Source organism: Enterobacter sp. ENT02, from assembly GCF_019219165.1.
Taxonomy (GTDB): Bacteria; Pseudomonadota; Gammaproteobacteria; order Enterobacterales; family Enterobacteriaceae; genus Enterobacter; species Enterobacter mori.
This window is the reverse complement of the sequence record NZ_JAHUWD010000006.1, coordinates 1-57,671: the sequence shown is the minus strand read 5'-3', so window position 1 is coordinate 57,671 and position 57,671 is coordinate 1. Positions and strand designations below refer to the sequence as shown.

Genomic DNA, 57,671 nt, shown 5'->3' with positions numbered 1-57,671 from the left:
AAGGTACTGCGTTCGTGGCAGTGCAGCATGGCGTCGATGATGTGGCGGCGATAGGCGCGCAGCATGCAGCCGTAATCGCCCATCGCTTTGCCGGTGGTGCGCTGGATCAGCCGGTTAATGGTGCGTGACGCCAGCTTGCGGAACAGGCTGTCCTGACGGTTTTGCCGCACGGTGCCGACCACGTCGTAGCCCTCGTCGGCTTTGGCAACCAGGCGTGGGATCTCTTCCGGCGGGTTTTGCAGGTCAGCGTCCAGCGTTATCACCAGATCGCCCGTCACGTGGCTGAACCCGGCCATGATCGCCGAGTGCTGGCCATAGTTACGGTTAAGCAGCACGGCAACAATATGGCTGCCCTCCGCCTGCGCGGCGTCGGTCAGCATCATCGCGGAGTCATCGCTGCTGCCATCATCCACCAACAGAATTTCGTAAGCCTTGCCCAGAGTGTCGCAGGCAGCGGTTGTGCGGCGGATCAGTTCCGGCAGGCTCTCCTGCTCGTTGTAGACCGGGATCACCACGGAGACTTTTTGAACGGGCGGCGCGCTGAACATATCAATGTCCTGCAAGCTGATGGAGCGCGGTAATGACGCGGGTTGTGTCGTCATGGGTCATGTCCGGGAAAAGAGGGAGAGAACAAATACGCGCGCTGTTCCATTCGGTGTTCGGGAGTGAGACCTCCGGAAAACGCTCGCGGTAATATTTTTGCGTGTGGGCCGCGCGGAAGTGCAGGCCGGTACCGATGCCCTGCTCTTTCAGCGCGGCCATCAGGGCATCGCGCGAGATGCCGCACCGGGCTTCATCCACGCGAATAATAAACAGATGCCAGGCGTGCAGATGTGGCCAGGCCGGGGTGCGCAGCGGCTGGAAAGGGGTATCCGCGAGTTCAAGCCGGTAGCGGTCGGCAATGTCGCGACGGCGCTTATTGGCCTCGCCCAGCTTGCCCAGCTGGACCAGCGCCAGCGCGGCGTTGATATCCGCAAGGTTGTATTTGAAGCCGGGGGTGATGACCTCCGCCTGCGGCGCGCGGCCGTGGGTCTGGCGGTCATAGGCATCTACGCCCAGACCGTGGAACTTCAGGCTGCGGATTTTTTGCGCCAGCTGTGCGTCATCCGTCACCACCAGGCCACCTTCGGCGCAGGTCATGTTTTTGATGGCGTGAAACGAGAAGATGGCCGTGCCCTGCCAGCCCACGTGACGGTTTTTGTAGTAGGTTCCGGCGGCATGGGCGGCATCTTCAATGACGGGAATACCGTGGCGTTCACCGACGGCGCTAATGGCGTCGATATCGCACGGTGCGCCCGCATAATGCACCGGCACAATGGCTTTCGTGCGGGGCGTAATGGCGGCCTCGACCGCCTCAGGCGTCACCATCAGCGTCTCTTTGTCGACGTCGATCATCACCGGCGTGGCGCCCAGCAGCACGATTATATTCAGCGTCGACACCCAGGTCAGGGAGGGGGTAATCACCTCATCGCCGGGACCGATATCCATCGCCATCAGAGTGACATGCATCCCCGCCGTGGCGGAGGAGACGGCAATCGCATGACGGTTTCCGGTAAGCGTACAAAACGCGTCTTCCAGCGCCTGATTTTTCGGCCCGGTGGTGATCCAGCCGGAGGTTAATACCTCCTGCACTGCGGCGATTTCCTCAGCGCCCATTGAAGGACGAGAAAACGGCAAAAAATCACGCATTATTAATTTCCTTGAGATGTTTAAGGCAACTTTTTGATATTAACCAAATGCCGACGCGTTTATTTCAACGAACCATAAACTCATCTCAAGGTAACGTTCATTTCTTAGGGAAAAATTAAGATGGCGAAAAAGAGGAATAGCCAAACAACTAAAATCAATTAATAAACAAATAGTTATTAAATTATGAATTATTTATTTTGTGATTACGCTCACCGTTAACGCGCTTTTTATCTAAACCAAACATCAACAAACAAAAAATTCCCGACCATTTCGAATAAATATGAAATGAGCCGGGAACTTTTCTTTTTAGTTAATTGTCGTGCTTATTTTAAATTATCAGGAAAGTTTTTTGGAAGTTCACTGGCAGCGCACGCAATAACGCTTTCATCGTTAGCACCGCAGTCGCGAACAAAAGTAATAGTGGCAAATTCATCAATCACTTCGGTTGGATATGCCGGGCCCGCATCGCGATAGCTATTCATCAGCGGAATATGATCGTTCTGGAAGCAGACGGTTTTTTCCGGATTGTTCATTACCCAGCGCGGGAAGAAGATCGTGCCGTGGAACAGGCTGTCGCCCAGGTTCACAATCAGGCTCACGTCGGTGCCGGTGGGCTCGGTCCAGGAGATTTTATAGATGCTCTCCCCAACGCGGACGATGTACGCCTGCTGGTCTTTCACCCAGCGGTTACCGACCAGGCCGCTGTGAATACGGTAGTCGAGGGTGTTTTCGTTTTTGACGTAAATTTCATAGTTCCAGCCATTATCGTAGGTATAAACCAGATGTTTGCCGACGAAGCCGCTTAAATCATGTTTGTCGAAGGTGTTCATAAGATGTCTCCTTTGTTTTGATGAGACGATCTTATTCCTTCAAAAAACGAATGAATAACGCTATGTTTGAATCAAATTCATCCAAATTTTAGATTAATTATGCACAAGACGACGCTCGAACAATGGGCATTGCTGGAGAGAGTGGTGGAGGCTGGCAGCTTTGCTAAAGCAGCGGAAGAGACCCACCGCAGCCAGTCTTCGGTCAGCTATAACCTGTCGCTGCTGCAGGAGCGGCTGGGCGTGGCGCTGCTGATGGCGGAGGGAAGACGGGCCGTGCTCACTCCCGCAGGGGAATTATTACTGAGTCAGGTTAAACCGCTGCTGAAGGCGTTCTCTTACGTCGAGACGCGCGCCGCGACGCTGCAGAGCGGCATGCGGACCCGGCTCGACCTCATGGTTGACAGTATTTTCCCGCGTCGCCGCCTGTTCGCCATTTTGCGGCAGTTCCAGCAGCGCTATCCGCAAACGCAGGTGCGGCTTACCGAAGTGCTGGAAAACAGCCGCGACGATGCGCTGAATGATGAAGCCGACGTGATGATCCTCACCCGCCGCCAGGACATTACCGGACTGGGTGAATGGCTGATGAATATCGACTTTATTGCCGTTGCCCATCACGAGCACCCTCTGTTTGCACTTGATTCACCGCTGAACGATGAACTGCTGCGCCCGTGGCCGCTGATCCAAATTGCGGACAGCCAGCCTGCTGCCCGTCCTGCTGGCGGGTCCTGGACATTTTCCACCATTGATGCCGCCATCGAAGCGGTGATGAACCAGGTTGGATACGGCTGGCTGCCGGAAGAGCGTATTCAAACGCAGCTGGAACAAGGCGTTCTGAAAGCGCTGCCGCTCAGCCACGGCGTGCGCCGCGCGACGCCGCTGCACCTCATCGTTAAGCGCTCGCTCAATCCTCTGGACGAGCAGGTGGACACCCTGCTGCACCTTTTTAAACAGGAGCCGTCATCCTCACCTGCTACGCTTTAAGGTCTGAACGTTAAAACCACAAGGAGCGGAGCATGAAAATCGATTTTACGGGGAAAGTGGCGCTGGTGACCGCCTCAACCGGCGGGATTGGGTTCGCTATCGCCCGAGGGCTGGCTGAAAGTGGTGCGGAAGTGATTGTGAATGGCCGCAGCACGGACTCGGTGAACAAGGGTATTCAGCAACTCCAGCAGGTCGTGCCCGGCGTGCAGGTGCGGGCGGCCATTGCCGATCTCAGTACACCGGACGGGGTGGACGCGCTGCTGAACGTGGCAACGAACGTCGACATTCTGGTCAACAACGCGGGGATTTACGGCCCGCAGGATTTCTACTCCACCGACGATGACACCTGGGAGCGTTACTGGCAGACCAACGTAATGTCCGGCGTGCGCCTCTCCCGCGCCCTGCTGCCCGGCATGGTGCAGAAAGGCTGGGGGCGCGTGGTGTTTATTTCGTCCGAATCAGCCTGCAATATTCCGGCTGATATGATCCACTATGGCGTGACCAAAACGGCGCAGCTCTCGCTGGCGCGCGGGCTGGCGAAATTTGTAGCCGGAAGCGGCGTCACGGTTAACAGCGTCCTGCCAGGACCGACGATGTCCGACGGTTTTGCCGGGATGATGAAGGACGAGATCGAGAAAACCGGGAAATCGCTGGAGCAACTGGCGAAAGAGTTTGTGATGGCTAATCGCCCCAGCTCGGTGATTCAGCGCGCCGCGACGGTGGAAGAAGTGGCGAATATGGTGGTGTATGTCTGTTCGACGCAGGCCTCCGCCACCTCCGGTGCAGCACTGCGCGTCGATGGTGGCGTAGTGGATGACATCATCTGAGCCGTCAGGCTGCAGCGCCCGCCACCCGGCGGGCGGTGATGAAATGTTCCTGCCAGTAGTTGTCCGTCAGGGTTGAAACCGTTACGCCCTGGCTGCTCGAGGCGTGAATGAACTGGCTATCACCAATATAAACACCCACATGCTTTCGGTTCGGGCCCGTCTGGAAAAACACCAAATCTCCGGCCTTCAAACGGTATTGTGCCACCTGCACACCGCGATGGATCTGTTCGCTCGTGGTGCGCGGCAGCTCCAGATGGGCGGCATCACTGAAGAGATGCTGCATCAGCGCAGAGCAATCTACCCCGCGATGCGTGGTTCCTCCCCACTGGTAGTGGGTCCCTTTCCATTTCTGGTATTGATCGAGAATGCGGGAACGTAGCGGACCCGTTTGCTGATGCATCAGCCCGGACGTTGCCGGGGATGCCGACAGCTCGCTGTTCATTGACAACATGGAAGCAGGCAGTTGAAAACTAAATGCTGAAAACGAGGCAAAACTTAACGAGAGTATTGAAATAAGCGATCTAAGAGTCATATCAAAAAGAAGCAGTGAGTGAGTTTTTCCTTACGGGTGGGGCCAATATTTCCCCAAAAATCGTGCAATGTGGCGATAATATAGACTGTTCGTTTTTCATCCAATTGTTATCGGGTCTGATTTTGGACTCTTCGGCCCTGTCGCAAGAATGAGAAAAAAACGCGCGTGGTATAAGGACTGTGGCGTTAAAGCAGGTAAACTAATGAGCAGAATGTGTATTTCAGCTAAGACGTTTTTATGACCAATATGATTGCCGACGACGCCGTGGCCAAATCCCACGTGCTCTCTGTCTTTGACTTTGATGGAACATTGACGCATCACGACAGCTTTATCCCTTTCCTGCGCTTTGCCTTTGGCAAGCGTTACTTTGCGGGACGGCTGGTACGGATGGCGTTACCGACGCTCCACTGCGTGCGCCGCAAGCTAACGCGTGATGAGCTGAAAGAGGTGTTGATCAAAACGTTCCTGACAGGGGTGGACGAGCACTGGTTACGTCAGCAGGCGGAAGCCTTTTGTGAAAAATACTGGAACAAGCTGATGCGCCCTGAAGGGGTTTTAGCCGTGGCGGCTGAGGTCAATTCCGGTGCGGAAGTGACTATCTGCTCCGCCTCCCCGGCACTGGTGCTTCAGCCGTGGGCGGATAAGCTCGGCATTAAGCTGATTGGTACGCAGCTGGAAGTGAAAAACGGCAAGCTGACCGGGCGTATCACCGGCAATAACTGCCGCTGTGCACAGAAAGTCGCGAGGCTGGAAAAGGTCTACGGCGATCTTAACACCTACCACCTGCGCGCCTGGGGTGACACCCGTGGTGACCACGAACTGCTGGCGGCAGCGCAGGATCCACACTGGCGTCACTTCCATCATCCGCGCAAGCGTCGGAATTCACCGATTAAGGGGTAAGTGCGGTCTTTTGCCCTCACCCCGGCCCTCTCCCCGTGGGAGAGGGATCCCCAGTAATTTTTTAACCGGAAGCGATGAATGTTGTTTCAGGATAACCAATGACTCACAGCGACGCCCTGGTCCGGCTGTAAATCGCTGAGGCGTTTGCCTTCCGGCCGGGGCGAGGCGCAGGGATGCGCCGAGAGGGCGGGCTTTACAGGGATGTTACCTCCGCCCGTACCCGATAAGCCGGAAGGAATAAGCCGAGGGCACCGCGAAGCGGCGATTTACCGCCGGGAGCCGGGGTCGCCAGGGTGGTGGCGACTGAGCCACCCTGGCACGTTCACCGGTTATGTCCTTGCAGAGTAGCAAGGAACATAAAGTGAACGGAATAACCTCCACAGCCGTATGTTCCCCCTCACCCCAGCCCTCTCCCTCAAGGGAGAGGGAGTCGTCTTTGCCGGCATTATTTTGTGGGGATCCCTCAACCCACGGGGGGAGGGAGACAAACGATGCATCAGGCAGTGCGTTTCCCCGGGAACATCACGCTCGCAATAATCCCCAGCGCCAGCACGCCCAATACCACAAACAGACTGGCCGTCGCGCCAATGCTGTAACCGTGATGCCAGAAGTGATCGGTGGCATTCAGACCCAGCTTGAATGCCACAAAGAACAGCAGCAGCACTACGGCTTTCTCGAGGTGCACCAGGTACTGCTTCAGCGCTTCCAGCACGAAGTAAAGGGTACGCAGGCCGAGGATAGCGAACATCATGGCGCTGTAGATAATCAGCGGTTCGCGGCTCACCGCGATAATGGCCGGTACGGAGTCAAACGCGAACATTACGTCAGAGAGTTCCACCACCGCCACACAGAGCAGTAACGGCGTCGCGTAGCGCTTCGCTTTCTTCACGCGGCCAACCATGACGTCCTGGTTTTCTGGCTTCTCCAGCTCAGCATCCACCTCTTTTTGCGTCAGGATAAACGCGTGGCTGCTGATTTTCGGCCAGACCGGGTAAAAGCGTTTTACCAGACGATAAGCCAGATGACCGGAGTAATCTTCAACTTCATCGCTCTCTTCATTACGCTTGAGCATCATCACCGCCGTCCAGCCGACGACCAGCGCGAAAACCACCTCAACGTACGGTCCCAGACTTAACAGGCTGGTGCCGATAGCCACAAAGATACCGCGGAAAACAATCGCCCCCAGCACGCCCCAGTAGAGCACACGGTGACGGTATTTATCCGGCACACCAAACCAGGCGAAGATGGCCATCATCACGAACAGGTTATCGATGGAGAGAACTTCCTCAAGCGCGTAGCCGGTAAGGAACAGGCTCGCCATTTCGGCACCGTGGTGGATGTACAGGAACCCGGCAAACGCCATCGCCATCGAGAACCAGAAAACGGACCACATCGCCGCGCTTTTCAGCGAGACAGGTTTATCGTGACGGTGCATGAAGAGGTCAATAAACATCGCCCCAACGGCCATTACGACAAAGACAACAACGGTTTCCGTCGGGAAACCGAGATGAGCAGCAGACATACACAACCCTTTTATAGAGGCAAAACACAGCACCATGCAGACTGGCGTAAACCAGCCGAGAAAAAGGGTGGACTGTTGATCAACGTCTCCACCCTCAAAACCGCAGCTCTGTGACTGCGCAAGGTGTGTACTTTACCTCACAACGTAGGGTGGCGCATCTGCCGTTTAGACGCATTACGTTAAGAACTTTATATGTGAGTCACCTCTTATTTACATAATTTAAACCTTCCATTAACTGGATAAAAAGAACGCGCCGCCGCTATAGTGGTTTTGTTTAATAAAACCGAGTTGTACCTGATAAAACCAAGAATAAACCCTGCGAGGACACAATGACAGAACAAACACGTTATGGCGCAACCGCCACTGAGGAGATAGAAAAAGAGACGATGCGGAAAGTGATCTGGCGTATCCTGCCGTTCCTCATCGTCAGCTATCTGATCTCCATTATCGATCGCGGTAATATCGGCATGGCTTCGCTGCAGATGAATGAGGATCTTGGCCTCAGCAAAGCGGCATTTGGCTTCGCCAGCAGCCTTTACTTTGTGGCCTATTTTTTGTTTGAAGTGCCAAGCAACCTGGCGATGCAAAAAGTCGGCGCGCGGCTGTGGATCCCGCGCATCATGATTAGCTGGGGCATTGTCTCCATGTGTATGTCGCTGGTCCAGAACACCACGTCGCTCTATATCGTCCGTTTTCTTCTCGGCGCCGCAGAGGCGGGCTTCTTCCCTGGCGTCGTGCTTTATCTGACCTGGTGGATCCCTTCCCGTTACCGCGCACGCATTATTGCCTCCTTTATGGTCGCCATCCCACTCGCCAACTTCATCGGCTCCCCGCTTTCCGGGTTGATACTGTCCATGGACGGCTGGCTGGGTCTGCGTGGCTGGCATCTGCTGTTTATCATTGAAGGTTTGCCCGCCGTACTGCTCGGCATTGCCGCCTGGTTTATTCTCCGCGATCGCCCCCATCAGGCGAACTGGCTCAGCAGTGAGCAGAAGCAATGGCTGGAAACCACGCTGGAAAACGAGCGCAATCAGCAAAAGAATATTGGACATCAAACGACGTGGCAGCTGCTGAAGCACCGCCAAATCTGGCTGCTGGCGCTGATTTACGCTGGCGCATCGTCTGCCGGCACGACCATCAGCGTATGGTCTCCTCAACTGCTGAAATCCTTCCATCTCAATAATCTTGAGACAGGCCTGTTCAACGCCATCCCGTACGGTCTGGCATCCGTACTCATGATTGTATGGGGACGAAGTTCTGACCGAACCAACGAACGCCGCTGGCATACCGCGCTGACGCTTTTCATGATTGCCGCAGGCGTATTTGCCGCATTTGTCAGCGTCTCCCTTGCTGCCACCATTGTTATTCTCAGCATCATGCTCATCGGCGCTTATTCAATGAAAGGGCCTTTCTGGGCGCTGGCGTCCGGCTGGATGAGCAGTACCTCGGCAGCAGCAGGACTCGCCGCGATTGGCGCCATCGCGAACCTGATTGGCGGAGCAGTAATGGTAAATGCGTACGGTATTATCAATGAGCGGACGGGCAGTTATACGCTGGCTATGCTTCCGCTGGCCGCGCTGTGTGTGGCGGGGGGGATCGCGGTGCTGATGATGGGCCGACAGAGCCGCAACACTCAGCTACACGAGAAGCAGGTCACAAATTAACGATAACAAAAGCGGGACGCGTGTCCCGCTTTTCGTTAACGGTTTTCTTCTGCTGTATCGCTCGTTTCACCGTAAAACTGCTGGCAGAAGGGCTTACTCGCCCCCATTTTCTGTGACAGGCGGCTGGCAGTGTCATGCATCAACTGGCTGATACCTTGCTCCCTGCGGTCTTCTGTCAATCTTGATATGGGCCCGGTCAAAGCCAGCACCGCAATCAACTTGTCGTGAACACCGAAGACCGGCATTGCAAACGCAGCAGTATGGGGATCGCGGGCACCTGCGGTGTAGAGTGGAACAGCAGGCTCACCGTCCGGCAGGCGTTCATTAAGACCCCAATGGCGCAGAACCTGACTGATGGCAGAATCGTCCAGCGGGAACTGTGTGCCGGGAAGATTGCTGTGACGAAGCCCATGTGAGGCTTCAGCACGAAACAGGCACAGACGTTGCCCGCCCTCTAACACATACCAGCTGGCACTCTCCTGAGAAGCCAGGGATAAAGCCTGTAGCTCAGGCTGAACTACCCTGGAAAGATGGAAAGACTGTTCATACAGCTTACCGAGGTAAAGCAGACGAGGGCCAAGCGCATAATTGCCGTCATCATGCCTGACGACATAGTTCATCCGTTCAAGAGAATTCATCAAGCGGTAAACCGTGGTTTTATGATAACCCGATAGCTGAGCCAGCGCGGTCAGCGTCAGGCTTTCATCGCCAGGACGGAAGCAATCCAGTAAAGCCAGCGCTTTTTCAACCGCTACAACGCCTTCATTCCCCATCATTATCTCCTTTTCAGCCCGGCAGTGAGTGTACCTCAAATTTTGTGAGTCACTTCGTGTTTACATCACAAACCCCCTCTCGGGTCTGGCTAAAAGGAAAGCAACACCGCTATAGTTGTTTCGTATTGTACACCTACATTGTACACAGTAAAACAATATGGAGGCATTCATGTCCGTTTCTGAAAAACCAACGATCAATCGCCACTTCGAACGCGTTTCTGCTGAAGAGGTTCGCCAGGCCGCAGAGTATCAGGCAGCTATCCTCGCGGATGTTGCCGGACGCCGCGGCACGCTCCATGGCCGCATCAAGCCGCTGGCACCGCATATGGCCGTTGCGGGTCCGGCCGTCACCGTTGAGGTACGGCCAGGCGATAATCTGGCCATTCACGCCGCGATGGCGGTTGCCCAACCCGGGGATGTTCTGGTCGTCGATGGAAAAGGCGATCTGAGCTGTGCGCTACTGGGTGAAATTATGGCAACCCAGGCCCAGGCGAGCGGGATTGCCGGGATCATCATCGACGGAGCAGTGCGTGACGCTGACACGCTGAGCAAGGGTAACTATCCCGTTTTCTCTGCCGGTCTGAATCCCTGCGGCCCGACAAAGTCTATTCCTGGCCGGGTTAACCATCCGATTTCCGTTGCCGGCGCGACGGTACAGGCAGGAGATTTAGTGGTAGCCGATATCGACGGCGTGGTGGTGATCCCGCGCGATGAGGTTCAGCAGATTATCGCCCTGGCAAAAGGAAAGCTGGAGATGGAGACTAAACGTCTTGCCGCCATCCGCGAGGGAAATTTACGTCCACACTGGCTTAACGACGCGCTGCGCAAGGCGGGCATGCTGGCGGACGGGGAGACGCTGTAATGGAAAACAAAAAGGTAGTCATTGTTACCGGAAGCGACCTGGCGGAGCAGGCCATGGAAATGTTGCAGGGTTTTGAGGTGGTGTTTGCGGGTCGCCAGCCCACGGAGGATGGGCTTATTGCGCTGTGCGAGCAGCATAACCCGGTGGCAATACTGGTACGTTACGGCAAGATAACCGCGAAAATCATGGATGCTGCGCCTACCCTGAAGGTTATTTCCAAACACGGAAGCGGGATCGATGTGATAGACCTGGCGGCGGCGGCCGAGCGTAACATCGCCGTCCGATCCGCGCCGGGGGCAAACGCAGCGGCGGTGGCGGAACACACCTGGGCGTTGATTCTCGCCTGCGCCAAATCCGTGGTGTCCCTGGACACGCGACTGCGCGAAGGGCACTGGGACAAAGCCACGCATAAATCCATCGAACTGGAGGGGCAAACGCTGGGGCTGATCGGGCTGGGGGCGATTGGCTCGCGGGTGGCGAATATGGGTCACGCCTTTGGTATGCGGGTTCTGGCTTACGATCCCTACGCTAAATCAATGCCTTCCGTCTGCGAGCGCACTGATACCCTGACTGACCTTCTGTCCCGCTCCGATGTGATTTCTTTGCATTGTCCGCTCACCGACGAAAATCGGGGCATGATCAATACGGAGACGCTCGCGCACGTTAAACGAAACGCTATCCTGGTGAATACGGCACGCGGCGGCTTGATTCACGACAGGTCATTGTTCGCAGCGTTAAAGGATGGAACACTGCACAGCGCGGGGCTGGACAGCTTTACCAGCGAACCGCTGACCGCGCCGCACATCTGGCAGGGCATCGATAACATCATTATCTCCCCGCATATTGGCGGCGTCAGCGCAGCGTCATATATAAAAATGGGAACCGTGGCGGCCAGAAATATTGTAGACGTTTTGAGTGCGGCTGATGAAAGAATGCTTACCGTCAGCCGCTAGCTCGAAAATGGACGAACCGAAACGCCCTTCCGTCACGGTTTCTCTGCCAGCGCCTGCGCGCACGCCCAGGCGCTGGCCCACGCCCACTGGAAGTTATACCCGCCGAGCCAGCCGGTGACGTCCATCACTTCACCTATGAAGTAGAGCCCTGGAACATTGCGTGCTTCCATGGTGCGCGAAGAAAGCTCGTGCGTATCGACACCGCCCAGCGTCACTTCCGCCGTGCGGTAGCCCTCGGTGCCGTTTGGCTGAACGCGCCAGGCTGTCAGCGTCTCGACCAGCGCGTCCTGCTCGCGGCTGTTTAGCTGCTTAAGCGACACATCGGGGATCTGCCCCAGCACCTGCAGGCACTCCACCAGACGCTTCGGCAGCTGCATCGCCAGGGTATTTTTCAGGCTCTGATTCGGGTGCGCGGTACGCTGCTCGTTGAGGAACACGTCCAGATCGCAGTCCGGCACCAGGTTTACCGTCACAAATTCGCCCGGCTGCCAATAGCTGGAGATTTGCAGCACCGCCGGACCGGAGAGGCCGCGATGGGTAAAGAGCAGGTTTTCGCGGAACACCGTGCCGTCTTCGGCGGTAATGACCGAGGGAACGGACACGCCGGAAAGCGTCTGGAGCTGTTCCAGAAGCGGTTTATGCAGCGTGAACGGCACCAGACCGGCACGCGTAGGCAGCACCTTCAGGCCAAACTGTTCGGCAATTTTATAGCCGAACGGGGACGCGCCCAGCCCCGGCATCGACAGGCCGCCACTGGCGATCACCAGGCTGTCGGCGCTGACGGTTTCACCGTTCAGCTGTAGCCTGTAACCCTGCTCGTCGCGGGCGACCTCCAGCACGTCCGTACGCAGGCGCATCGTCACGCCACCCTTCTCGCACTCGGCCACCAGCATATCGACAATCTGCTGCGCGGAGTCGTCGCAGAACAGCTGGCCCAGCGTTTTCTCATGCCACGCGATGCCGTGCTTACCCACCAGATCGATAAAATCCCACTGGGTGTAACGCGCCAGCGCAGATTTGCAAAAATGACGGTTTTGGCTCAAATAGGCCGCGGGTTCAACATACAGATTAGTAAAGTTGCAGCGCCCGCCGCCGGACATCAGGATCTTCCGGCCTGGCTTTTTACCGTTATCCAGCAGCAGCACGCGACGACCCGCCTGTCCGGCCATTGCCGCACAAAACATACCCGCCGCACCGGCGCCAATTACCACGGCATCAAACCTTTCCACGTCAAAATCCTCTTCGTTAACTGCCGCGGATTGTAAAGTTTCCTCTGTGGTCACACCAGCGTAAAAAGATATTACAAAGCCATTTCATTGATATTTAAAGATTATCCTTTCAGGCACTTTTCCCAAATCAGGTGGTATGTCAAAAAAAGTCTATATTTCACTTTGCCCGCCGTGCATTTGTCCTGGATAATGCGCCGCGTTCATGTCCTCAAAATGGCGTAACGTCCTATGCTACATTTGTTTGCCGGCCTGGATTTACATACCGGGCTTTTATTATTGCTTGCTCTGGTTTTTGTACTGTTTTACGAAGCGATCAACGGCTTCCACGACACTGCAAACGCAGTAGCAACGGTTATCTACACTCGCGCAATGCGATCGCAGCTTGCGGTTGTTATGGCGGCGGTATTTAACTTTTTTGGTGTCCTCCTGGGCGGACTGAGCGTTGCGTATGCGATCGTGCATATGCTGCCAACGGATCTGCTTCTCAACGTTAGTTCTGGCCATGGCCTTGCTATGGTGTTCTCAATGCTGCTTGCTGCAATTATCTGGAACCTCGGTACCTGGTATTTCGGCCTGCCTGCATCCAGTTCTCACACACTCATCGGCGCGATTATCGGTATCGGGTTAACCAATGCCCTGATGACCGGGACGTCCGTTGTTGATGCGCTGAACATCCCGAAAGTGTTGGGGATTTTCGGCTCTTTGATCATCTCTCCTATCGTGGGTCTGGTGGTTGCGGGTGGATTAATTTTCATCCTGCGTCGCTACTGGAGCAACACGAAAAAACGTGCGCGTATCCACCTGACGCCAGCAGAGCGTGAGAAGAAAGACGGCAAGAAAAAGCCGCCATTCTGGACGCGTATTGCGCTGATCATTTCCGCTATTGGCGTGGCGTTCTCTCACGGCGCGAACGATGGTCAGAAAGGGATTGGTCTGGTGATGCTGGTACTGATTGGCGTCGCACCGGCTGGCTTCGTGGTCAACATGAACGCCTCCGGTTACGAAATCACCCGTACCCGTGATGCAATTAACAACGTCGAAGTGTACTTCCAGCAGCATCCTGCCCTGTTGAAGAAAGCGACCGGCGTTGACCAGTTGATTCCGTCTCCTGAAGCGGGTGCCACCACCGCGCCGGGCGAGTTCCACTGCCATCCGGCAAACGCGATTAACGCGCTGGAACGTGCCAAAGGCATGCTGGGCGACATCGAAAGCTACGACAAACTGGCTGTTGAACAGCGTGGTCAACTGCGTCGCATCATGCTCTGCATCTCTGACGTGACGGATAAAGTCGCGAAGCTGCCAGAAGTGAATGCTGACGACAAACGTCTGCTGAAGAAACTGAAAAGCGATATGCTCAACACCATTGAGTACGCGCCAATCTGGATCATCATGGCCGTCGCGCTGGCACTGGGTATCGGTACAATGATTGGCTGGCGTCGTGTGGCGACCACCATCGGCGAGAAGATCGGTAAGAAAGGCATGACCTATGCGCAGGGTATGTCTGCGCAGATGACGGCGGCGGTTTCTATCGGTCTGGCGAGCTACACCGGTATGCCAGTATCCACCACCCACGTACTCTCCTCGTCCGTGGCAGGTACCATGATTGTTGACGGCGGCGGTCTGCAGCGTAAAACCGTGACCAACATTCTGATGGCTTGGGTGTTTACACTCCCGGCATCCATCCTGCTGTCTGGCGGTTTGTACTGGATTTCGCTGAAGCTGATTTAATCGGTTGAAGGCGATAAAAAAGCGGGTCAGGAAACTGACCCGCTTTTTTTATGCTCAGTGCCAAATCATCAATGCAATCATACTGACCACGACCAGCCCGCACAGGGCACTGGTCAAAATGAACTGACGACGCAGACGCTCGCAACGACGGATAAACTCTTCATCGTGATGATCGCGGTAACGCTGGTAGTAGATGTATCCCACCAGACGCATCTGTTTGCTGGGCTGTCCATGCGAGGTGAAGAATCCTCCACCGTCCACATACTGATAAAGCAACGGATCGCAACCACGAAGTACTACTAACAGCGCACGTAACGATGAGAAGTAGCGCGCCATATTCACTATGCAAACTACGCATAACGCCCAAAACAATGCGACGGTGCTAATCATACATCCTCCCCGGCGTCCGCCCACGAAGCAAGGCTTCTGAGCTACCGCACTCCAATGCCCTGACAGACAGTTCAGTGAAAGAATGACCAAAAGTTGATCCGGTTCGCGTTTTAATATCCGAACGGTTCATTAAATAGTGTAGGAGATCCGTTAATTTTTTTGCCACAAGGTTAATCGTTATCAACACCAAAGCTTGAAAAATATGTTTAACTGGGCCGTAATGAATGTATCAGACGACGGCATTCTCATTTAGTCATCGATAACTTAAGGAAGGAGTAACACTATGGCTTACAAACACATTCTCATCGCGGTAGACCTCTCCCCGGAGAGCAAAGTGCTGGTTGATAAAGCGGTATCCATGGCACGTCCCTACAACGCGAAAGTTTCGCTGATTCACGTTGATGTGAACTACTCCGACCTTTATACCGGTCTGATCGACGTGAATCTTGGCGATATGCAGAAACGCATCTCCGAAGAGACTCACCATGCGCTGAGCGAACTGTCCACCAACGCGGGCTATCCAATCACCGAAACCCTGAGCGGTAGCGGCGACCTGGGCCAGGTGCTGGTTGATGCGATCAAGAAATACGACATGGACCTGGTGGTTTGCGGTCACCATCAGGACTTCTGGAGCAAGCTGATGTCTTCAGCGCGCCAGCTGATTAACACCGTTCATGTGGATATGCTGATTGTTCCGCTGCGTGACGAAGAAGACGAGTAAGTGCGTTAAATTCCCCTCACCCTAACCCTCTCCCACAGGGAGAGGGGATAGATCGAGAACGTAGGCCGGGTAAGGCGAAGCCACCACCCGGCTTTTTTATTCCGGCGTACCCGAATAAATATCAAACCGGTGCCCTTTGGTGGTCACCGCATTGGTCGTGGCGACATCCGCCAGCGGCGGCGCATAGTCCGGGCGCTTTACCACCACCCGCTTCGTCGCGAGCTGACGAGCCGGCTCCAGCAGGCCATCTGCATCTAAATCCGGCCCCACCAGCGACTGAAACACCCGCATCTCTTTCTTCACCAGCGCGCTTTTCTGCTTATGCGGGAACATCGGGTCGAGATAGACCACCTGCGGGCGAGGGGTGATATCGGTCAGCGCCGTCAGGCTGGAGGCGTGAATCAGCTGCAAACGCGCCTGCAGCCACGGGCCGATTTCCGGGTCCGCGTAGCCTCGCGCCAGCCCGTCGTCGAGCAGCGCAGCGACCACCGGATTACGCTCCAGCATCCGCACGTGACAGCCGACAGACGCCAGCACAAAGGCATCACGCCCCAGCCCCGCCGTGGCATCGACCACGTCCGGAAGATAGCTCCCTTTGATGCCGACCGCTTTAGCCACCGCCTCGCCGCGACCGCCGCCGAACTTGCGCCGGTGCGCCATCGCGCCGCCGACAAAGTCGACAAAAATCCCGCCGAGCTTCGGTTCATCGCGCTTGCGTAACTCCAGGTGTTCCGGCGTCATCACCAGCGCCATCAGGTTTTCTTCATCGTGCTCCAGCCCCCAGCGGGCCGCCAGAACAGATAAGGCGCCGTCTCCGGCGCCCGTTTCATCTACTAAGCAGATCTTCACGTAACAATCAGCCTTTGATTCCGTAATGCTCAAGCATCGCATCCAGCTGCGGCTCGCGTCCGCGGAAGCGTTTGAACAGCACCATTGGCTCTTCAGAACCGCCGCGGGTCAGGATGTTGTCGAGGAACGACTGGCCGGTTTCGCGGTTGAAGATCCCCTCCTCTTCGAAGCGAGAGAAGGCATCTGCCGCCAGCACGTCGGCCCACAGGTAGCTGTAGTAACCCGCCGCGTAACCGCCAGCAAAGATGTGGCTGAAGGCATGCGGGAAGCGGCCCCAGGTTGGCCCTGGAATAACGGCAACCTGCTTTTTGATTTCCGCCAGGGTGTCGAGGATTTTCGCCCCCTGCTCCGGGCTGAACTCGGCGTGCAGGCGGAAATCGAACAGGCCGAACTCCAGCTGACGCAGGATGAACATCGCCGCCTGATAGTTTTTCGCCGCCAGCATTTTATCCAGCAGCTCCTTCGGCAGCGGTTCGCCGGTCTCATAGTGGCCGGAGATAAACGCCAGCGCGTCCGGCTCCCAGCACCAGTTTTCCATAAACTGGCTTGGCAGCTCGACCGCATCCCAAGGCACGCCGCTGATACCGGCTACGCCTGCGGTTTCGATGCGGGTCAGCATGTGGTGCAGACCGTGACCGAACTCGTGGAACAGGGTAATCACTTCATCGTGGGTGAAGAGCGCAGGTTTGCCGCTCACCGGACGGTTGAAGTTACAGGTCAGGTAGGCGACCGGCTTCTGCAGGGAGCCGTCGGCTTTACGCATCTGGCCCACGCAGTCGTCCATCCACGCCCCGCCGCGCTTGTTCTCACGCGCGTACAGGTCAAGGTAGAAACTGCCGCGCAGCTCGTTTTTCTCGTCATACAGCTCGAAGAAGCGCACGTCCGGATGCCAGACGTCGATATCGGTACGCTCTTTCGCGGTGATGCCATAGATGCGTTTCACCACTTCGAACAGGCCGTTAACGGCTTTGTTTTCCGGGAAGTAAGGGCGCAGCTGCTCGTCGCTGATGCTGTAGAGGTGCTGCTTCTGTTTTTCGCTGTAGTAAGCGATGTCCCACGGCTGCAGCTCGTCCACGCCGAACTCCGCTTTCGCAAAGGCGCGCAGCTGGGCCAGCTCTTTCTCACCCTGAGGACGGGCGCGTTTCGCCAGATCGGTCAGGAAGTCGAGTACCTGCTGCGGGTTCTCGGCCATTTTAGTGGCGAGGGATTTATCGGCGTAGCTGTCGAAGCCCAGCAGCTGTGCCAGCTCGTGGCGCAACGCGAGGATTTCCGCCATCACCGGGCTGTTGTCCCATTTACCGGCATTCGGCCCCTGATCGGAGGCGCGGGTGCTGTAGGCGCGGTACATCTCTTCACGCAATGCCTGGTTGTCGCAGTAGGTCATCACCGGCAGATAGCTTGGGATATCCAGCGTTAACAGGAAACCGTCCTGCTCTTTCGCTTCGGCCTGGGCTTTTGCCGCCGCCAGCGCGCTTTCCGGCATACCCGCCAGCTCCGCTTCGTCGGTAATCAGCTTCGTCCAGCCCATGGTGGCATCGAGCACGTTGTTGCTGTACTGGTTGCCCAGCTCGGACAGACGCGCGGCGATTTCACCGTAGCGAACCTGCTTCTCTTTTGGCAGACCGATACCGGACAGCTCAAAGTCACGCAGGGCGTTATCGACCGATTTTTTCTGCGCCGTGTTCAGTTCGGCATAGTGGTCGCCGTCGCGCAGGTCGCGGTAGGCTTTGTAGAGTCCTTCGTGCTGGCCGACCCAGGTGCTGTACTCAGAGAGCAGCGGCAGGGTTTGTTCGTAGGCTTCGCGCAGTTCCGGGCTGTTTTTGACCGAGTTCAGGTGGCTCACCGGGGAGAAGATACGCCCCAGCACGTCGTCCACTTCGGAAAGCTTCTGACACAGATTTTCCCACGTGTACGGCGCGCCCTGCGCAACCACGTTTTCTACCGCCGCGCGGCAATTGTCCAGCGATTGCGTAACGGCTGGAACCACATGCTCAGGGAGGATTTTAGAAAACGGTGGCAACGAAAAAGGCGTCAGTAATGGATTGGTCATAAACGCTGTCCTGTTGAAATAGGTGAATGAAGCGCGCATCCGGCGCTGGGCATATTGTTTTCAGTAATGGGGTTAAGTGTAGAGGATTTCAATGCCGGACGTTGCGCTTTCGCGGCCGTGGAAACTTTTCTGTATACTGTGGCGATACGCTCTATTTTTGCCCGATGGCGCTACGCTTATCGGGCCTACGTTTACTACCTGGAACACATTCATCCATGCTCAGTTATCGCCACAGCTTCCACGCTGGCAACCACGCCGACGTCCTTAAACACACCGTTCAGAGCCTGATCATTGAAGCGCTCAAAGAGAAAGAGAAGCCGTTTCTCTATCTCGACACCCATGCGGGTGCGGGCCGTTATCAGCTGAGCGGCGAGCATGCCGAGCGTACCGGTGAATACCTTGAGGGCATCGCCCGTATCTGGCAGCAGGACGATCTGCCTGCCGAGCTGGAGCCGTACATTGGCGTGGTGAATCACTTCAACCGCAACGGCCAGCTGCGCTACTACCCTGGCTCCCCGCTGATTGCCCGCCAGCTGCTGCGCGAGCAGGACAGCATCCAGTTAACCGAGCTGCACCCGAGCGACTTCCCGCTGCTGCGTTCTGAATTCCAGAAAGATAATCGCGCCCGCGTGGAAAAAGCCGACGGCTACCAGCAGCTGAAAGCCAAGCTGCCGCCGGTCTCCCGTCGCGGCCTGGTGCTGATCGACCCGCCGTACGAAATCAAAACCGACTATCAGGCGGTGGTGACCGGCATCCACGAAGGCTACAAACGCTTCGCTACCGGCACCTATGCCCTGTGGTACCCGGTGGTGCTGCGCGCGCAAATCAAGCGCATGATCAAAGACCTGGAAGCGACCGGTATCCGCAAAATCCTGCAGATTGAGCTGGCGGTACGCCCGGACAGCGATCAGCGCGGCATGACCGCTTCTGGCATGATTGTGATCAACCCGCCGTGGAAGCTCGAAGCGCAGATGAACAACGTGCTGCCGTGGCTGCACAAAACGCTGGTGCCAGCGGGTACGGGCCACGCCACCGTCAGTTGGATCGTACCGGAGTAATCGCAGCCATCGGTGGAAACTATTGATTTCAGGTATACAATCGCGGCAAATCACGATTAAGGACAAAAGCTATGACTAAGCATTATGACTACATCGCAATCGGCGGCGGCAGCGGCGGCATCGCCTCGATCAACCGCGCGGCCATGTACGGCCAGAAGTGTGCGCTGATTGAAGCCAAAGCGCTGGGCGGTACCTGCGTGAACGTGGGTTGTGTACCGAAAAAAGTGATGTGGCATGCGGCGCAAATCCGTGAAGCTATCCATATGTACGGTCCGGATTATGGCTTTGACACTACCATCAATAACTTCGACTGGGACAAGCTGATCGCCAGCCGTACCGCCTACATCGACCGCATTCACACCTCGTACGACAACGTGCTGGGCAAAAATAACGTCGACGTGATCCGCGGTTTCGCCCGCTTTGTGGACGCGAAAACGATCGAAGTGAACGGTGAGACGATCACTGCCGATCACATCCTGATCGCCACCGGCGGCCGTCCGAGCCACCCGAATATTCCAGGTGCAGAATACGGTATCGACTCCGACGGTTTCTTCGAGCTGCCTGCTCTGCCTAAACGCGTTGCCATCGTGGGCGCGGGTTACATCGCGGTGGAACTGGCTGGGGTGATTAACGGCCTGGGCGCTGAGGCGCACCTGTTCGTGCGTAAACACGCGCCGCTGCGCAGCTTCGACCCGCTGATTGTCGATACCCTGGTCGAAGTGATGAACACCGAAGGCCCGACCCTGCACACCAACGCCGTACCAAAAGCGGTGGTGAAAAATGCGGACGGCAGCCTGACCCTGGCGCTGGAAGATGGCCGCAGCCAGACCGTCGACTGCCTGATCTGGGCGATCGGTCGTGAACCGGCGAACGATAACTTCAACCTGGCTGTAACGGGCGTGAAAACCAACGATAAAGGCTACATCGTCGTTGATAAGTTCCAGAACACCAGCGTGCCTGGCATTTACGCGGTCGGCGATAACACCGGTGCCGTTGAGCTTACCCCGGTTGCCGTTGCGGCGGGCCGTCGTCTCTCCGAGCGCCTGTTTAACAACAAGCCGGACGAGCATCTGGATTACAACCTTATCCCAACCGTGGTCTTCAGCCACCCGCCAATCGGCACCGTCGGCTTAACCGAGCCGCAGGCGCGCGAGCAGTATGGCGACGACCAGGTGAAAGTGTATAAATCGGCGTTTACGGCGATGTACACCGCCGTCACCTCTCACCGTCAGCCGTGCCGCATGAAGCTGGTGTGTGTAGGCCCGGAAGAGAAGATTGTCGGTATCCACGGCATCGGCTTCGGCATGGACGAGATCCTGCAGGGCTTTGCGGTGGCGCTGAAGATGGGCGCAACGAAGAAAGATTTCGATAACACCGTGGCGATCCACCCGACTGCGGCGGAAGAGTTTGTGACCATGCGTTAATCCTGATGCCCCTCTCCTGAGGGGCATTTTTTTAACATTCATAAATCGTTGCAAAACGAATGCTCCGAAAAGAGTGATCTACCGCACATATCCCTACCCTTCTACCGAAGCGAGTGTCTACGCTTATAGGACGCCCGGAAAAACCTGTCTTTAAGAACACACAACCGGAGGTCCTTATCACCATGTTCAACCAGAAGATACAGGCTACCGAGAACATCGAATTCGGGATCGAAGAAGAGCTGCGCTATGAGACCGATCCCTGCGAGTTGAAACTGGATGAGATGATTGAGGCGGAGCCGGAACCGGAAATGATCGAGGGGCTGCCGGCCTCCGACGCCCTGACGCCTGCCGACCGCTACCTTGAGCTGTTCGAACACGTGCAGTCATCAAGGCTGTTTGCCGACAGTAAAACCTTCCCCGACTGCGCCCCGAAGATGGATCCGCTCGATATCCTGATCCGCTACCGCAAAGTACGTCGCCATCGTGATTTTGACCTGGCACGCTTTGTGGAGAACCACTTCTGGATGCCGGAAACCTACGGGACGGAATACGTTTCCGACCCCGGTCTTTCCCTGAAAGAGCACATTGATAACCTGTGGCCCGTGCTGACGCGCGAACCGCAGGATCATATTCCCTGGTCGTCCCTGCTGGCGCTGCCGCAGGCGTATATCGTCCCCGGCGGACGATTCAGCGAGACGTACTACTGGGATTCGTACTTCTCCATGCTGGGGCTGGCGGAGAGTGGCCGTAACGATCTGCTGAAGTGTATGGCGGATAACTTTGCGTGGCTGATTGAACGCTACGGCCATATCCCGAACGGCAACCGTACCTACTATCTCAGCCGCTCCCAGCCGCCCGTATTTGCCCTGATGGTGGAGCTGTTCGAGGAGGACGGGGTGCGCGGCGCGAAGCGTTATCTTGAACACCTGAAGATGGAGCACGCCTTCTGGATGGACGGGGCCGAGTCGCTGCTGCTTAACCAGGCCTACCGCAGCGCGGTGCGTATGCCGGATGGCTCACTGCTTAACCGTTACTGGGATGACCGCGACACGCCGCGCGACGAATCGTGGATCGAGGACGTGGAGACGGCGCGCCACTCTGGCCGTCCGCCGAATGAGGTTTACCGCGATTTACGCGCCGGGGCGGCGTCTGGCTGGGATTACTCCTCCCGCTGGCTTCGTGAGCCGGGCAGGCTTGCCAGCATTCGCACCACCCAGTTTATCCCTATCGATTTGAACGCCTTCCTGTTCAAGCTGGAAAGCGCGATCGCCAATATCTCGGCGTCGAAAGGAGATAAAGAGACGGCCGACCTGTTCCGCCAGAAAGCCAGCGATCGCCGGGCCGCGGTGAACCGCTATCTATGGGATGAAGAGAATGGCTGCTATCGGGATTACGACTGGCGCCGCGAAGTCATGGCCCTCTTCTCCGCGGCGAGCATCGTGCCGCTGTATGTCGGGATGGCGACTCATGAGCAGGCTGAACGCGTGTCTGATGCGGTGAAAGCGCGGCTGCTGACGCCGGGCGGGATTCTGGCGACCGAGTACGAAACCGGCGAGCAGTGGGATAAACCCAACGGCTGGGCACCGCTGCAGTGGATGGCGATTCAGGGGTTCAAGCAGTATGGCAACGACTCGCTGGGCGACGAGATCGCCTGGAGCTGGCTGCACACGGTGAACCACTTCTACAAGACGCACCACAAGCTGATTGAGAAGTACCACATCGCCAGCAGCACGCCGCGTGAAGGTGGGGGTGGGGAGTACCCGCTTCAGGACGGCTTCGGCTGGACGAACGGCGTAGTGCGGCGGCTGATTGGGCTGTATGGGGAGCCTTGAGCGGGGTGCGGTCTGGTCCCCTCACCCCGGCCCTCTCCCACAGGGAGAGGGAGGATAGGTCAGCGAATCACCTCATAAATGGCGGTCTGAATAGACTGCCATTTTTTCGTTTCAGAGCCCGGCTGTGCCTGCGCGCGGCGCTTCGCCATATCCGCGTCGTGCTGCTGGCGCTTCACAACAGCGGGTACGGTGCAAAACGCTTTTAAATAGTCTTTACGCGTTGACGTCAGAGACTCACCGTTCGCCATCGCGTGGCTAAGCGTGTTGATAAAACGACGGCACGGCTTCTCTTCCACCATGTTTTGCCGATAGCGCAGCATCAGTTCAAGTACGTCGTCATGGTCTGACGACATCGCCTCTTCCGTCCAGGACAGCTTCCAGTCCATGCCACCCTGCAAGAAAAGCAGCGCCACGCGAGTGTCATTGCGGTTGATGGCTGAACGGAAATTATTCTCGTCCCAGGTAACGCCCATGCGCGTCAGCGTCTCACGCGAGGAAGGCGTTTCACGCATCTCCTCTACTGGAGGCGTGGCTGCGGCATTCGCCGCAACGTGCTGCGGTTTGCCGCTGGTCACAAGCCAGACGCCCCCGGCAATAATCACGATAACCATGACGCCAACCGCGCCCCACAGCACTCCGGAAATGAGCTGCTCGCGCTGTTCAGGCGTGCGCGGCGCACGCTGGGTAGGCTTTTCAATGCTGTCACGCACCTCGAACAGATCGCCACCCGTGACCCGGTCCATTTTCTGCGCCTTTTCCCAGAATGCATGCAGTTCGCTGGCATCCACGGCCAGTAATCCCGCCGGATTGACGCGCGTTCTTCCCTCTTCAAACGCGCGCTGAACGGGTCGGGTGACTTGCGTATAGTAGCGATCGAGCAGCAGGATTTGCGCGGAACTTAATGCCCGCTGCACGGTAATGCTGTTGCGGATTTGTCGGATGTCATCAAGGAAGGTTTGCAGGGTGATGCGCGGCTCCACCAGCAGCGTCAGCATGGCGGGATCGCTAAACAGTGACGCGTAGTAACGGCTAAATTCTTTTTTATCCACCAGCAGCTGCGCCAGCTCGCTGAACATCATGCCGCTCAACACATCGTTAATGTCGCCCAGCTTCAGCCAGCGACGAACGCGATCGGCATTAAACAGGGTCTTGAGATGGTTATTGAGCCGTACCTGATCGGGCCACGCCTGCTGGATCAGCCCCTTAATCATCAATTCGATAGCACGCACCTGCTTATGCGCCTGCTGCTGTTGGATTTCGCTACCGTGCGCCAGCTCAGTGTTGTAAGTCAGAAGAGGCTGCTGGAGACGAAGATGCTCCAGAGTCGTCACAAACCGCATCGCCGCAATCAGCTGATTTTCAGTGACATCCTGCCCGCTTTCATACTGAGGCACGCGCTGCTGCAGCAGGCGCAGCTGGAGCGTAAATGTCGACATTTCAGCGTCGTTCAGGTTGAGTTGCTTCGCAACAGCAGCCCATCCCCCGAGACCTAAGCGGGCACTGTCCAGCTGTTCCAGAAACCAGCGTGGATCTTTTCCTTCAGAAGCATGTACATTCAGCAGGAGCAGAATTTCGACTGACGCCTGACGAATAACCGCAAGACAGTGTTCAAACTGTTCGCGAATGGGGTGTGATGTGCTGAGAGTCATTGTATTCCTTCAGAGACAATGAAAACGCCTGGGCCAGGCATGAAACAGCTTTTTTTCTTTTATTTATACGACGTTAAACATACCTGACTTTCTGTTGAAATAAAGTGACAACCTTATAATCATTTAAAATGTTTCAGGAGAATCTGAATGCCCGTATTAACGACCGCGCGTCTCACCTGTTCACCGCTGCACGAGCAGGACTGGCCATTTTTTCTCGCGCTACAGCACGATCCCAACGTCATGCGCTTTGTGGCGGAAAACCGCCCTCTGGCAGAGATCCGCGCAGCGTTCGATTCTCGTCTCGTCCCATGGTCGCCGGGCAGCGCGCACTGGCTTTGCCTCACCGTGCGTGATACGGCCTCGCAGGCTCCGCTGGGCGTCACGGGTTACATTCATCGGGAAGAAGATTGTGCCGAAGTCGGATTCCTTTTCGCACCTGCGGCACACGGGAAAGGTTACGGCTTCGAATCGCTGCGGGCGCTTTGCGATTATGCCTTTCTTCAGGGCGGTATTCGTCGGCTTACCGCCACCGTCACGGCGGGAAATATTGCGTCAAAGCGTGTACTGGAAAAAACAGGTTTTCAACTGGAAGGCGAACTGCGCGAGAATTATTACCTTGGCGGTCAGTGGCAAAATGACTGGCTATTTGGCTTATTGAAGCATGAATACCTGAATAATAATCCCTGAGCAATAGCCATTTGGCGGATATTTCTCCCGCGTCGTTTCCTCTACAGTGTTGCCATTAAGAGGAAACGAATATGCCAGGTTCTACGCTAAAGATATCGTCTGCTGCGATTGCGTTAATTAAAAAAAATCAGGGGCTTTCCCTGGAGAAATATCGTGACATAAACGGAATATGGGTTATCGGATATGGTCACGTCATCCACCCGCGGGAAGATTTTCGCCGTCTTATCACCCCCATCGAGGCAGAATATTTGCTCCACGGCGATTTGCAATTATGCGAGGCGCTGCTGCGGGAAAATGTGACGTTCTCCTTAACCCAACAGCAGCATGACGCGCTGATATTAATGATATTCAGCTTCGGTGAAATACCGACGCGGGTAAAAGCATGGCTTCAGGCCGTTGAGCGGGTGTAGTACATGGCCGCCTGCGTTCTGTTTTTGACATCCAGCCGACGGAAAAGCGCTTCCAGATGGGCTTTTACCGTTGCCGCGCTGATATTCAGGCTGCGGCTAATTTCCTTATTTGACTCCCCGGCAGCCAGGCGTTTCAACACTTCACGCTGACGCTCGCTTAGCGTTAATAATGCCTCCTGCGAAGCCTGCTGCCTGAGCCACTCCCCGGGAAAACAGATCATCCCTCTGGACACGGAATCCAGCACGGCGGCGAATCGTTCCGGGTTCGCATTGCGGGGAATAATCGCCATCACGTTTCGCTGCATCATCTGCTCGCCCCATCTGGTCTCTTTTCTCGCCAGAACCATCACCACGCGGAGTGCCGGGAAGCGATGTATGATTTCCCCCAGGAAAGCGATGCCCTCTTTCTGAATTAAATCCCCGTCAATCATCACGATAGCGGCGGGTGACGCGGACAACTGCGCCCATAATTCATCAGCCTGACTGGTCCCCGTCATATCTATTTCCGGAATTAACTTTTGCAGACTGTGTATCGCTCCATGAATAAATATCGACTGCCTGTCAAACATGATTACTCGCATCGTTTTTCTCCCTCTGAGAATAGCGAGGGGGGATTCTACAGAGGCATTATTTGAGAAAAAACTCAATGAATGGAGAGGTTACAAATCCACCCGTTTTCTTTATATCTACCCGTATCTGGACACATTTGTCTTAAGGATTTCCTTAAGAGGTTCCCTCCCCTTAAGCGTGCGGCTTAGAGGAACATACCGCCTGACACTTCAATACGTTGCGCGTTCATCCAGCCCAGTTTGTCGCTAAGCAGGGCGGCAATGGCATTGCCAATGTCGTCCGGCAGGCCCACACGCCCCAGCGCCGTCTGCGACGCCAGCAGTTGATTAAGCTCGGCGTTGTCACGCACGCGTCCGCCGCCAAAGTCGGTTTCAATCGCGCCGGGGGCGATAATGTTGACGGCGATCCCGCGAGCGCCCAGCTCTTTCGCCTGATAGCGGGTCAGCACTTCCATCGCCCCTTTCATCGCCGCATAGGTACCCGAGCCCGGCTGGGTGAAACGGGCCAGACCACTGGAGACGTTCAGAATACGCCCACCGTCCTTTATCAGAGGCAGCAGGATCTGAGTCAGGAAGAACGGTCCTTTAAAGTGGATGTTCATGGCGTCATCAAACTGGGCTTCCGTCGTCTCGGTATAGGGTGCATATAAACCCGTGCCCGCGTTGTTTAATAAATAATCAAAGGTGTCACGTTGCCAGACCGTCTTCAGGCTTTCCTGCACTTTTTTAGCAAAGTCACCGAAAGTGGCGATTTCGCCGACGTTAAGCTGTAATGCCACCGCCTTAACCCCTTTTTGCTCAATTTCACGCACGACGTTCTGCGCTTCCCGCTCGCTGCTGTTATAAGTCAGGATGATCCCCGTCCCTTCTGCCGCCAGCTTCAAAACCGCGTTTTTACCCAGGCCACGGCTACCACCTGTCACTAATGCAATACGTTCACTCATGAGAAACCTCGTTTCGGCTGTTATGGAGATTGAGAAAGAGCTTATTAGGTGATAGAAAATCAATAAAGACAGTGGATAACGCTTCACTGTTTCATTAGTAACAACAATGAGCGCCGCCTATGGATAAAATTCACGCAATGCAATTGTTCATCCGTGTCGCAGAACTGGAGAGTTTTTCCCGTGCGGCGGAGACGCTGAGCCTGCCAAAGGGCAGCGTTTCGCGGCAAATCCAGGCGCTGGAAAACCAGCTGGGCACCCAGCTATTGCACCGTACCACCCGTCGCGTCAGCCTGACGCAGGATGGGATGGTCTATTACGAACGCACAAAAGATCTGCTGGCAAACCTCGACGAACTGGACAGCATGTTCCTTCACGACCCTTCCAGCATCAGCGGACGGTTGCGTGTCGATATGCCCGTTGGCGTTGCACGAAATTTAGTCATCCCCAAACTGCCCGCCTTTCTGCAACAGTATCCCGGCATCGAACTGGAACTCAGCAGCAGCGACCGTCTGGTGGACGTGATTCGCGAGGGGTTTGACTGCGTGGTGCGCGTGGGCACGCTGAAGGATTCAGGGCTGATAGCCCGACCGCTGGGCAAGCTGTCCGTCATCAACTGCGCCAGTCCGGCGTATCTGACGCGCTTCGGCTATCCTGAGACGCTGGAGGATCTGGCTTCACATGCGGTGATCCACTATGCCGCCACGCTGGGCACACGCCCGCAGGGCTTCGAGTTTTATAACGGCAGCACGACGCAGTGGGTCAAGACGGGCGGTGTATTAACGGTCAACAGCACGGAGACCTACCAGGCTGCCTGCCTTGCGGGGTTAGGCATTATTCAGGTTCCGCGGGTTGGAGTACGTGATTTACTGCGCACGAAGAAACTGGTTGAGATCCTCCCGCAATACCGGGCGGAACCGATGCCCGTTTCGCTGATTTATCCTCACCGCCGTAACCTCTCCCGCCGGGTACATCTGTTTATGGAGTGGCTAACTGAACTCACGAAAGCTTACGTGGACTAGTCGCAAGCTATAATTCAAAAACACATCCAGCTCAACGAAAAGGAAAATGCGCGTGACGCCGGAAAACAATCCGCAACGACCGACTCAACATTTAGAGTATGAACCCATCAAAAAGATGGAAACCGAGCCTGAAGCGCCCGCAACGCCTGGGACAGCCAGCAAAGCGCTGGGTACGGTTACCAGCATGGCAGAAAAGATCCAGCAGCTTCCCATGATTGCACACCTGATACGCGCCACGGAACGGTTTAACGACCGCATGGGGAATCAGTTTGGGGCGGCCATTACTTACTTTTCTTTCTTATCGATGATCCCGATCCTGATGGTGTCGTTTGCTGCCGCCGGTTTTGTGCTGGCGTCACACCCGACGCTGCTGCAGGACATTTTCAATAAGATTCTGATTAACGTCAGCGACCCAACGCTCGCCTCCACGCTGAAAAGCACCATCAATACCGCCGTACAGCAGCGTACTACCGTCGGTATCGTCGGTTTACTGATTGCCCTCTATTCCGGCATTAACTGGATGGGCAACCTGCGTGAAGCCATTCGCGCCCAGTCGCGCGACGTGTGGGAGCGCACGCCGCAGGAGCAGGAGAAGATTTGGGTTAAGTATTTTCGTGATTTTGTATCGCTGATTGGTCTGCTCGTGGCGCTGATCGTGACGCTTTCCATCACTTCCGTTGCAGGCTCGGCGCAGCAGATGATCATCTCCGCGCTCTATCTTGATTACATCGAATGGCTGAAGCCCGCATGGCGCGGGATTGGCCTGGCTATCTCCATCTTTGCCAACTACCTGCTGTTCTTCTGGATCTTCTGGCGCCTGCCGCGCCATCGTCCGCGTAAGAAAGCGCTCATTCGCGGGACGCTCATTGCGGCGATTGGCTTTGAGGTGATCAAAATCGTAATGACCTACACTCTGCCGTCGCTGGTGAAATCCCCGTCCGGCGCGGCGTTTGGCTCCGTACTGGGGCTGATGGCGTTCTTCTACTTCTTCGCTCGCCTGACGTTGTTCTGCGCGGCGTGGATCGCCACTGCCGAGTATAAAGATGACCCGCGTATGCCGGGAAAAACCCACCGCTAAGCCCCCTGTCGGGCTGATATTTCAGCCCGACCAGTCATTTCAGCATATAAATCCAGACCGTAACTTTTATTTAACCAAAAACCAGTTTTAATCACTAATATTTGAAAAGTGTGAAGCATTTCATGGAAGGTATTTCGCTGGTCTGAAAATTATCCGCTTTTTGTTGCTTTTATCACCGCCTCGCGACTTTGTAACAGATTGAAATGTCGCTTTTGCTATGCGTAATATGGCCTTTCGTTCGTCCAAAAATAAGAAAATATTATGCAAGCAACAGCCACAACACTTAACGAAGGGGCGGAAAACGTTCCGGTCAACTCGCGTAACAAAGTTGTCGTCGCATCGCTGATTGGCACCGCCATTGAGTTCTTCGACTTTTATATTTATGCCACCGCAGCGGTTATCGTCTTCCCGCATATTTTCTTCCCGCAGGGCGACCCGACGGCGGCAACGCTACAGTCTCTGGCAACCTTTGCTATCGCCTTCGTGGCGCGTCCAATTGGTTCAGCGGTCTTTGGTCACTTTGGCGATCGCGTTGGCCGCAAAGTGACGCTTGTGGCGTCGCTGCTGACGATGGGGATTTCGACCGTGGCCATCGGTCTGCTGCCCACTTACGAAACCATCGGCATTCTGGCGCCGGTTCTGCTGGCGCTGGCGCGTTTTGGTCAGGGTTTGGGCCTGGGTGGTGAATGGGGTGGCGCGGCGCTGCTGGCTACCGAGAACGCCCCGGCGCGCAAGCGTGCGCTGTATGGCTCATTTCCGCAACTGGGCGCACCGATTGGCTTCTTCTTCGCGAACGGCACCTTCCTGCTGCTCTCCTGGCTGCTGACGGATGAACAGTTCATGAGCTGGGGCTGGCGTATTCCGTTTGTCTTCTCTGCCGTACTGGTGCTGATTGGTCTGTATGTGCGCGTCTCTCTGCACGAAACGCCGGTCTTTGCCAAAGTCGCGGCCGCAAAAAAACAGGTAAAAGTACCGCTGGGAACGCTGCTGACCAAACACGTCCGCGTGACCGTGCTGGGCACCTTTATCATGCTGGCGACGTATACGCTGTTCTACATCATGACCGTCTACTCAATGACGTACAGCACCGCCGCCGCGCCGGTGGGTCTGGGTCTGCCGCGTAACGAAGTGCTGTGGATGCTGATGATGGCGGTGATTGGCTTTGGCGTGATGGTGCCGATTGCGGGCCTGCTGGCGGATAAGTTTGGTCGCCGCTCAAGCATGATTGTGATCACCACGCTGATTATTCTGTTCGCGCTGTTCGTCTTCCCGCCGCTGTTGGGTTCCGGTAGCCCTGCACTGGTGATGGCGTATCTGCTGATTGGCCTGAGCCTGATGGGCCTGACCTTCGGCCCGATGGGTGCGCTGCTGCCGGAGCTGTTCCCGACGGAAGTGCGTTACACGGGCGCGTCGTTCTCCTACAACGTTGCCTCTATTCTGGGCGCGTCCGTTGCGCCGTATATTGCTACCTGGCTGCAGGCGAACTATGGTCTGTTCTACGTGGGCGTCTATCTGGCGGCCATGGCAGCACTGACGCTGATTGCGCTGCTGCTGACGCACGAGACTAAGCATCAGGCTCTGTAATACACTGCGGCCTGATGCCCTCACCCCGGCCCTCTCCCACAGGGAGAGGGAGAAGGGAGCTACTTCTTCATCTGCGACAAAATGTTCCGACACTGATTGGCATCCCCTTCTGACGGCGAAATCAGCGCCAGCAGCGCCGCAGCGGGCGTCACCAGCGTGGCAAGCGCTGCCGCTACCGCACCGCGCGCAATCAGCGGCCCGGGCTTCACGCCCGCCTGCGGATTTTTGAAGGTGCCGCGCACGTAGAGCGGCGAGCGCAGGGTGATGATACGTATCCCCTTACTTTCCGGGTCGATGGTGAGATCAAGTTGCTCAGAGGCCATACTGGCCGTCCCGGTCACGTTGATCACCGCGTTCTCCGTATCGAAGGCGAAGATCTGCGGGCGCGCCACGCCGTTGACCAGATCCACGTTTGCCGCCGCGCAGTTCACGCGGACTTCATCGTCGCCGAAAATCTGGCCGATGATAAAGTTTCCGACGTTAAGCCCCAGAATTTCCATCAGGTTGCGGCTGATCAGCCCGTCGTTCATCAGCAGTTTCAGGTTACCATTACCGCTGCCCAGCAGTGCCGCCACGGAGTTGCCCACGCCGCGAATGTCGGCATCGCCGTTCATCTCACCGAGGGTTTTCTGCATCAGTTCGACGTCAGGCATCAGCTCTTTTAGCTTAAGCCTGCGCGCCTGAATCTCTGCCCGTCCCTGCATCGGCTTTTTGTCGCCTTCCAGATGAATGTTCGAGGAAATCGTCCCACCCGCCATGCCAAACTTGAGCGGCTGCAGGCGCAGATCGGCGTTTTTCAGGATGATATGCGTCGAGAGATCGCTCAACGGCAGCGTGCTGCCATGCTCAATTTTACGCCCTTTGAAGCGGACGTCCGCATCCATCACGTCCCACTTATCGGTCTCAAAGCGATCGTAAGGCAGCACTTTTCCCGCAGGCTGGATGTCCTTTTTCACCTCTTTTGATTTGGTGCCTTTGCCGGAATCCACACCAATCAGCGGGCCGAGATCGGCCAGGCGCAGCTGGCGGGATTCCACATCCCCTTCCAGTTTCGGACGCGGTTTGCCGGTGGTGTAGGTCAGCGAACCGTGAATATCGCTGTCGCCAATGCGGCCGTTGAAATCCCTGTAGTCAAAGACCGACGATTTCTCGGTGTCGATTTTTGCCACCAGATGCCCGTCCGTTTCAAACGGTGGGGTATCCGGCAGCAGCACGCCGGTCAGTTCATACAGCTCACCCAGCGAATCACCGGCAAACTTCAGCTGCAGGTCAACACCGCCCATGTTCATCGGGTCGTTAACCGTGCCCACGAACGCCACGCGGGTGTTGCCGGAACGGAAATCCGCCTGCACCGGGAACGGTGTGCCCTCGCTCCTGAGCGCCAGCATGCCGCCAATCTTCCCTTTCCCGGTCAGCGGCTGGTCGTTATAGCGCCCTTTTGCCGTCAGACCGAAAACGTAATCGCCAGCTTTTGCGCTGTCGCCTTTGGCCTTGCTGCCCGTGACTTCGCTAAACGGCAGTGGCTTGCCGAGCGGATCGACCAGGATCTCCACGTCTGCTTTGCTGACCTTATCGTCAATGGCGATCCGCCCGCGATCGAAAAGAATATTATCGAGGCGGAACGACCACGAAGAGGGCTGCGCATTGGGATCTTTCTCGCCGTCGCTGGCAAGGTTAAACGTCCAGTTGTTGTTCTTTTCAGAAAGGCGGATCAGGCGTGCGTCGGGCTGCTGGAGTTTGATCCACGGCAGGTAAACCGTTTTGGTCAGCAGCGCGAGCGGTGCCAGCGTGGCTTCAACGCGCGGCAGGTGAACCATTGTCACGTCAGGGATGTCCGGCGGGTTGCCAAGAATAATGTCATCGGCGTGAACGTGCGGCCAGGGCACCCAGCTTCGCCAGCCGGTCTCCTCTTTCTGCCGTTCCCATACCACACCCAGATCGCCGCGTATGGCAAAAGGTCGGTTCAGCTCAGTTGAGACTTTCTGGTTGATGGTCGGCTTAAGACGGTTCCAGTCGAATGTCGCAATAATGATGATGGCGACCACGATCAACAACAAGAAAATCCCTGAGATCCAGGCGATAACCCTGGTTGTCTTTGTCATTTTTGTCCCCTTTCCTGATGACCTGTCCTGTAAAACTATAGTCCAGACAAAGGGAAGCGGGCAGTTCAGAGCGTCGTTATCACCGTTTCGAGCGTATCCATCGGCACCGGGCGAGAGAGGAAGTAGCCCTGCGCAGCGGCGGCAGGAGAGTTTTGCACATCACGCCACTCTTCCAGCGTTTCAACGCCTTCAACAATCACGCCCTGGCAATAGCGATTCATCAGCTGCAGCAGCAGCGTGAACAGGTTTCGACCTTCCTGCGTCTGGCGCAGCATGATAAAGAGGTCGCGGGCCACTTTGATGTAGTCGTAACGAACTTCGCTAAGGGCCGAGAAGTTCGCCATGCCGGTGCCGAAGTCATCCAGCCACAGCGGGCCAAACTCGCACATGGAGGCAAATGAGGAGTCCTGCGGCAGGCGGACGTGCTCCACCAGTTCAAAACGCATCCAGGGCAGGGAGGCAATCAGCGCCTGCAATTTCTCGTTCTGGCGCAATGCCAGCAGAGTTGGGCCGTCTACATTGACCGACGCAAGGATATCGTGCCGGGCGAAAAATGCCTGCTTCGTTGCCAGCATCCGGAGTTGTTCTTCCAGCACATCCAGGCGCTGGCGAACCGCCACCTCCGCAAAATAGCGGTCAGGCGCAATGCGCTGTGAAGGATTCGATGGGTGTGTAACGACCGTTAAAATCTCAATCGCCATCAGCCGACCATCGGTGCGATAGATGGGCTGATAGGTGTACGCTCGATCACATTGCAGCCAGTAGCGATGCTCCTGCAAGTTCTCAATACTTGCCTCTGGCGTAGTGTTCAGCCGCTGGATAACCTGCTCTGACTTCATTTCAGATGTCCTGTTGTATGGGATGACCTTTTTGGACTCGTCACTGGGTTATCGGCGCGCTAATTGAGAACTTTATGTTCAATTAGCCGGGAAAATGAAATTAAGATGACAGAAATTTGCAGGAACACGCGCTGGCTCAAAAAAAATATTGGAACGTCGTTTTAATATGGTTGACCACAAAATCCACTCAACGCACACTACCGTAAATTACTCTGTTCAGGTTCACGACTATGTCCAAAAAAATTGCCGTGATTGGCGAATGCATGATTGAGCTGTCCCAAAAAGGCGAGGAAGTCAGCCGCGGTTTTGGTGGCGATACATTAAACACATCTGTTTATATTGCCCGTCAGGTTGCTCCTGACGCACTGAGCGTGAACTACGTTACTGCGCTTGGGACGGACAGCTTCAGCGAGCAGATGCTGGCGTCCTGGCAGAGCGAGAATGTTCACACCTCCCTTATCCAGCGTATGGAAAACCGCCTGCCGGGTCTGTACTACATCGAAACTGACAGCACCGGCGAGCGCACCTTCTACTACTGGCGTAACGAAGCCGCCGCCAAATTCTGGCTGGAAAGCGATGCCGCCGCCGCCATTTGCGAAGAGCTGGCTACCTTTGACTACCTCTATCTGAGCGGGATCAGCCTGGCGATCCTGAGCCCGGAAAGCCGGGAAAAGCTGCTGTCTCTGCTGCGCGAATGCCGCGCCAACGGCGGCAAGGTGATCTTCGATAATAACTATCGCCCTCGCCTGTGGGCCAGCCGCGAAGAGACGCAGCAGGTTTATCAGCAGATGCTGGAATGCACCGACATCGCATTTCTGACCCTGGATGATGAAGACGCCCTGTGGGGTGAGAAGCCAGTGGATGAGGTTATCTCACGCACTCAGGCTGCTGGCGTGAGCGAAGTGGTGATTAAACGCGGTGCGGATTCATGCCTGGTGGCCATCGCGGGCGAAGCGGTGGTTGAGGTACCTGCGGTGAAACTGGCGAAAGAGAAAGTGATTGATACGACGGCGGCGGGAGATTCTTTCAGCGCGGGGTATCTGGCGGTACGCCTGACGGGCGGGACACCTGAAGCGGCGGCACAGCGTGGTCACCTAACGGCGAGTACCGTGATTCAGTATCGCGGGGCGATTATTCCACGTGAGGCAATGCCTGTTTAAATAAGGTGCGGGCTGATGCCCTCACCCTAACCCTCTCCCACAGGGAGAGGGAACAAAGAACCAGGGTCTTACTGCCCCTGCGGAATATCGCTCGCATCCTGGTGCAAATCATCCGCCGATGCAGCCTGTGCAGGCTGCGCTTCAGGCGTCATGATCGCATCCCAGGTCGCTTTCAGTTCCTTCATGTTATATTCCGGCTCGCCTTGCGGCTGCAGCAGAATCAACGCCATATCCTGCGATAGCTGCTGACGTAAATCCTGATTTAACATTTCTACGGTCAGACCGCTGAGGAAATCCTGGCGTAGCTTTTGATACTGCTCCGGCGCGATATCGACCACCTGGTTTTGCAGGGAGCGAATACGCTGGCTAATCAGGATATCGGTATCGGCGCGAGCATAGGTGGCAAACAGTTTCTGCAGCTCAAGTGATTTCTGCGCGACCAGCGCGTTGAACTCCTCTTCAGAGAGCCCCTCTTTACGCACTTTTGCCAGCTCTTTCGCCACCACGCCCAGGTTCGTATTCAGCTTATCGCCCGGCGATTCAACGTTAATGGCGCACTGCGCACGCTGGAACAACACGCGGCAGTCAAAGCCCAGACCAATATTCTTCACGTTGTTTTTACTGAGCGTTTGCTGAACGTGCCAGAACAGCGCTTCACGCGCCAGGTCTGCACGCCAGTAGCGCAGCAGCGCGGCGGATTCGCGAATAGGCTGCCAGGCGGTGTCCCACATCATAGAGAGACGATCCTGACGTACGGTGTCCGTCATGATGCTGACAGACTCAGGACGCAGCGGCGAAAGGGTCGGTACGGGCGCAGGCGTCTCACGCTTGCCTTTAAGCTCACCAAATACCTTGTTGATTTGCTCGACGACCGCACGGCTATCCACATTGCCGACCACGATCAGGGTCATCGCATCCGGGGTGTACCATTTCTGGTAGAACGATTTGACCTGCTCGGCATCCACAGGCTGCTTCAGCGGCTCTGCCGGATCGTGACCGAGCAGCGTTGACCCTTTCAGGCGGTAGCGCCACCAGCCCTCTTTGGTATCGACAGGCCAGGTCGCCACCATGTCACTGTTACTCAGCGCATAGTTGACGGTTTCCGGCGTCACCGACAGGTTACCGGTGGCGTCGGAGAGATAGGTCAGCGCCTCTTTCAGCAGGTCGTTACGGTTATTTGGCAGACTCAGGTTGAACATGGTGTAGTCGTATGACACAACCGCAGGGGGCAGAGGACGTTTCGGGTCGATGGCCTGTTGCCAGAGCGAACGCACCTGTACCGCCTGCAAACTGCCGCTCTGGGTGAGCGCCAGTCGAGGAATAAAGTGGCTGAAGCCAGTCTGCTGGGTGCTTTCAGTGAGGGAACCGGTATTCACTGACAAACGAATTTCAATACGATCGCTGGGACGCTGCGGAGTCGCTAACAACTGCCACTGAAAACCATTCGCCAGGGTCCCTTGTTGCCAGGCCGGGTCTGGCTGGAGCGCATCTGCCTGCACATAACTGGCTGCTGCCATCATCAGCAAACCGCCGGTTAAGAGTCGAATTTTTGTGCCCTGCATGTGAACCCCTGATCAACATTCCTGGTTAAAAAGAGTGTCTCGTGACGTGAGCACTCTAAAGATGACGATGAAAACACTCCGATTAGACCGCGTGTTAAGCCAAACGTCACGGAGGGAAGTGAAATATACCCAAAAAAAATCTTGTCGAAGTATGACAGGTATGAAGCATTATTATGCGCAGGAGCCCGCATCCCGACAAGGGAATGCGGGCAATTATGACGTGATTAAGAGGATAAACCTGCTGATTTGCTGTCAGTTGGGCGATTATTTAACGTATCGGTGAGCTTTTTGTGATCCAGCTCTTTCACCCATTTCGCCACCACCACCGTAGCCACACCGTTACCCACCAGGTTGGTTAAGGCGCGCGCTTCAGACATAAAGCGGTCAATACCCAGGATCAGCGCCAGGCCAGCCACCGGCAGGTGTCCCACCGCTGAAATGGTCGCCGCCAGCACAATGAACCCACTTCCGGTAACACCCGCCGCCCCTTTCGAGGAGAGCAGGAGCACCACCAGCAGGGTGATTTGATGGAAGATATCCATATGGCTGTTGGTCGCCTGGGCGATAAACACCGCGGCCATCGTCAGGTATATCGAGGTGCCGTCCAGGTTAAAGGAATAGCCCGTAGGGATCACCAGCCCCACCACCGACTTCCGGCAGCCCAGTTTTTCCATCTTATCGAGCATACGCGGCAGCGCCGACTCAGAGGACGAGGTGCCCAGAACAATCAGTAACTCTTCACGGATGTAGCGGATGAACTTGAAGATGCTGAACCCCGCCGCACGGGCGATTGAGCCCAGCACCACCACCACAAACAGAATACAGGTGATGTAGAAGCAGATAATCAGCTGTCCCAGCTGTACCAGCGTGCCGACGCCGTATTTACCGATGGTAAACGCCATCGCGCCGAAGGCACCGATCGGGGCCAGACGCATGATCATGTTGATGATGCCGAAGATGACCTGCGAGAAGCTTTCAATGACGTTGAAGATGAGCTGGCCTTTGCTGCCCAGACGGTGCAGGGCAAAGCCAAACATCACGGCAAACAGCAGCACCTGCAGGATATTGCCACTGGCGAATGCGCCGATAACGCTGCTCGGAATCACGTCGAGCAGGAAGGCGACAACCCCCTGATCTTTCGCTTGCTCGGCGTAAACGGCTACCGCCTTCGCATCGAGCGTGGCCGGGTCAACGTTCATTCCCGCGCCAGGCTGAACGACGTTAACAATGATCAGGCCGATAATCAGGGCAAGCGTACTGACCACTTCGAAATAGAGAAGTGCCACTGCACCGGTACGTCCGACCGCCTTCATGCTTTCCATGCCAGCGATACCCGTCACCACCGTACAGAAGATGACCGGGGCAATGACCATTTTGATGAGCTTCACGAATGCGTCGCCAAGCGGCTTCATTTGTGCGCCCAGTTCAGGGTAGTAGTGGCCAAGCAGAATACCGACTGCGATGGCTGTCAGGACCTGAAAGTAAAGGCTTTTGAAGATTGAGGTTTTCATAGGGTGTCCTTGGGAAGAAAAACCACAGGCTTTTTAAGGTTATGGTTAACCTGCGGCTCTAAAATAACACCCGCATAACAGGACAGAAATAAACCAGGTTCAAATTTGAAACAGAAATGTTAAGAACTTTGAGCTGGCTCGCACAAGCCAGCAACAAAATTACACTTTTGCGTTATTGCCCACGTCGGCAAGGTAGCTTTTTTCGAAGATATCCGACGGCACGGCACGGCCAAATAAGAAGCCCTGACCGCCCTCCACACCCGCTTTAGCCAGCCAGTCTCGCTGGTCTTCATTTTCGATACCTTCAGCAATCACATGCAGGTTGAGACTGCGCGCCATCTGGATAATGGCCTCGACCATACTGCTGTCTTCCGGTAGCCCATCGACAAAGGTTTTGTCGATTTTCAGCACGTCGACCGGCAGCGTTTTCATATGCTGAAGCTGCCGCAGTCCGGCGTAGCCCATACCGAAATCGTCCAGCGCGATGCGAACACCCGCGTTACGCAGCGGTTTCAGGATCGCCACGGCTTCGTTCGGGTCGTCAATACGACGGCTCTCCGTCACTTCCAGAATCAGCGTGTCCGGCTGGATGCGATAGCGGTGGATCAGCTCCAGCAGCTCCGACACCATGGTCGGGTGCATCAGCTGTAAAGCGGAGAGGTTTACCGACAGCGGCAGGGTGATGCCCCGCTCCTGCCAGGCCGCAAGCTGGCGGCAGGACTCTTCCAGCACCCAGTACCCCACGCTGACCATCAGGCCACAGGATTCAATCCGGTCAATCAGCCCCTCAGGCAGCTCCCATGAGCCATCCGGCTGCTGCATACGCAGCAACGCTTCGGCACTGTTTACTTCACCGGTGAGCAAATTGACCTGCGGCTGCAGCCAGATGGCAAACTGGCGGTTGTCCATCGCGGTCAGTATGTCGCTCTCTTCGGTCAGACGCTGCTGCGCCTTTTCCATCTGCTCCGGGTCGAAGAACTGGATCTGATTCTTCCCTTTGCGTCGCGCGGTGAAGGCCGCCGAGAATGCGCGACGGTAAAGCTGCTCTGCCGTCAGGTCGCCGTAGAACATCGCAATCCCGATACTGGCGCTCGGACGAAGCTGGATCCCCTGAATCGGTAACCGCTCATTAATGACAGTGAGCACTTGCTGACCTAGCGTAATAGCGTGCCATGGCTCTTTCACCCCATGCGCGATGATCACCAGGTCATAGCCGCTAACCTGAGTCAGCACCATGCGCGGGGCAAGCACCGATTTCACCTTTTCCACCAGCGTCAGGAGCAGCATTTCACGCTGGCTCTCCTTGAGCACGCCCGCCGTATCCTGCAAGGTTTCGCAGGCGACCACCATCAGTGCGGTGGTCTGTTGGCGGGCAACCGTCTGCTCCAGCATCGCCATCAGGAAGGCTTTATTTGGCAAATCGGACACCGGGAAACGGGTGGCACTGATATTGAGTTCATCCTGCTGGCGCATAATGCGCTGTTGATTGATGTTGTAGCTGCGCACCAGCATGCCGATTTCATCGTCATGATGCAGACGCGGCAGCGCAATCTGGTGGCCTATCTGCTCCTGCGGCGGGAGATCGTTCAGCTCTCTGGCGATGCGGCGTAACGGATGCACGATCAAACGGTTAATACACCAGGTGAGCGCGACGCTCAAAATAAGCGTCAAAAGTAAGTAAGCAGTCACTAACGTCGCAACCCAACTCATGACAAACTTATACATGCGATAGGAGTCTGACTGAAGGACAAGGTAGGCTAACGGCTGAGGGTTGGCCGGACGTTCCAGTGAATAGATGGGCAGGGAAATTTGCACCGGTAGCTCAAACATGCGCATGACCATGACCGGGACGGGGCGTTCAGGAATGAAGCGCATCCGTAACGCCTGAAACTGATTAGGCAGAACGACATCCGCGCGGCTGACAATACCCGCAGGCTGGATGCGTTTTAAAATGGTTTCCGCGTCGGGAATGTCCCCTTTCAGGATCGCGGCCGACAGCGGCTCACGCACCTCACGGGCAATACTTTCGAGTTGCGAAGCCGTGTTGTAGCGATTCTGCTGTACGGCATGAAACAGCAAAATAACGCTGAAGAGAAAGACAAACAGCATTGTGACGGCTGAAACCATCGCCATCTGTTTGATCGTTAAAGAACGGCTAACACGCAAAATGACTCTCCACAGAACTCGAAGCGCAGGGCGCACCAGGGAGTGAACCTGGTGCGCCTGAGTATACCCGATTGCTGCACTTTTAAGAGAGACTTACAATTGGATTAAGTTAAATCCGATTACCAGTCGGCGTAAGGGACCAGCGGCTCTGGCGGCAGGTCCATATCGCCCTGCCAGCCTGCAGCAGAATAACGCACGTAGAGCAGCGCATGGCTCGGGGTATAGTCTTTTGCTTCCTGAATATCCACGCCCAGACCGACAAACCAGTTGGAGGTCACGCGGCGCTCGATAATCGCCCTCGCGGTATAACCTGTACCGGAGGAGCTGCTACCGGTTTCCATTTCGCCTCTGTCGGTATAGCGGCCAGGCTCATCGGTTGGGATCAGACCCTGTTTCGGATAACGCAACTCATCTTTCGTCTTCGAATGCGACCAGGAGACCGAACCGCCCAGCTCCCATGACCAGTTCTCAGTACGCTTGCGCCAGGTGACGGGCAACGCAAAGGAGACATACTCCTGCGGACTGTAGTAGCCACCTTGTCCCAGCGTGTAGCCACTGAGATCTTTGTCGTAATGCCAAAGCATGTTAGACACACCGACCGTCAGACGTTCGTTGTTCTCGTTGATCAGCTTGTAGTAATAGCCGGTCATCCAGCGGATGCGCCAGTTATCTTCCACATTTTTACCGGTCAGGCTGTCCATGTTCAGGCTTGACCAGACGCCGTTCGCCTCACCTTTGTCATAGCTTACGCTCACACCGCCGCCGGTCGAACGGACGCCGCCCCAGGTGGTGTTGGTATTGGTATCTTTTTGCCCGGCAAAGGCCAGAACAGAACTGGAGATAGGACGACGATGCGCGTTCAGGGTGTAGCCAATCGGCCCCAGGTCACTGCTGTAGCTCACGCCACCGACCACATCCACCACGTCGAAGCCCATTGGCGTCGTACCCAGATCCCACGCCCAGGTTTTATTCTGCCAGCCCACAGCCACGCTAGCACCGTTCGCTGACTGGTTCGTGTTGCCGCTACATGGCGTTTCGGCACAGGTACCCCATTTCGGATCGTAGGTGCCGTTATTGGTGGCAAACGAGCCAGCGTCCATATTGACCAGATCGCTTCGGAAGAACATGCGTCCATCCGACAATGGCGCGTCGACCTGCAGCATCGTGGTATGCGCTTTCAGGTCGGAATAGCCACCGGTGCCGCTGGAGCCCCAGTAGTCGTGTTGCAGCGTGACGTTCACATCCTGCTGGCGATACAAATCACCGGCATCGCTGCGCACGCCGCGCTTCAGCCAGTCGTCTTTTTCATCATTTCGCGTCAGGCGGGTGAAGCTGTCGTTATCCGCCGGGCGAGTTGACGTGATGCCGGACGACACCATCGCGTCTTTATAGGTTTCCAGCGCCTGCTGCGGCTGGCCGTTCTGGGCCTGGAATCGTGCCGCATCACGCAGCACCAGCGCATTGTCCATCGATGCGGGCTGCGATTTGGCTTGAGGGATAATCTTGCTAAAGGTTTGCTCTGCGGCGGCAGAATCGCCCAGGCCAGCCTGCGCCATGGCGATCCGACGTTGCATATTGAGCGACGGCGGTTGACCATTTTGCGCGGCAGGCAGTTTTGCCAGCTCGGCACGCGCCGCATCTTTATCACCTTGCGCGATATAAACTTCGGTCAGTCCGAGGAGCGCATCTTCGTTTTGCGGCTCACGCTGGAGCACGGTGCTGTAGGCCGCTTTCGCGGCGTTATGATCGCCACGCTGTTCTGCCCAGTCTGCCAGTGTTAAATCGATACGTGTGGATGCTGGCTGCTGACGAAGCAGGTCTTCAGCCTCCTGCGCTTTCCCGCTGTCACGCAGGCGGTTAGCGGTTTCCAGCACCTGATTGCTCTGCAGTCGGTCAGCCAGCTCCTGAATATTGCCGTTCCACTTGTCGCGCGGCAGGGTATCCAGATGCGCCAGCGCGGCGCGATCCTGATCGTTCCCCGAGAGATACAGCCCGTTGGCGTAGACCTGATCCGGATCGCCCGGCTTCTGGCTTGCCAGCTGGCGCATGAGAGTATCCGCCTGACTGCGCTGACCCGCGCTGTAGAGATCCCGCGACAGACGGTAGGTGATCCATACGTCTCCCGGCGAGAGCGCAAGGCGACGACGCTGAATTTCTGCGGCCTGGGCGTATTGTCCCTGGTTTTCCAGCTGCTCTGCCTGCGCGGAGAGCTGTTCGTTGGTCAGGCTACGTTCAATATCATCTATGCTGCGACGCTGGCTGGCCGAGAGTGACTGAATAAACTGTGTCGCCTTCTCCGGCGACTGCGCGCGATACACATTGGCGAGGCCGCGCACCGCATTACTGTTGCCGCTGTCCATGCGCAGCGCCTGACGGTAATACCGCTCGGCGGCGTCGTTATCTTTGCGCGCGGCGGCGGCATCGCCCAACCCCAACACCGCATAGCTGTCGGTATTATCGATATTGCGCGCCTGCTGGAAATAGCGCTCCGCCTGGGCAGTATTGTTAGCTTTCAGCGCAGCATCACCCTGCTGGATCAGCAGCCAGTAGCGGTTGACCTTCAGTAGGCTGTCCCACTTGCCCCGATTATCGCTCTGCGGATCGAGGGCGATTGCCTTTTCAAACTGCGCCACCGCGCGAGCACGGTCACCTTTTTGTGAATAGGCCTGGCCCAGCGCGCCCACGGCTTCGCTGTCGGTATGGTTGGCACTGACCGCTTTTTGCAGTTCTGCCACCGCTTTACCGCCCTGCCCGGCATCCACTGCGGCTAGCCCTTCGGCTTTGGCGCGGAACGTTGGGTCGGCAAGTTGTTTTTGCTGTGCGTCAAGCTGTGCCCGCGCCGCCGTCACGTTGTCGCCATCGCTAAACACCGTGAGGTATTTCTGCAGCGCGCTAACGCTGGCACTGCTGGCAGGCTGATCTTTAATTTGCTGATACCACATATCAGAAGCCTGATTGCGGCCATTGTTGGATTTCGCCATCGCCTGCAACACCGCAAAACCTTCATCGCGGCGTCCGCTCTGGAACAGGAGTTGCGCCAGCGCAGCCTGCTGCTGCGTATTGCCCGGATTACTGGCATTAATCTTCTTCAGCTGATTAATGGCGGCATTCCGTCTGGCGGGCTCTTTGGCTACAAGCGTCCAGTATTCTGCTGCCAGGTCCCCATCCGGCGGATCGCCAGCAAACAGTTTGTCATAGGCGGCAATGGCTTCCTGCGTATGACCTGTCGTCGCCAACAGGCGAGCCTGCTGCAAGGCCTGGCGGCCATCCGGCGTGGAGAGCAGCATCGTGTTGCGGGACGTTTTGTATGCGCTGGAGCTCGGCGCCATGCCTTTCAGGCGGTCCAGCTCTTTTTGCGCGCCCGCGTTATCTCCCTGACGTAAGAGATAACGGAAACGTGCGGCAATTACGTCCGGGTTATTCGGGTCGATCAGCTCCAGTCGGTAAAGCGACTGGCGAACCAAATCCTCACGCTGCGTCGATTCGCCCAGACGAACCTGCTCCAGCAACTGTTGCTGCTGGGGGGAATTGGCGGCCCCGGCCATTGGCATCAGTGCCAGGCCAAGCGATAAACTGAGTAGATTTATTGTGAACTTGCGCATTCCTGGCCCCAATCCGGTATTAATTCACCCTGTGTGGTGAAGCGAAAACGATGCTGATCCCACCCTTGCCCAAAGAGGGTCAGTACATAGCTGTAATAGGCATTATTATCAGGAAAACGATCGGCGACGCGCTGTCGTTGCACTGCCTGCGCGTCCCGATTCTGTAAAAAAGGTAGCAGAGAGGCAGAAAAACCGACCGGGCCTTTATCCGTCCGTTTTCCGGTTGCCACGTCTACTTTCTCCGGCGGTACACCCTGCTTTGCCGTCACCGTTGCCATTGGCTTAAAGCGTGCCAGCAGCCGAGCCTTCTGCGGGTCTTTATCATTCATCATGCCCACCCAGAGATAAACGCGGATGGCGTCGTAGCTGCCCACCAGCGATTTATCCTGACCGAGCTGCCAGCCTCTGTTTTTCTGGTACTGCACCCAGTTCGGGGAGAAGCCTTTCGGTGCCGTCTCCAGCAATAAACGCAGATTGGTTTCACGAAGCGTGGTCCACGGCGTACCAAATCGGGTGAAATAGTTCGCTAGCTGTGGCGGGAGGTAGCTGGGGTTAAAGCGCCAGGCGTTCTCTTCGGCAAATCCGGTTTTACCCGGCAGCAGCATGAAGCCCAGACCCGGCACTTTCACCACTTCCTCGCTGACGATGCGTTTTAGCAGCCCCTTGCCTGTGCGGGTGTAGTCCTGATTTTTCCACAGCCGCCCTGCTTCCAGCAGCGACCAGGCAATCCAGATATCGGCATCGGACGCGGAGTTTGGGTCGATAACCGCCCAGGTCTCTTTGTCCTTTTGCCCCCACAGCCAGGCAGGCAGGTTGGTCGCTAAATCGCCCCCGGCGAGATTATCGCGCGTCCACGCCAGCAGCAAATCGAACGCTTTACGATCGTTTGCTGCCAGGGCAAAGAACAGCGCGTAGCTTTGCCCTTCAGAGGTGGTAATTTTTCGCGCGTCACTGGGATCGATAACGCGCCCGCTTTCGCTGATGTAGTCCTGTTTAAACTGTTCCCAGGCAGGCCAGCTACAGGCGGCGCGTAGATTTGTCGCCGCCAGCATCAACACGGCGAATACACACCAGCGAAAGCCTTTCATCACAGCTTACTCATGATCCGGATTCAAACGACGACGGCTGATGATACGCAGCAGACGCCACAGCACCCATGCCAGCAATATCACACTCACTGCAGCCAGAATCGCCAGCAGGACCGGATGATTGGACAAGGCATACCACAGACGTTCGAACCACGGCAGATGACCGACATAATAGACATCGCCGACGCGCAGGCTATTGACGCCCGCCTCACGGATAACGGAGACAGAACCAAACATGGCGGCCCGTTTACCGCTGTCGTTCATGGCCGAATTTAACAGTTCATACCCGCGAGGGCTGTCTGCCAGCAGGGCGATCACGCTGCGCTGGTCGTTGTACGGTGACTGGAAGCCCACGATTGCCGCCATCGGGCCCGTTGAGCTTACGCTGGTTTTAACACTGGCCTGGCGGTCACCGCTGTCCGGCATAATGCTTGGGAACTCGGTCTGGCGCAGCGGCGTGTTAACCCACGACTGGGCAGCCTGCACCAGCAGATCGACGCGTTTATCATCCTTCAGCTTATCCGGAATGGTGCCAATGACCATGATATCGGCATCTTTGTTCTGGATTTGGCTACCATCGTCGGTGAGCGAGACGTTGACGGCCGGTAAACCGGTTTGCGACCCAACGGTCCCCATCGTATTCAGCAGCGTCGACACCTGACCCTCATTTGGCGCTTTCGGCATCACAATAATCGACTCAGACAAATCGGCCATGCGGCTGAACGGGAAGCTGGCGTTGGCAAACGCACGCAGATCCGGCATCGCGATAAAGTGATAATACTTCGAGAAGTCGATAGTGGACTCATCGCCAATCACAACATGGTTCTGTACCGGCTGGAAGGTGATGCAGTTATCGACCGAACCGCCAGGCATCGGGTTCATATACTGGAAGTCGAAACGCAGCTGGTTTATCGCGCCAAGCTTCAGCGCCGGGATGGATACATCGGTTTTACCGTCCAGCAGCCCCTGCAGCACAGGCAGGCGGAGCATCAGGCGGTTGGTTTCCTGGTTGCTCGTCAGGCTGAATGATTGCAGGAACTGGTTGTTCAGGCTGATATCCATCCGCGAGCTGTCTTTGGTCGACGGCGCGGTGTAACGGTAGTTCAGGTTGATATCAATACCGTTGGTGCGCAGCAGATACAGATCGGGCGGCAGATTCATCGACAAACTGACAGGAGAAGGCTCAAGGCCAGTCGACTGCAGTTGCTCTTCGTATGTTTTCAGCTCGCCGAAGCTAATAGGGCGATCGGTACGCACCCAGTGAGGGGCATCGTAAGGCTTACGCGGCAGCAGCGGTTTCACCTCGTCCACCACAACGCTGTTTCCCCGGAAGAGAACATTCCCCTGCGCAATGCCTTTTGCCGCCTGCACCAGATCTTTCTCATCACGCCCGAAGACGACCAGCAGCTTCACATACGGATTGTCCGGGTGGTTGATCATTTCAATCGTCGGCGCTTTCACGTCCGGGTGTTCGCGCAGGAACGCCGGGCGTTTGGCGTTAGTGGCAAACACAATGGCGTTTTTGTCCGGCATTTTGTCGTACATGACCGGGAAGCTCTGGCCGCGCCAGCCGGAGCGAGAGCCAAACCAGGAAGCCACGATGGTGGCGGCAAGCTGTTCCGTCACATCAGGCGCACCGGCAAAGACCATCGGCAGGTTTAACGGGCGATTGTCACGCGGGTCGAAGAACGGGACCGGGAAGGCCGAGAGATCGTTTTTCAACGCCAGCGGCTGATAGGTCAACTGCAGCGAGGAGTTACGACCAATATCCATCCATAGCGTGTTGCTGGCCGGGTTTTCACACACATCGCGATAGTGGCCGACGAATTCCAGACGGACCCGGTTGAAGTCGGTGATGAACAGCGGGTTGATCGGCACCTGAGCCAGGGTTTTCTTACCCAACTGCTCTTTGGTGACCGGCAAAACGTCCATCAGTTCATCGTTCAGATAGACCTTGAGCTGAGACTGAACGGGCAGCAGCGACGGTGACGGCGTGTATTCCAGATTCAGCACCGCATTCGATACCACTTCGTCGCTACGCATCCCAAACTCAACGCCGCCATTAGGATTGATGCCACGCAGCACCATGCTGCCCGGCGGCGGGGCGATCTGGGCGAACGACAGCTTCACATCGCGCGACGGCACATTTTCGGCGACGACAGGCGCACTGGCACCACGTACGCCTGGCATCACCTGCCCAACGACCTGGCTGTCGGCAGGTAAGGTATTTCCCGCCGTCGGCTTATTCGGGACCACGTTTTCCGTTTGCCCCGGTGCTGCCGTGACAACAGGATCGGTCGCTTGCGCGACCACCGGAACCGTAGGGGCAGGTGTGGCCGCTGCGTTATCAGGCGCTGCGTTAGCCATTGTTGTAGGGAGCGCACTCATCCCCATTGCCACTGCACATAACCAGGAAAGTTTTGTTTTCATCGCGTTATCATCATTGTTGAGCCATAACCGGGTCTGCCTGCTTCGCTTCATCTCGCTCAGGTCGACGCGGAATGAACGACACGACCCAGGAAACCAGTGAAGTAAGTGACCGGAAAATTAATTTCACCGACGACGGGGCAAATTCTGCAAGGTGACGATAGCCACGGAACCCCAGCTTCAGAATATCCAGCAGGCTTTCCAGAGGTTTATCTTCCGGGAAGCTGTCCTGCCAGAGAGCCCACGTATCCGCGCGGGCAAACGTACACTGCACAAAATCAATATGTTGCTTTTTGGTCAGCGGCATCAGCTTCAGACCCACTTCATCACCTGCCACACGCGCAACCTGCGTAGGGAAGACATACTCTTGCTGACCACGCTTGAGCAGCAGATTGACCTTTTGCCCTTCCAGCACTTTCGCCTGACCGTTGATTTTGATGCCCAAACCACCGTCAGAGAAGTCGTGCACGGTACAGGAGAAGAGGTGACCATCTTCGCGGGCTATTGCTGCCGGCATGCTGATCTCGACGCGGTGCGCACGACGTACCTGTTTGCTCTCGACCGATACGGCTACCGCACCACCGAGGATAATCAGGTTGTAGAACACCCACGCCATACTCACGAATACCGTCAGGACCTCGTTTTCCGGGCCGTAGAAGTAACGCCAGATGCCTACGATGACGCCGACGATGTTAAGCAGGACCAGGAAGATATACGGACGGGAGATCACCCAATCGACATACTCCTCTTCCACCAGCCCACCTTTCGCGGTGACGTTGAACTTGCCTTTGTGCGGGTTAATCAGCGCCACCATGGTTGGCGGGGCAATGTACCAGGCCAGCACGGTTTCGTAGATTTCACTCCAGAACGAATGGCGATATTTCCCCTGGATCTTCGAGTTCGTCAGGCTCGCGTGGATCATGTGCGGCAGAACAAACAGCGCGATCATCAGCGCCGGAGCGTAAATGATGTAGGCATGAAGAAGCAGGAATGCCAGCGGCGCGGTGAGGAAGATCAGCCGCGGGATACCGGATAAGAAGTGGAACATGGCGTTGACGTAGCACAGGCGCTGCGCCAGCTTCAGCCCTTTACCCATCAATGGGTTATCGAGGCGGAAAATTTGCACCATGCCACGCGCCCAGCGAATACGCTGGCCGATATGCGCCGACAGCGATTCTGTCGCCAACCCTGCCGCCTGTGGAATGCGCATGTACGCGGAAGTATAGCCAAGGCGGTGTAAACGCAGCGAGGTGTGGGCATCTTCCGTCACCGTCTCAACGGCAATACCACCAATCTCATCCAGCGGTTTGCGGCGGATAACGGCACAGGAGCCGCAGAAGAAGGTGGCGTCCCACATATCGTTTCCGTCCTGCACCAGGCCATAGAACAGCGTGCCTTCGTTCGGGGTTTTACGGAAACGACCGAGGTTGCGTTCAAACGGATCCGGTGAGAAGAAGTGGTGTGGCGTCTGCATCATCGCCAGCTCTTTCTCTTTCAGGAACCAGCCCATCGTCATCTGCAGGAACGAGCGCGTTGGCACGTGGTCGCAGTCAAAGATGGAGACGAACTCCCCGGTGGCATACTTCAGGGCATTGTTAATGTTACCGGCCTTCGCGTGTTCATGAGTGGTACGGGCGATGTACTCCACGCCGACCTCCTCTGCAAACTGGCGAAACTCGGCGCGGCCACCGTCATCCAGGATCCAGATTTTGAGCTTATCTTTCGGCCAGTCGATACCTAATGCGGCATAAATGGTGTTTTTCACCACCGTCAGGTCTTCGTTGTAAGTCGGTACAAAAAGATCGACCGACGGCCACTGAGTGGTGTCTTTTGGCAGCGGAACCGGCTGGCGGTTCAACGGCCAGATAACCTGGAAATAGCCCAGGACCAGCACAATCCACGCGTAAGTTTCAGCAAACAGCAGAACCAGACCGCACACCAGGCTGACCGGGTCATCCCAGTTCAGCGTTGATGTATAACGCCACCAGATATAGCGGCAGGAAACCGTCAGTGACAGCACGATCAGCATCAGGGCGGAGAAGCGTCCCGGAATGCGCCGCACCAGCAGCGCCACGCCCCAGAGCAGGATCAGGAAGGTGAACTGTGCCAGCGGGTTGAACGGCTGCGTAATACAGACCAGTGCCAGAATGAGCGAGAACACCACAATGACGCCGAGGATAAAACGCCTGAAGCCCGGGTGCAGGTGCCCGAGCTCTTTATGATTATCCAGATGACTGGTTTTGTCGCCGACGCGGTCGGGAAGCCTGTCCAGCCACTGGTGATAGCGTTCACGTAAGTTCTGCACGCGATCGAAGCTACGCCAGCGCGGCGTGGATTTTTCCACTCTGGCCGACGTCGCTGCCAGCCAGACGGCCTGAATCGCATAGCGTGCAGGATCGAGAGGCCTTGGACGGTCGGGGTTAATGTGCGGATAGAGTTCACTGTGACGCGCACGAATACCCTGCCAGCGGGGGTGTTCGAGTGGAATAAATATCCAGGCCAGGATTAACCAGAAGCAACCGAGCGTGGCACTCAGCGACGACGCGCCATGTCGACGGTAGTGCCGATAGCGCTCGCTTAAACGCGAACTGACCGGCGGGATAAGTAACCCGTTAGACAGGCGGCTCATACCGTACTCCCGGCTGATTCCGGTCTTTTCGCGAAGTGCAATAAGCACCAGTTCGCCAGCGTCAGGATCTCTTCGGCTGCCAGCGAATCGCCCCGATATTCACCGAGCGGCTGCTTGGAAGCGAGGCATTCCGCCATTCCCTCATCGCGGTGGATAACAATCGGCAGCAGGCGACGCTGGCTTTGCAGCCAAACCTGGTAGAGATCGTCCTGGATCTGGCTGTTGATGCGAAGATCGTTAATCAGCAGATGGGCATTCGTCGGCAGCGGCTGCTGGTGCAGACGAATATGGCAATTCGCATCCACATTCACGATAGAGAGAACATGGTCACATTGCGCAAGAAGCTGGCGAGTGAGCGTGGCGGCACCGTGCGGCAGATCCAGCAATATCCACTGATACTGCCCTTTTTCCTCCAGGCTCTTCAACGCGGTCGTAAATTGCGAAAGCAGACGCTGATACGCGGCTTCATTCTCACGCTCAGCTTCAGTCAATTGACCATAAGGAAGTAAATCAAGCTGGGAGGTATAGCGCATACCCGCGTCACGCCAGTCCTTATCGTCGAGCAGCGCGCGGGCCCAACCCTTTGTATGCGTAAAGTCGACGTTAAATGACATGCGCAGCAAATTGTCGGAGCAGGCATCAATAACCAGCACCGATTCGCCTAACAGCTGTAATGACCACGCCAGCGCCGCGGTAATGGATGTTGTACCTACACCACCACGGACGCCCTGTAATCCTAGTATGGCCATCAATGGCTCCCTTATTGTTGTTGGGCAAATTCAGCTAATAACGGCCAGCGTTTAATAGCCGCGGCCAACTGTTCCCGCTGGGAAATATCGGTGTAATCTATTTCGGGCAAAGAGAAAGCCTGCGTCAGCGCCAGAAAATCGTTTTGAAATGTGTAACCCAGGCTTGAGTCTACAGGCGTTCCGGATTCGTTATTATGCATGATTAATTCATCCCTTAGCGTAAAATCACACGATCAGATGTTGTCGGCATCCTGCCCACGAAATTTCATTTACATGCTAAATCTGATGCTCTTTAATTTCAATGTTAGGTTTATTTCTACGCTTTCGCTAGTAAACTGAGATACAGATAAATTCGACGAAAAGAGGGATACCGTGGACTCCATATTTTCTATTGGCATCCAGTCATTATGGGACGAATTGCGCCACATGCCAGTCGGAGGAGTCTGGTGGATTAATACGGATCGCAACGAAGATGCCATAAGTCTGGTAAACCAGACGATCGCCGCACAGGATAAGGATTCCCGCGTGGCTGTCATTACGATGGGCGAAGAACCTAAAAATATCATCAGGCTCGAAAACGACCGTGGGCCACAGACCGTACGATTATTTTCCATGTCTTCGGAGGTGGATAGTCTATACTTTTTGCCCCGCGATATTCAGTGCTCGATTGATCCGGATCACTATTTCCTGATTCTAAAATGTTCGAATAACGCGCTGCAAAATATCCCCTCAGAAAAACTGCTTCGCTGGCTGAACAGAATCAATAAGTGGGCAAAAAATCAAAACTGCACACTATTGGTTGTTAACCCCGGCAGTAATAACGATAAGCTTTTTTCACTGTTAATGGGCGAATATCGTTCTCTTTTCGGTCTGGCAAGTATCCATGACCAGACGGATAGCTATCTTTACGATATTGCGTTCTGGTGCAATGAAAAAGGGGTTAGCGCTCGTCAACAGCTCACCCTTAAACATATCGAGGGAGAGTGGCATCTCGCCCGACAAGAAGAAACCGTGGTTCAGCCACGCAGCGATGAAAAACGCATCCTGAGCCACATTGCGGTATTAGAAGGTGCGCCTGCGCTTTCTGAAAATTGGTCACTGTTTGAAACTAACGAAGCGTTATTTAATGAAGCCCGTACGACGCAGGCCGCTACGATCGTTTTTTCTCTCATGCAGAATAACCAAATCGAAACGCTGGCGAGACACATTCACACATTACGCCGTCAACGAGGCAGTGCGTTAAAAATCGTGGTGCGTGAAAATAATACCAGCCTGCGTGCCACTGACGAACGGCTGCTGCTGGGTTGCGGCGCAAATATGGTCATACCGTGGAATGCGCCGCTGTCGCGCTGCCTGACACTTATTGAGAGCATACAGGGGCAGCAGTTTAACCGCCATGTTCCGGAAGATATCGGCACCTTGCTCTCAATGACACAGCCGATGAAACTGCGCGGTTTTCAAAAGTGGGATACCTTCTGTGATGCCGTCGGCAACATGATGAGTAATACGCTGCTGCCAGCAGACGGAAAAGGGGTCATGGTTGCCCTGCGTCCGGTGCCGGGTATTCGTGTTGAGCAGGCGCTCACGCTATGTCGCCCTAACCGCGTCGGAGACATCATGACGATTGGCGATAACCGTCTGGTGCTGTTTTTATCCTTCTGCCGGGTAAACGATCTCGACACCGCACTCAACCATATCTTCCCTCTTCCGACTGGCGATATTTTCTCTAACCGCATGATTTGGTTCGAAGATAATTTGATTAGTGCTGAACTGGTGCAAATGCGCGCCCTGACGCCTGAACAATGGGCGAAACCTTTACCTATGGCAAACGACGTCAAACCGATCCTGAATGCGAAGCATGACGGGCATGTCTGGCGGCGGATACCCGAACCACGACGTTTATTACCTGAGGGCGAGGAGAGCGCATCATCATGAATCTCAGCGATATCATTCAACTGGTCGTACTGTGTGCGCTGATTTTTTTCCCGCTGGGCTACTATGCGCGCCATTCTCTGCGTCGTATTCGCGATACGGCCAGATTGATGTTTCTAAAACCCCGCTACCTTAAACCAGCCGGAACACTGACACGCGCTCCGAACGTCAAGGCAGACCGAAAACATGACTAATTCTACCTATACCACGTCGGCGCCCTCGCCGCTCTGGCAATACTGGCGCGGACTTTCCGGCTGGAATTTCTACTTTCTGGTGAAGTTTGGCCTGCTCTGGGCAGGCTATCTTAATTTCCACCCTCTGCTTAACCTGGTATTTATGGCATTCCTGCTGATGCCTATTCCCAATATCAGGCTGCATCGTTTGCGTCACTGGGTCGCTATCCCCATTGGGTTCGCGCTCTTCTGGCATGACACCTGGCTACCGGGTCCGGAAAGCATTATGAGCCAGGGCTCGCAGGTTGCGGGCTTCAGTACCGACTATATGCTTGATCTGGTTGAGCGCTTTATTAACTGGCAGATGATTGGCGCGGTGTTTGTGCTGCTGGTCGCCTGGCTGTTCCTGGCACAGTGGATCCGCGTGACGGTGTTTGTCGTCGCGATTATGGTCTGGTTAAACGTGCTGACGCTGGCAGGGCCGAGTTTCTCCCTGTGGCCAGCCGGTCAACCGACCACAACGGTCACCACCACCGGTGGCACGGCGGCAGCAACCGTCACGACGGCAGGCGATACGCCGGTGGTTGGCGATATTCCTGCACAAACCGCCCCACCCACCTCCACCAATCTGAACGCGTGGCTCTCCAGTTTCTATACCGCTGAAGATAAGCGTCAGACCAAATTCCCGGATGCGCTCCCTGCCGACGCCCAGCCATTTGAACTGCTGGTGATCAACATCTGTTCTCTCTCCTGGGCGGATGTGGATGCAGCCGGATTAATGTCGCATCCGCTGTGGGCGCATTTCGATATTCAGTTTAAAGATTTCAACTCTGCGACCTCTTACAGCGGCCCGGCAGCGATTCGCCTGTTACGTGCAAGCTGCGGTCAACCTTCGCATAAGAACCTCTATCAGCCAGCCGGTAACCAGTGTTACCTGTTTGATAACCTGTCCAAACTGGGCTTTACGCAGCACCTGATGCTGGGTCATAACGGTCAGTTTGGTAACTTCCTGAAAGAGGTGCGTGAAGAAGGGGGTATGCAGGCACCGCTGATGGACCAAACGGGTCTGCCGGTCACTCTGCTGGGCTTCGATGGTTCTCCGGTTTATGACGATACTGCTGTGCTACAGCGCTGGTTGCAGACCGTCAGCAAAGAAGAGGGTTCGCGTAGTGCAACATTCTTTAACACCCTGCCGCTTCACGATGGTAACCACTTCCCGGGCGTGAGCAAAACGGCGGATTACAAAGTTCGTGCGCAGAAGTTCTTTGATGAACTGGACGCATTCTTTACCGAGCTGGAAAAATCAGGCCGTAAAGTGATGGTCGTTGTGGTACCTGAACACGGCGGCGCGCTGAAAGGCGACAGGATGCAGGTATCCGGCCTGCGTGATATTCCAAGCCCGTCGATTACCAACGTCCCTGCCGGGATTAAATTCTTCGGGATGAAGGCCCCGCATCAGGGCGCGCCAATCGAAATCAATCAGCCAAGCAGTTATCTGGCGATTTCAGAACTCGTTGCCCGCGCGGTAGACGGTAAGCTGTTTGTTGAAGATAGCGTGAACTGGGATCAGCTCACCAGCGGTCTGCCACAAACGGCAGAGGTATCGGAGAACGCCAATGCGGTAGTGATCCAGTACCAGAACAAACCGTATGTTCGCCTGAACGGCGGCGACTGGGTACCGTATCCGCAGTAAAAGGCCTGGCCCTCTCCCCAGCGGGGAGCGGGCCTTATTGTTCTGAGATCCAGACCAGCATTTTCAGGCTTGCCGAATAGTAATCATCATTTGCAGTGATGTCGGGCTCGCCGACCGTCTGCCCCATCGTTAAATCACGCACTGCCAGCAGACCGCCTGCCATCATGTAGGGGGCGTATTCATTCGTCGTGACGTTAACCCACGCGGGTGTTTGTTCACGCGGAAACTGACCGAACCAGTCGCGCCACGGGGTGAGCAAGGGGCTTTTCGCGTTGGACCAGCTGATGTACAGCGGAATGCGGATGGCGTCATAACTCATGCGGGGCGGCCAGGCGTTTGCGGGGGCCAGCGTCCCTTTCGTGTCCAGAGAGACCCAGTCGGTTGGCAGATTGGCTTTACCCGACCCCATTTTCTTCAGCAGCCGCTGTCCGTCCTGCGCGAGCTGACGCCATATTTGCAAATGGCTGCGGTCAGCAAATGCCTGCCAGGCAGGAAACACGAAGTAGGAAGGATTAAGCACAACGTTATTGTCCAGCTTAAACCCTTGTGAGCCGGGCAACATCACGCGGTAACCCGCATAGCGGATAACGTTATGGACAAGCAGCGCTTTGGTAATGGCATCCGATGCCGTGCTGTAGCCTTTGTCATGCCAGCGCGCGTTCGCTTTTAACAGAGCCCAGGCAATGAGCACATCGCCATCGGAGGCATTGTTTTTGTCGGCAATCGGGTCTGCCTGAGCGGGGTTATAACGCCAGTAAAAAAGACCGTTCTCTTTATTCTTCAGCGTACTGTTGGTCCAGTGCCAGAGTTTATCAAAGGTCGCTTTATCATCGTTTGCCACCGCCATCAGCATGGCAAAACCCTGGCCTTCGGTATGGGAAACGTCACCGTTGCCGGTATCGACGATTCGCCCATCCGGCTTAAAGAAGCGCGCTTTGTAACTCTCCCAGGCCTGGCCTGCCTGGGAGAAAGGCGTGAACAGCAAACTCATCATGACAGCCAGCGTGGCGCATGCGGATTTTCGCATCATTCATACAATCCGGTTATTCAGCGCTGCGTAAGGAGATTTCCCCGCCCATCCAGGGTTTGATCGCGCCATCCTGTTCCAGGAGCAGCGCCCCCTGCGCATCAATTCCGCGAGAAATGCCGTAGATTTCGTTATCCCCAATCAGCAGTTTCACCGGGCGGTTGATAAAGTTATCCAGCTTTTCCCAGCGAGACAGGAACGATGCCAGCCCGTCTTGTTCAAAGAGCCTGAGTGAGCTTCGCAACTCTTTAATCATTCGCGCGGCCAGGATATTGCGGTCGATAGTGATACCCGCTTCCTGCAGGTTAGTCCAGGCCTGGTTCACCACATCGTTCTGTACATTACGCATCACCATGTTTAACCCGGCACCAATGACGATCTGCGCGGCATCGCCGGTCTTTCCCGTCAGCTCAACCAGAATACCCGCCAGTTTTCGATCGTTCAGATAGAGATCGTTAGGCCATTTTACCCGCACCTTATCCGCGCCCAGATCGTGCAGGACTTCCGCCATCACAATCCCGATGACCAGGCTTAGCCCAACCGCCGCAGCCGGGCCCTGATCGAGTCGCCAGTACATGGACAGGTAGAGATTCGCACCAAACGGCGAGAACCACTTGCGTCCACGACGGCCGCGACCGGCCTGTTGATATTCAGCAACGCAGGCATCGCCGGATTTCAGTTCAGGCAGGCGATCCAGCAGGTACTGGTTCGTCGAGTCAATCACGGGCAGCACCGCAACATTGCCGTGTCCAATCTGACTGCGGATCGCTTCTTCACTCAGCAATTGAATAGGCTCCGGCAGGCTGTAGCCTTTTCCGGGAACCGTGAACACATCAACGCCCCAGTCGCGGAGCGTCTGGATATGTTTATTAATGGCAGCACGGCTCATGCCCAACTGCTCACCTAGCTGCTCGCCAGAATGAAACTCACCGTCCGCAAGGATGCTAATCAGGGTTAAAGGGATCGTGTTGTCCTTCATGCGATAGTCTCCACGGCGTTGACTTCACCCGTACGGCCAATAAAGCGAACTTCAGGCTCCAGCCAGACGTTAAATTTATCACCCACACGCTGACGGACATGGTGCGCCAGCTTCACAACATCGTCGCTGGTCGCATTGTTTTGATTGATCAGCACCAGCGCCTGCTGCCGATGAACAGCAGCACCGCCCATCGTCGTGCCTTTTAATTCGCACTGGTCGATAAGCCAACCTGCAGCCAGCTTCACGCTACCATCCGTCTGAGGATAATGCGGGGCCGTTGGCCAGCCGGTGAGGAACGTTTTCGCGTTTTCGCTGCTGATGACCGGATTTTTGAAGAAACTGCCCGCATTTCCGTTCACTTTTGGATCCGGGAGTTTGGTCATTCGCATATGGCAAACTGATTCAAACACCTCGCGCGGGGTGACGGTGGCCGGATCGAGACGGGTGAGATCGCCGTAGGTAAGGACCGGGTTCCACTGCTTCGCCAGACGCAGACCAACGGCCACAATGACGAAACGATCCTTGTAGTCATGTTTGAAGATACTGTCACGATAGCCAAAGCGGCACTGTTCTGCGGTTAAACGTTGCGCATTTCCCGTTGCCAGTTCAATGCAGTCAACATATTCACAGACGTGTTTTAGTTCGATGCCGTAGGCACCGATATTTTGAATAGGTGACGATCCAGCGCAGCCTGGGATCAATGCAAGATTTTCCAGGCCGGGCATCCCTTTTTCGAGGGTAAATTGCACCAGATGGTGCCAGTTTTCTCCGGCCCCCACGTGCAGATGCCAACTCACTGCGCTCTCTTTAACGTCGATTCCCATGATGCGGTTGACGATCACGGTCCCCGCAAAATCATCGAGAAACAGGACATTACTTCCTTCGCCCAGAATCAGTACAGGTTCACCGTTTTCTGTCGCGTTTTGCCATGCATTCAGCAACTGCTGAGCATTATCGGCACGTACAATTTGTTTAGCATTACGTTGAATGCCAAAGGTATTCCAGGGCTTAAGGGAGTGGTTCATAGACGCTATCCTGATGCAAAAACGCGGATAGTTTACCGTATATACGGGGGGATAGGTGATTTGTTTATAGAAACGAGGGGTGTACAAAAACGCAAAAAGGCCATCCTTTCGGATGGCCTCTCTACTTAATTGATGCCTGGCAGTTCCCTACTCTCACATGGGGAGACCCCACACTACCATCGGCGCTACGGCGTTTCACTTCTGAGTTCGGCATGGGGTCAGGTGGGACCACCGCGCTAAAGCCGCCAGGCAA

At 55.8% G+C, this 57,671-nt stretch carries 47 protein-coding genes and 1 rRNA gene (1 of these 48 running past the window's edge); 20 read left to right on the top strand and 28 right to left on the bottom strand.

Going from position 1 to position 57,671, the window contains the following annotated elements; all coding sequences use genetic code 11:
* The 3 genes from arnC to KW829_RS17305 all read right to left on the bottom strand — a co-directional run.
* A protein-coding gene (gene arnC, locus KW829_RS17315; RefSeq protein ID WP_010436594.1) for an undecaprenyl-phosphate 4-deoxy-4-formamido-L-arabinose transferase crosses the window boundary here: on the bottom strand, positions 1-548 show its 5' portion. Its footprint begins 436 nt before the window's first position; the window shows 548 of its 984 coding nt (coding positions 1-548); its start codon is at positions 546-548; its stop codon lies beyond the left edge, outside the window.
* A gap of 1 nt (position 549) precedes the next feature.
* The gene (gene arnB, locus KW829_RS17310; RefSeq protein WP_218308710.1) at positions 550-1,689 is read right to left on the bottom strand and encodes a UDP-4-amino-4-deoxy-L-arabinose aminotransferase; all 1,140 of its coding nucleotides are present in this window, start codon (positions 1,687-1,689) and stop codon (positions 550-552) included.
* Positions 1,690-2,012: 323 nt separating this feature from the next.
* On the bottom strand, positions 2,013-2,519 hold the full coding sequence (locus KW829_RS17305) for a phenolic acid decarboxylase (protein ID WP_108417671.1): 507 nt from the start codon (positions 2,517-2,519) through the stop codon (positions 2,013-2,015).
* A gap of 99 nt (positions 2,520-2,618) precedes the next feature.
* Between KW829_RS17305 and KW829_RS17300 the strand changes: the two genes are divergently transcribed.
* Both KW829_RS17300 and KW829_RS17295 read left to right on the top strand, forming a co-directional pair.
* Positions 2,619-3,500, top strand: coding sequence for a LysR family transcriptional regulator (locus KW829_RS17300; RefSeq protein ID WP_218308709.1), 882 nt, complete (start codon positions 2,619-2,621; stop codon positions 3,498-3,500).
* 32 nt (positions 3,501-3,532) lie between these two features.
* Positions 3,533-4,327: an SDR family NAD(P)-dependent oxidoreductase gene (locus KW829_RS17295; RefSeq protein ID WP_100167316.1), complete on the top strand. Its 795-nt coding sequence runs from the start codon at positions 3,533-3,535 to the stop codon at positions 4,325-4,327.
* A gap of 4 nt (positions 4,328-4,331) precedes the next feature.
* Here KW829_RS17295 and KW829_RS17290 read toward each other — a convergent pair whose 3' ends face one another.
* Positions 4,332-4,859 (bottom strand): NlpC/P60 family protein, encoded by a 528-nt coding sequence (locus KW829_RS17290; RefSeq protein WP_172701559.1) that lies wholly within the window; start codon positions 4,857-4,859, stop codon positions 4,332-4,334.
* A gap of 237 nt (positions 4,860-5,096) precedes the next feature.
* On the opposite strand from KW829_RS17290, the gene KW829_RS17285 reads away from it, so the two are divergent.
* On the top strand, positions 5,097-5,759 hold the full coding sequence (locus KW829_RS17285) for an HAD family hydrolase (protein ID WP_089598690.1): 663 nt from the start codon (positions 5,097-5,099) through the stop codon (positions 5,757-5,759).
* A 496-nt stretch (positions 5,760-6,255) separates the two neighbouring features.
* Here KW829_RS17285 and KW829_RS17280 read toward each other — a convergent pair whose 3' ends face one another.
* Positions 6,256-7,281 (bottom strand): TerC/Alx family metal homeostasis membrane protein, encoded by a 1,026-nt coding sequence (locus KW829_RS17280; protein WP_042717234.1) that lies wholly within the window; start codon positions 7,279-7,281, stop codon positions 6,256-6,258.
* Positions 7,282-7,610: 329 nt separating this feature from the next.
* Between KW829_RS17280 and KW829_RS17275 the strand changes: the two genes are divergently transcribed.
* On the top strand, positions 7,611-8,945 hold the full coding sequence (locus KW829_RS17275; protein ID WP_218308708.1) for an MFS transporter: 1,335 nt from the start codon (positions 7,611-7,613) through the stop codon (positions 8,943-8,945).
* 35 nt (positions 8,946-8,980) lie between these two features.
* Here the strand turns inward: KW829_RS17275 and KW829_RS17270 are convergent, their stop codons facing one another.
* Complete coding sequence (locus tag KW829_RS17270; RefSeq protein WP_010436618.1) at positions 8,981-9,718, bottom strand: IclR family transcriptional regulator; 738 nt, start codon at positions 9,716-9,718, stop codon at positions 8,981-8,983.
* A gap of 169 nt (positions 9,719-9,887) precedes the next feature.
* On the opposite strand from KW829_RS17270, the gene KW829_RS17265 reads away from it, so the two are divergent.
* Together KW829_RS17265 and KW829_RS17260 are read left to right on the top strand one after the other, a co-directional pair.
* The gene (locus tag KW829_RS17265; RefSeq protein ID WP_218308707.1) at positions 9,888-10,580 is read left to right on the top strand and encodes an RraA family protein; all 693 of its coding nucleotides are present in this window, start codon (positions 9,888-9,890) and stop codon (positions 10,578-10,580) included.
* Entirely contained in the window at positions 10,580-11,533 is a 954-nt protein-coding gene (locus tag KW829_RS17260) for a hydroxyacid dehydrogenase (protein WP_218308706.1), read from the top strand. Before KW829_RS17265 ends, KW829_RS17260 begins: the two co-directional genes overlap by 1 nt.
* A 32-nt stretch (positions 11,534-11,565) precedes the next feature.
* Here KW829_RS17260 and KW829_RS17255 read toward each other — a convergent pair whose 3' ends face one another.
* The gene (locus KW829_RS17255; protein ID WP_218308705.1) at positions 11,566-12,762 is read right to left on the bottom strand and encodes an NAD(P)/FAD-dependent oxidoreductase; all 1,197 of its coding nucleotides are present in this window, start codon (positions 12,760-12,762) and stop codon (positions 11,566-11,568) included.
* Positions 12,763-12,990: 228 nt separating this feature from the next.
* On the opposite strand from KW829_RS17255, the gene pitA reads away from it, so the two are divergent.
* A complete protein-coding gene (gene pitA / locus KW829_RS17250; RefSeq protein WP_042717227.1) occupies positions 12,991-14,490 on the top strand; it encodes an inorganic phosphate transporter PitA in 1,500 nt (499 codons plus the stop codon).
* Between the two features lie 54 nt (positions 14,491-14,544).
* On the opposite strand, the gene uspB is transcribed toward pitA, so the two are convergent.
* Positions 14,545-14,880 carry a universal stress protein UspB gene (gene uspB / locus KW829_RS17245; protein ID WP_003861224.1) on the bottom strand — a complete coding sequence of 112 codons (336 nt, stop codon included), beginning with the start codon at positions 14,878-14,880 and terminating at the stop codon, positions 14,545-14,547.
* A gap of 283 nt (positions 14,881-15,163) precedes the next feature.
* On the opposite strand from uspB, the gene uspA reads away from it, so the two are divergent.
* Complete coding sequence (gene uspA, locus KW829_RS17240; RefSeq protein WP_003861223.1) at positions 15,164-15,601, top strand: universal stress protein UspA; 438 nt, start codon at positions 15,164-15,166, stop codon at positions 15,599-15,601.
* Positions 15,602-15,697: 96 nt separating this feature from the next.
* On the opposite strand, the gene rsmJ is transcribed toward uspA, so the two are convergent.
* Together rsmJ and prlC are read right to left on the bottom strand one after the other, a co-directional pair.
* Entirely contained in the window at positions 15,698-16,450 is a 753-nt protein-coding gene (rsmJ, locus tag KW829_RS17235; RefSeq protein WP_218308704.1) for a 16S rRNA (guanine(1516)-N(2))-methyltransferase RsmJ, read from the bottom strand.
* Positions 16,451-16,457: 7 nt separating this feature from the next.
* Positions 16,458-18,500 (bottom strand): oligopeptidase A, encoded by a 2,043-nt coding sequence (gene prlC / locus KW829_RS17230; RefSeq protein WP_089598693.1) that lies wholly within the window; start codon positions 18,498-18,500, stop codon positions 16,458-16,460.
* A 215-nt stretch (positions 18,501-18,715) separates the two neighbouring features.
* Between prlC and KW829_RS17225 the strand changes: the two genes are divergently transcribed.
* From KW829_RS17225 to KW829_RS17215, 3 genes are all read left to right on the top strand, one after another.
* On the top strand, positions 18,716-19,558 hold the full coding sequence (locus tag KW829_RS17225; protein ID WP_108417662.1) for a 23S rRNA (adenine(2030)-N(6))-methyltransferase RlmJ: 843 nt from the start codon (positions 18,716-18,718) through the stop codon (positions 19,556-19,558).
* A 71-nt stretch (positions 19,559-19,629) separates the two neighbouring features.
* Positions 19,630-20,982, top strand: coding sequence for a glutathione-disulfide reductase (gene gorA, locus KW829_RS17220; RefSeq protein ID WP_218308703.1), 1,353 nt, complete (start codon positions 19,630-19,632; stop codon positions 20,980-20,982).
* A gap of 182 nt (positions 20,983-21,164) precedes the next feature.
* A complete protein-coding gene (locus tag KW829_RS17215; RefSeq protein WP_089598696.1) occupies positions 21,165-22,814 on the top strand; it encodes an alpha,alpha-trehalase in 1,650 nt (549 codons plus the stop codon).
* A 59-nt stretch (positions 22,815-22,873) separates the two neighbouring features.
* Here the strand turns inward: KW829_RS17215 and KW829_RS17210 are convergent, their stop codons facing one another.
* Complete coding sequence (locus tag KW829_RS17210; protein WP_218308702.1) at positions 22,874-24,463, bottom strand: STY4199 family HEPN domain-containing protein; 1,590 nt, start codon at positions 24,461-24,463, stop codon at positions 22,874-22,876.
* Between the two features lie 147 nt (positions 24,464-24,610).
* On the opposite strand from KW829_RS17210, the gene KW829_RS17205 reads away from it, so the two are divergent.
* Positions 24,611-25,150, top strand: coding sequence for a GNAT family N-acetyltransferase (locus KW829_RS17205; RefSeq protein WP_089598698.1), 540 nt, complete (start codon positions 24,611-24,613; stop codon positions 25,148-25,150).
* A 71-nt stretch (positions 25,151-25,221) separates the two neighbouring features.
* Positions 25,222-25,560 (top strand): lysozyme, encoded by a 339-nt coding sequence (locus KW829_RS17200; RefSeq protein ID WP_010426015.1) that lies wholly within the window; start codon positions 25,222-25,224, stop codon positions 25,558-25,560.
* Here the strand turns inward: KW829_RS17200 and KW829_RS17195 are convergent.
* Entirely contained in the window at positions 25,539-26,141 is a 603-nt protein-coding gene (locus tag KW829_RS17195; RefSeq protein WP_218308701.1) for a helix-turn-helix transcriptional regulator, read from the bottom strand. The genes KW829_RS17200 and KW829_RS17195 overlap by 22 nt on opposite strands.
* 173 nt (positions 26,142-26,314) lie before the next feature.
* Positions 26,315-27,073, bottom strand: coding sequence for an SDR family NAD(P)-dependent oxidoreductase (locus KW829_RS17190; RefSeq protein ID WP_218308700.1), 759 nt, complete (start codon positions 27,071-27,073; stop codon positions 26,315-26,317).
* Between the two features lie 119 nt (positions 27,074-27,192).
* Between KW829_RS17190 and KW829_RS17185 the strand changes: the two genes are divergently transcribed.
* From KW829_RS17185 to KW829_RS17175, 3 genes are all read left to right on the top strand, one after another.
* Positions 27,193-28,092, top strand: coding sequence for a LysR family transcriptional regulator (locus KW829_RS17185; protein ID WP_010426022.1), 900 nt, complete (start codon positions 27,193-27,195; stop codon positions 28,090-28,092).
* A 52-nt stretch (positions 28,093-28,144) separates the two neighbouring features.
* Positions 28,145-29,170, top strand: coding sequence for an inner membrane protein YhjD (gene yhjD, locus KW829_RS17180; RefSeq protein WP_218308699.1), 1,026 nt, complete (start codon positions 28,145-28,147; stop codon positions 29,168-29,170).
* A 261-nt stretch (positions 29,171-29,431) separates the two neighbouring features.
* Positions 29,432-30,754 (top strand): MFS transporter, encoded by a 1,323-nt coding sequence (locus KW829_RS17175; protein ID WP_010426025.1) that lies wholly within the window; start codon positions 29,432-29,434, stop codon positions 30,752-30,754.
* A 59-nt stretch (positions 30,755-30,813) separates the two neighbouring features.
* On the opposite strand, the gene KW829_RS17170 is transcribed toward KW829_RS17175, so the two are convergent.
* Both KW829_RS17170 and pdeH read right to left on the bottom strand, forming a co-directional pair.
* Positions 30,814-32,856 (bottom strand): AsmA family protein, encoded by a 2,043-nt coding sequence (locus KW829_RS17170; protein ID WP_218308698.1) that lies wholly within the window; start codon positions 32,854-32,856, stop codon positions 30,814-30,816.
* A 65-nt stretch (positions 32,857-32,921) separates the two neighbouring features.
* Positions 32,922-33,695, bottom strand: a complete 774-nt coding sequence (gene pdeH / locus KW829_RS17165) for a cyclic-guanylate-specific phosphodiesterase (RefSeq protein WP_010426029.1) — start codon at positions 33,693-33,695, stop codon at positions 32,922-32,924.
* Positions 33,696-33,925: 230 nt separating this feature from the next.
* On the opposite strand from pdeH, the gene KW829_RS17160 reads away from it, so the two are divergent.
* Positions 33,926-34,855 (top strand): sugar kinase, encoded by a 930-nt coding sequence (locus KW829_RS17160; RefSeq protein WP_089599343.1) that lies wholly within the window; start codon positions 33,926-33,928, stop codon positions 34,853-34,855.
* Between the two features lie 68 nt (positions 34,856-34,923).
* Here KW829_RS17160 and KW829_RS17155 read toward each other — a convergent pair whose 3' ends face one another.
* The 9 genes from KW829_RS17155 to bcsR form a co-directional block, all read right to left on the bottom strand.
* Positions 34,924-36,417, bottom strand: a complete 1,494-nt coding sequence (locus tag KW829_RS17155; protein WP_089599344.1) for a pitrilysin family protein — start codon at positions 36,415-36,417, stop codon at positions 34,924-34,926.
* Positions 36,418-36,641: 224 nt separating this feature from the next.
* Positions 36,642-37,928: a dicarboxylate/amino acid:cation symporter gene (locus KW829_RS17150; protein ID WP_010426035.1), complete on the bottom strand. Its 1,287-nt coding sequence runs from the start codon at positions 37,926-37,928 to the stop codon at positions 36,642-36,644.
* 159 nt (positions 37,929-38,087) lie between these two features.
* Complete coding sequence (gene hmsP / locus KW829_RS17145) at positions 38,088-40,094, bottom strand: biofilm formation regulator HmsP (protein WP_218308697.1); 2,007 nt, start codon at positions 40,092-40,094, stop codon at positions 38,088-38,090.
* Positions 40,095-40,213: 119 nt separating this feature from the next.
* Positions 40,214-43,696, bottom strand: coding sequence for a cellulose synthase complex outer membrane protein BcsC (bcsC, locus tag KW829_RS17140; RefSeq protein ID WP_174339980.1), 3,483 nt, complete (start codon positions 43,694-43,696; stop codon positions 40,214-40,216).
* Positions 43,678-44,784 carry a cellulose synthase complex periplasmic endoglucanase BcsZ gene (gene bcsZ / locus KW829_RS17135; protein WP_010426040.1) on the bottom strand — a complete coding sequence of 369 codons (1,107 nt, stop codon included), beginning with the start codon at positions 44,782-44,784 and terminating at the stop codon, positions 43,678-43,680. Before bcsZ ends, bcsC begins: the two co-directional genes overlap by 19 nt.
* 6 nt (positions 44,785-44,790) lie before the next feature.
* Entirely contained in the window at positions 44,791-47,214 is a 2,424-nt protein-coding gene (gene bcsB / locus KW829_RS17130; protein WP_071985388.1) for a cellulose biosynthesis cyclic di-GMP-binding regulatory protein BcsB, read from the bottom strand.
* A 10-nt stretch (positions 47,215-47,224) separates the two neighbouring features.
* The gene (gene bcsA, locus KW829_RS17125; RefSeq protein WP_010426042.1) at positions 47,225-49,840 is read right to left on the bottom strand and encodes a UDP-forming cellulose synthase catalytic subunit; all 2,616 of its coding nucleotides are present in this window, start codon (positions 49,838-49,840) and stop codon (positions 47,225-47,227) included.
* A complete protein-coding gene (bcsQ, locus tag KW829_RS17120; protein ID WP_010426043.1) occupies positions 49,837-50,589 on the bottom strand; it encodes a cellulose biosynthesis protein BcsQ in 753 nt (250 codons plus the stop codon). Before bcsQ ends, bcsA begins: the two co-directional genes overlap by 4 nt.
* Positions 50,590-50,600: 11 nt before the next feature.
* Positions 50,601-50,789: a cellulose biosynthesis protein BcsR gene (gene bcsR / locus KW829_RS17115; RefSeq protein ID WP_010426045.1), complete on the bottom strand. Its 189-nt coding sequence runs from the start codon at positions 50,787-50,789 to the stop codon at positions 50,601-50,603.
* A gap of 172 nt (positions 50,790-50,961) precedes the next feature.
* Between bcsR and bcsE the strand changes: the two genes are divergently transcribed.
* The 3 genes from bcsE to bcsG are packed head-to-tail and all read left to right on the top strand — an operon-like array spanning position 50,962 to position 54,387.
* Positions 50,962-52,524 carry a cellulose biosynthesis c-di-GMP-binding protein BcsE gene (gene bcsE, locus KW829_RS17110; RefSeq protein ID WP_218308696.1) on the top strand — a complete coding sequence of 521 codons (1,563 nt, stop codon included), beginning with the start codon at positions 50,962-50,964 and terminating at the stop codon, positions 52,522-52,524.
* On the top strand, positions 52,521-52,715 hold the full coding sequence (gene bcsF, locus KW829_RS17105) for a cellulose biosynthesis protein BcsF (protein WP_089599348.1): 195 nt from the start codon (positions 52,521-52,523) through the stop codon (positions 52,713-52,715). Before bcsE ends, bcsF begins: the two co-directional genes overlap by 4 nt.
* Positions 52,708-54,387, top strand: a complete 1,680-nt coding sequence (gene bcsG / locus KW829_RS17100) for a cellulose biosynthesis protein BcsG (protein ID WP_218308695.1) — start codon at positions 52,708-52,710, stop codon at positions 54,385-54,387. Before bcsF ends, bcsG begins: the two co-directional genes overlap by 8 nt.
* A 34-nt stretch (positions 54,388-54,421) precedes the next feature.
* On the opposite strand, the gene KW829_RS17095 is transcribed toward bcsG, so the two are convergent.
* The 4 genes from KW829_RS17095 to rrf all read right to left on the bottom strand — a co-directional run bounded on the left by KW829_RS17095 (position 54,422) and on the right by rrf (position 57,668).
* Positions 54,422-55,414, bottom strand: coding sequence for a glycosyl hydrolase family 8 (locus KW829_RS17095; protein ID WP_218308753.1), 993 nt, complete (start codon positions 55,412-55,414; stop codon positions 54,422-54,424).
* A gap of 16 nt (positions 55,415-55,430) precedes the next feature.
* Complete coding sequence (gene birA, locus KW829_RS17090) at positions 55,431-56,393, bottom strand: bifunctional biotin--[acetyl-CoA-carboxylase] ligase/biotin operon repressor BirA (protein WP_218308694.1); 963 nt, start codon at positions 56,391-56,393, stop codon at positions 55,431-55,433.
* Positions 56,390-57,418, bottom strand: coding sequence for a UDP-N-acetylmuramate dehydrogenase (gene murB / locus KW829_RS17085; RefSeq protein WP_218308693.1), 1,029 nt, complete (start codon positions 57,416-57,418; stop codon positions 56,390-56,392). Before murB ends, birA begins: the two co-directional genes overlap by 4 nt.
* Before the next feature lie 134 nt (positions 57,419-57,552).
* Positions 57,553-57,668: ribosomal RNA gene (rrf, locus tag KW829_RS17080) — 5S ribosomal RNA — on the bottom strand.
* Positions 57,669-57,671: the final 3 nt, after the last annotated feature.

Bases quoted from the DNA above. Each gene is read 5' to 3' on its own strand.
- arnB (WP_218308710.1), bottom strand. From the start codon at position 1,689: ATGCGTGATTTTTTGCCGTTTTCTCGTCCTTCAATGGGCGCTGAGGAA.
- KW829_RS17305 (WP_108417671.1), bottom strand. From the start codon at position 2,519: ATGAACACCTTCGACAAACATGATTTAAGCGGCTTCGTCGGCAAACAT.
- KW829_RS17300 (WP_218308709.1), top strand. From the start codon at position 2,619: ATGCACAAGACGACGCTCGAACAATGGGCATTGCTGGAGAGAGTGGTG.
- KW829_RS17295 (WP_100167316.1), top strand. From the start codon at position 3,533: ATGAAAATCGATTTTACGGGGAAAGTGGCGCTGGTGACCGCCTCAACC.
- KW829_RS17290 (WP_172701559.1), bottom strand. From the start codon at position 4,859: ATGACTCTTAGATCGCTTATTTCAATACTCTCGTTAAGTTTTGCCTCG.
- KW829_RS17285 (WP_089598690.1), top strand. From the start codon at position 5,097: ATGACCAATATGATTGCCGACGACGCCGTGGCCAAATCCCACGTGCTC.
- KW829_RS17280 (WP_042717234.1), bottom strand. From the start codon at position 7,281: ATGTCTGCTGCTCATCTCGGTTTCCCGACGGAAACCGTTGTTGTCTTT.
- KW829_RS17275 (WP_218308708.1), top strand. From the start codon at position 7,611: ATGACAGAACAAACACGTTATGGCGCAACCGCCACTGAGGAGATAGAA.
- KW829_RS17270 (WP_010436618.1), bottom strand. From the start codon at position 9,718: ATGGGGAATGAAGGCGTTGTAGCGGTTGAAAAAGCGCTGGCTTTACTG.
- KW829_RS17265 (WP_218308707.1), top strand. From the start codon at position 9,888: ATGTCCGTTTCTGAAAAACCAACGATCAATCGCCACTTCGAACGCGTT.
- KW829_RS17260 (WP_218308706.1), top strand. From the start codon at position 10,580: ATGGAAAACAAAAAGGTAGTCATTGTTACCGGAAGCGACCTGGCGGAG.
- pitA (WP_042717227.1), top strand. From the start codon at position 12,991: ATGCTACATTTGTTTGCCGGCCTGGATTTACATACCGGGCTTTTATTA.
- uspB (WP_003861224.1), bottom strand. From the start codon at position 14,880: ATGATTAGCACCGTCGCATTGTTTTGGGCGTTATGCGTAGTTTGCATA.
- uspA (WP_003861223.1), top strand. From the start codon at position 15,164: ATGGCTTACAAACACATTCTCATCGCGGTAGACCTCTCCCCGGAGAGC.
- prlC (WP_089598693.1), bottom strand. From the start codon at position 18,500: ATGACCAATCCATTACTGACGCCTTTTTCGTTGCCACCGTTTTCTAAA.
- KW829_RS17225 (WP_108417662.1), top strand. From the start codon at position 18,716: ATGCTCAGTTATCGCCACAGCTTCCACGCTGGCAACCACGCCGACGTC.
- gorA (WP_218308703.1), top strand. From the start codon at position 19,630: ATGACTAAGCATTATGACTACATCGCAATCGGCGGCGGCAGCGGCGGC.
- KW829_RS17215 (WP_089598696.1), top strand. From the start codon at position 21,165: ATGTTCAACCAGAAGATACAGGCTACCGAGAACATCGAATTCGGGATC.
- KW829_RS17210 (WP_218308702.1), bottom strand. From the start codon at position 24,463: ATGACTCTCAGCACATCACACCCCATTCGCGAACAGTTTGAACACTGT.
- KW829_RS17205 (WP_089598698.1), top strand. From the start codon at position 24,611: ATGCCCGTATTAACGACCGCGCGTCTCACCTGTTCACCGCTGCACGAG.
- KW829_RS17200 (WP_010426015.1), top strand. From the start codon at position 25,222: ATGCCAGGTTCTACGCTAAAGATATCGTCTGCTGCGATTGCGTTAATT.
- KW829_RS17195 (WP_218308701.1), bottom strand. From the start codon at position 26,141: ATGCGAGTAATCATGTTTGACAGGCAGTCGATATTTATTCATGGAGCG.
- KW829_RS17190 (WP_218308700.1), bottom strand. From the start codon at position 27,073: ATGAGTGAACGTATTGCATTAGTGACAGGTGGTAGCCGTGGCCTGGGT.
- KW829_RS17185 (WP_010426022.1), top strand. From the start codon at position 27,193: ATGGATAAAATTCACGCAATGCAATTGTTCATCCGTGTCGCAGAACTG.
- KW829_RS17175 (WP_010426025.1), top strand. From the start codon at position 29,432: ATGCAAGCAACAGCCACAACACTTAACGAAGGGGCGGAAAACGTTCCG.
- KW829_RS17170 (WP_218308698.1), bottom strand. From the start codon at position 32,856: ATGACAAAGACAACCAGGGTTATCGCCTGGATCTCAGGGATTTTCTTG.
- pdeH (WP_010426029.1), bottom strand. From the start codon at position 33,695: ATGAAGTCAGAGCAGGTTATCCAGCGGCTGAACACTACGCCAGAGGCA.
- KW829_RS17160 (WP_089599343.1), top strand. From the start codon at position 33,926: ATGTCCAAAAAAATTGCCGTGATTGGCGAATGCATGATTGAGCTGTCC.
- KW829_RS17155 (WP_089599344.1), bottom strand. From the start codon at position 36,417: ATGCAGGGCACAAAAATTCGACTCTTAACCGGCGGTTTGCTGATGATG.
- KW829_RS17150 (WP_010426035.1), bottom strand. From the start codon at position 37,928: ATGAAAACCTCAATCTTCAAAAGCCTTTACTTTCAGGTCCTGACAGCC.
- bcsC (WP_174339980.1), bottom strand. From the start codon at position 43,696: ATGCGCAAGTTCACAATAAATCTACTCAGTTTATCGCTTGGCCTGGCA.
- bcsZ (WP_010426040.1), bottom strand. From the start codon at position 44,784: ATGAAAGGCTTTCGCTGGTGTGTATTCGCCGTGTTGATGCTGGCGGCG.
- bcsB (WP_071985388.1), bottom strand. From the start codon at position 47,214: ATGAAAACAAAACTTTCCTGGTTATGTGCAGTGGCAATGGGGATGAGT.
- bcsA (WP_010426042.1), bottom strand. From the start codon at position 49,840: ATGAGCCGCCTGTCTAACGGGTTACTTATCCCGCCGGTCAGTTCGCGT.
- bcsQ (WP_010426043.1), bottom strand. From the start codon at position 50,589: ATGGCCATACTAGGATTACAGGGCGTCCGTGGTGGTGTAGGTACAACA.
- bcsR (WP_010426045.1), bottom strand. From the start codon at position 50,789: ATGCATAATAACGAATCCGGAACGCCTGTAGACTCAAGCCTGGGTTAC.
- bcsF (WP_089599348.1), top strand. From the start codon at position 52,521: ATGAATCTCAGCGATATCATTCAACTGGTCGTACTGTGTGCGCTGATT.
- bcsG (WP_218308695.1), top strand. From the start codon at position 52,708: ATGACTAATTCTACCTATACCACGTCGGCGCCCTCGCCGCTCTGGCAA.
- KW829_RS17095 (WP_218308753.1), bottom strand. From the start codon at position 55,414: ATGCGAAAATCCGCATGCGCCACGCTGGCTGTCATGATGAGTTTGCTG.
- birA (WP_218308694.1), bottom strand. From the start codon at position 56,393: ATGAAGGACAACACGATCCCTTTAACCCTGATTAGCATCCTTGCGGAC.
- murB (WP_218308693.1), bottom strand. From the start codon at position 57,418: ATGAACCACTCCCTTAAGCCCTGGAATACCTTTGGCATTCAACGTAAT.